The organism is Acidisphaera sp. L21 (assembly GCF_009765685.1).
Classification (GTDB): Bacteria; Pseudomonadota; Alphaproteobacteria; order Acetobacterales; family Acetobacteraceae; genus LMUY01.
In genome coordinates this window covers 65,687-121,039 of sequence record NZ_LMUY01000015.1, presented here as the reverse complement: position 1 = coordinate 121,039, position 55,353 = coordinate 65,687, and the positions used below count along the sequence as shown (strand labels likewise).

Below are 55,353 nucleotides of genomic sequence, written 5' to 3'. Positions count from 1 at the left end.
CCGGGGCCAGGCGCAGGTTCACAAATCCGGGACCGGCCGGCTCGGCGGAGGCGATTTCCGGCGCCTGGGCCAGGGCGGCGGCCAGGGCGGCGGCGATCTTGGCGGGGGGTAGGCGCGCGGGTTTGGCGGCGATGAGGGCCGCGTTCGTCGCCATGTCGCCATGCGCCGGGTCGCGCGTGGGCGTCACCTCCACACGCGCGGCCAGTTCGGGCGGCAGGTCCGGGACGGCGGCTTGCAAGGCAGCCAACACACGCTCACGAATCAGGGTGTAGATATTGTCGGTCATGGTCGGGCGCTTCTAGGGTGATCGGACGCTCAAGTCCAAGGAAGACACCACACATGGCCACCGGCGCCCTTTCCCGTTTCCGCATCCTCGATCTAACCCGCGTGCGCGCCGGGCCGACCTGCGTGCGCCAGTTCGCCGACTTCGGCGCACAGGTGATCAAGATCGAGTCGGCCGGAGGCGATGCCGGTATGGGCGGCGCGCGCCTGGGGCCGGATTTCCAGAACCTGCATCGCAACAAGCGCTGCATCACGCTGGACCTGAAATCGCCCGACGGGCTGGAGATCCTGCGCAAGCTGGTCGCCCAGGCAGACGTGATGGTGGAAAACTTTCGCCCCGACGTGAAGGACCGGCTGGGCATCGGCTACGAGGCGATGAAGGCGATCAACCCGCGCATCGTCTACGCCAGCATTTCGGGGTTCGGGGAGGACGGGCCGTATCGGATGCGGCCGGGGTTCGACCAGATCGCGCAGGGAATGGGGGGCATCATGTCCGTCACCGGGTTGCCGGGGCATGGGCCGGTGCGGGCGGGGATTCCCGTGGCGGACCTGACCGCGGGGTTGTTCGCGGCACAGGGCATCATGGCGGCGCTGCTGGAGCGCGAGGTGTCCGGCGAGGGGCAGTGGGTGCAGAGCAGCCTGCTCGGCTCGATGATCGCGATGATGGATTTCCAGGCGGCGCGCTGGCTGATGGACAAAGACGTGCCGAAGCAGGCGGGCAACGACCACCCGACCAGCATCCCGACCGGGGTGTTCCCGACCAAAGATGGCCACATCAACATTGCGGCGTCGGGTGACAAGATGTTTGCGCGGTTATGCAAGGAGCTAGGCTTCCCCGACCTGGTGAGCGAGCCGCATTTCAAGACGGGCGAGGCGCGGTCCGCCAATCGAGGGCTGTTGAACGAGCGGATCGCGACGGTGACGCGCACGGATACGTCGGCGAGTTGGGTGGAGCGGCTGGAAGCGGCGGAGGTGCCGTGCGGGCCGATCTACGCGATGGACGAAGTGTTCGCCGACCCGCAGGTGAAGCATCTGGGCATGGCGCAGGCGGTGGAGCACCCGGAACTGGGGCGGATCGAGATCGTCGGCCAGGCGATCAAGCTGAGCCGTACGCCGGCAAAGCTGGAGACTGCGACCGCCGGGTTGAGCGAACACACGGATGAGGTGTTGGCGGAGTTGGGGTATGATGCGGCGGCGATTGCCGGACTGCATGAGCGGGGCGCGGTTTAGGCGGGACGCTTCGGTGGGGCTGGGGGTGGGCGATGCTTGAAACTCGGACTAGCCGTGTGGTCTCTGGCTTGAATGATGCAGCGCCTCCCTTCCCGCCCCGATGAGACCGCCTGCGCGCCCGCGCCGTTTCGCAACGCGTTGGGTGAATTGGTGGAGATCGGGATGGACGTCGCCCGCCTGATTGGGCGGATAGCCAAGTCCGAGATCGCCCTGGCGGATGCGGCGGGGATGGTGGCGGAGGGTGTTTCACCCGTCGCCACCTCACTTGCCCAGGCGATCGAGGCAGACCGGGCGGCCGTTGCTGCGGGGGAGGCCCTACGGGACGTCGCCGGGCGGACCGAGATCGTGGCGGCGGCGTTCTCCCAGGTATCGCGTGCCGTTCGCCGAACGGTGTTGCTGGCCGAGCGACTGGATCGCGGTTGGGCTCGGCCGAGGTGCTCGGATGACCGCCATGCCATGGCCCGGCGCCAGATCGAGCGCGGTGTGCGCGATGCCATTGCGCGGAACGCCGATAGCGATGATGCCCCGCGCCTCATCCGCGCGCTGGCGGAACGACTGGATTCGATCGATACGCTCGATGATATAGAGGGCCGGGATATCGAGGGCCGGTGCACCGAGGATGTGATCCGTGACATCTGCCGCGGCCTCGGTGTGGATCCCGGCCGCATGGTGTCAGAGATGGGTGGCAAGGACGCGATCCCTCCCATGGCGAAGCCGCAGGGTGGTGCGGGGCGGAACGGTGCAGTGCGAGATGAAGATTCATTGCGAGATTCCGATTCCCGCGCCCGAGCGTCGCCGGCACGGGAACACCCGAGTTGAGCAACGCATGCGCTTTGGTGTCGCCGTTTCGGAATACCGCACCAGATCGGTGACATTGCCGATCGAAGGAGCCGTGTCTCGCCCGAGGGTCATACTGTTCACCGCCTGGCCAACGCGTTCACTGCCGCATTCGTGGGCCACATTGTGCATGCCAGCAGTCCGCAGGGGCGGTTTGCCGATGGCGCGGCCACGTTGGACGGGTTGCGGCTGGACCATGCGGAGGCCTGGGGCAAGCAGATGTTCCTGCGCTTCGCCGGGCCGGTGTGGCTGCGGGTGCATTTGGGGCTGTACGGCAATTGGCGGTTCGCCGGGTCGGGACTGGAGGGGATCGGCCGGCGCGGCCGGGCGGCGGCCGACGAGGATGGGCCGCCAGCGCCGCGTGGCGCGGTTCGGCTGCGGTTGAGCACGGCGACGCACACCGCGGACCTCAGCGGGCCGACCGCTTGCGAGCTGTTGTCCGATGCGGGCAAGGCGGCGGCGACCAGCGAATTGGGGCCCGACCCGCTGCGGCCGGATGCCAAGCCGGCGCGGGCGTGGGAGATGATCCACGCCTCCCGCACCGCGATCGGGCAATTGCTGATGCGGCAGGATTGCATCGCCGGCATCGGCAACATCTACCGCGCGGAGTTGCTGTTCCGGGCACGGATCGAGCCGCACAAGCCGGGGCGCGAGTTGACCCGGCCACAATGGGACGCGTTGTGGCGCGACACGCGGGCACTGCTGCGGGACGGCGTGCGCGATGGCGCCATCATCACGACCCGGCCGAAGGACCGGCCGCCGGGCACGCCGGTGGTCGGCAAGCGCATGCGCAAGGACGCCCGCAGCTACGTGGCGCATCGGGAGGGCGAGCCCTGCCGGATCTGTGGCAACCCCGTGCGAGCCGAGGCGATGGCCGGGCGGCAGCTGTATTGGTGCCCGGTTTGCCAGACGGCGTAGATCGAAACGGTTGATCCGGACAGCGTTGCAGCCCATGTCAGATCAGCATGACTCGCGGACACGAATGACCGATCCATACCAGACACTCGGCGTTGCCAAGGACGCGTCGGCGGATGATATCCGCCGCGCCTACCGCAAGCTGGCCAAGAAGCACCACCCCGACCTCAACCCCGGCAACAAGGTGGCCGAGGACACGTTCAAGGCCGTGTCGTCGGCGAACGACCTGCTGTCGGACCCGGAGAAGCGCGCCCGGTTCGACCGCGGCGAGATCGACGCCGCCGGGGACCCGCGTCCGGAGCGTGCGAGCTATCGCTCGTATGCCGATGCAGCCGGCGGGCGGCATTATGGCGGCGGGCAAGCCGGCATGGGAGACATCTTCTCCGACCTGTTTTCCCAGTCGTTCGAGCGTGAGAACCGGCCGATGCGTGGTCGGGATGCCGCGTATACGCTGAGCGTGGATTTCACCGACGCCATCACCGGGACGCAGCAGCGGCTGTCGCTGCCGGATGGGCGCACGCTGGACGTGCGGGTGCCCGCGGGGATGGAGAGCGGACAAACCTTGCGCCTGCGTGGCCAGGGGTCCGAAGGCGCCAATAGCGGCCCGGCGGGAGACGCACTGATCACCGTGACGGTTCTGCCGCACCGCTTCTTCCGGCGAGACGGAAACGACATCCATCTGGACCTGCCGGTGACGCTGAAGGAGGCTGTGCTGGGGGCCCGGGTGACGATCCCGACGGTCACCGGGTCGGTGGCGATGACGATCCCGGGGCGGTCCGACACGGGCAAGATCCTGCGGCTGCGTGGCCGTGGCGTGCCGGCGCTGGGCAGTCGCCCAGCCGGCGACCAATTGGTGACGCTGACGGTGGTGCTGCCCGATACCGACGATGCGCTGGAGTCGTTTCTGCGCGAGTGGGCACCAGCCACCGAAACGAACCCACGAGAAGGCATGACGGAGGCGTCGTGATCACGCTGGAAATGCTGCCCCGCCATGTGCGCGGGGTGCGGGTCGAGGATGTGACCCGCTGGGTGGCGCTGGCTTGGGTGCAGCCGGAGCAAGGCCCGGCGGGCTGGCTGTTCCGCGAGATCGACGTCGCCCGGGTGCGATTGCTGGTGGAATTGCATGACGACATGGATTTGGCGGAGGACGCGCTGCCCATCGTGCTGTCGCTGCTGGACCAGCTTTACGACGCACGCCGGCAGATGCTTGCGCTGCGCGGGGCGTTGGAGGCAGTGCCGGCGGAGGCGCGGGAGGCGGTGTTGCGCGCCCTGCCACCATGACGGACGGTCCAAAGCCGCATTTCACCTCCAGGGCCGAGGCCGAGTTGGCCGCGCGACGGGAGCGTGAGGCGGCTGCCCTGCGCGCCAACCTGCGCCGCCGCAAGGACCAGCAGCGCAACGTTGCAGAGCCGAAGCCCGCGCCAGACGAACCGCAGCTGGATTAGGGCAAAATTCGCGGTGAAAGATGCACGAACTTTGCTCTAGCTCGCTGTTTTGGCGAGCATTTTTATCCGCCCGATGGTTCCCATTGTGCGGAAGATGCTCTAGTTGCGGGGCACGTCCGCTTCCCGCAAGCCGCGCATCTCGCCGGATTGCACGCTGCCGATCGCGTTGGTCAGGATCTGCACCACGGCTTCGTCCGAGAGCGATCGGGTGAGCAGGCCCAGCGAGCCGCCCAGCAGCGCGGAAGCGATCGATAGCGAACTGATGTTCTGCCCGACCATGTATTCGATCGCCTTGTCGACGATCGCGCCGGCGTGGCTGAGGTCGGAGGGGGCGCCGTCATCGGGTGCCATGGTCATATCTGCTCTCCTTCGGTGCGACAGATGGACGCAAACCGGTTGGAATTAAACCCGCAGGGGATCGGCGGGGATGGGATGCGGTGCCGGACCGAAAGGTTCGCCGCGCGACTCGGCCTCGTTCTCCTCCGCCTGCAATTGCCACATTCCGGCGTAGACGCCACCTGCCGCGAGGAGGGCTGCGTGCGTTCCACGCTCGGCGACGCGGCCGTCGGACAACACGATGATCTCGTCGGCATCGACGACGGTCGAAAGACGATGGGCGATCACGATGCTGGTGCGGTTGGCGGCGGCGTTGCGCAGGGCGGTGCCGATATCCACCTCGGTTCGGGTGTCGAGCGCGCTGGTGGCCTCGTCGAGGATGAGGATGCGCGGGTCTTTCAGGATGGTGCGGGCGATGGCCACGCGCTGCTTCTCGCCGCCGGAGAGTTTGAGGCCGCGTTCGCCGACGATGGTGTCGTAGCCGTCCGGCAGGCGAAGGACGAAGTCGTGGACCTGCGCCTGGCGGGCGGCGTGTTCGACGTCCGCCTGGGTGGCGCCGACCCGGCCGTAGGCGATGTTGTAGCGGATGGTGTCGTTGAACAGCACGGTGTCCTGCGGAACCACGCCGATGGCGGCGCGCAGGCTTTCCTGGGTGATGTCGCGGATATCGCGGCCATCCACCAGCACCCGGCCGCCAGTGACGTCGTAGAAGCGGAACAGGAGGCGGCTGATGGTGCTTTTGCCCGCGCCGGTCGGGCCGACGATGGCGAGCTTGGTGCCGGGGGGCACGCTGAAGCTGACACCGTGCAGGATTTCCCGGTCGGGGCGATAGCCGAACCGCACGTTCTCGAACGAAACGGCGCCGACGGTTTGGCCAGGGGTGCGGGGTGGAAGGGTTTCGGCGCCGGGTGCGTCGGCGACTTCCTGGTCGACGGTCAGCAGGCGGAACATCTGCTCCATGTCGACGACCCCCTGCTTGATGGAGGAATAGACGAAGCCCAGGAAGTTCAGCGGCTGATAGAGCTGCATCAGGTACGTGTTCACCAGCACGAACTTGCCGACGGTCATGCTGCCGTCAACGACGCCGCGGGCAGCCATCAGCATGATGATCGCCAACCCGGCGGCGATGATGAAGGCCTGGCCGATGTTCAACATGTTCAGTGTCACCTGGGTGCGGACGGCAGCGGTTTCGTAGCGGGCCAGCGCGTTGTCGTAGCGGGCGGCCTCGTGCGCCTCGTTGCCGAAGTATTTGACGGTTTCGTAGTTCAGCAGGCTGTCCAGGGCCTTGGTGTTGGCCTCGCTATCCACCTCGTTCATCAGGCGGCGGTATTTCACCCGCCAGGTGGTGAAAACGACGGTGAAGCCGATGTAGCTGGCGACTGCGCCGAAGGTGACGGCGGCATAGCGCCAGTCGAACAGGTACCAGATGGTGCCGGTGACGAGCACGACCTCGAACAAGGTGGGCAGCAGGTTGAAGACGGCCAGGCGCAGGACTTGCTGGATGCCGGCAACCCCACGCTCGATCGCGCGGGAGACGCCGCCAGTTTGGCGGTCCAGATGGAAGCGCAAGGACAGGCCGTGCATGTGGCGGAAGGTGTCGAGCGCCACGTGCCGTGTGGTGCGTTGCTGGACGGCCGCGAACACGGCGTCCCGCAACTCCCCAAACGCGGCGGAGGCGACGCGCAGCAGGCCGTAGCCCAGGATCAACGCCAGCGGCACGGTGGCCGGGTTGTGAGCGGGGGACAGCGCGTCGACCGCGCGGCTGTATACCAGCGGAATGTAGACGGTCGCGACCTTCGCTAGCACCAGGCAAAGGGCCGCCAACAGCACCCGGGCATGGGCGTTGCGGTCCCCCCGTGGCCACAGATACGGCAGCAGCGAGCGAATTGTCGCCCAGGTGGATCGGTTGGGGGCGGGCAAGTTCAGAGCGCGACGGGACATGGCGCTCATGTGGCAGTCCAAGGCCCCGCTGCAAAGGCATGGCACGTGACCATCGCCGCCGGCTGGGATACAGGTGCCAAATGGCTCTACCCCCAAGCTTCCAGCGGCACATCGACCATTGTAACAATGCCAACCTGCCCGGGCGGCGCACAGAGTTCTACATTGCCGGCCAACCTGCGGGCTGGGTTACGCCGGAAGTGGCCGCACTCGTCGGCACCCAGGCGGACCCGGCAGCCCTACGTGACATCGCCGACACGCTGCTGCACGCCGGGCTATACCGCTGGCGGAACGAGGCGTTCGATGTCCGTGCGTTTCCGGACGGGCCGGTGCTGGGCACGATCGACCGCGGGGTGTTGCCAGTGCTGGGCATCCAGGCCGTCGGGGTGCACCTGAACGGATTGGTCAAGCGGGCGGATGGGCTGCATGTGTGGATAGGACGCCGGGCGCTGGACAAGAAGTTGGACCCTGGCAAGCTGGACCATATCGTTGGTGGCGGCGTACCAGCCGGGCTGAGCCCCGCGGAGACACTGGTGAAGGAGGCGGAGGAAGAAGCCGGCCTGCCTGCCGGGCTTGTGGCGGAGGCGACCCAGCACGCCACCATCAGCTACGCGATGGACCGGCCGGAGGGCCTGCGCCGCGACCGGCTGTATTGCTATGACCTGATGATCCCGGAATCGTTCACACCCTATCCGGTTGACGGGGAGGTCGCCGGGTTCGAGCTATGGCCAGTTCAGGATGTCTTCGATCGCGTGCGCGACACCGACGACTTCAAGTTCAACGTTAATATGGTGCTGATCGACCTGTTTCCAGCGGCTGGAGTTGCTGCCGCGATAGCCGATCGCCCTCCCCCGCGATTGGGAAGGGCTGTTGGAGTGGCTATTCCTCGCCGGGCGCTGCTGCGATCGGGATTGGGCGGGATTCGGGCTGTTCCCCGCGGAGCTCGCGTTCCAGATCCGGCTGGTCGTCGCCATCCGAATCCTCCTCGGGCTCATCCCGGCGGGGGCCGTTATGCTGGGCCTGCACCGGCGCGACCGGCTGCCCGTTCGGCGACGGATTCGGCTGGTTCTGCTGCTGCGCCTGGTTGATGGCGTTGATGATGCGGAAGTAGTGCTCGGCGTGCTGGAAGTAACCCTCCGCCATCACCCTGTCACCGCTGCTGGTCGCATCGCGGCCGAGCTGCAGATACTTCTCAAAAAGCTGCTGTGCCGTGCCACGAACCCGGATGTCGGGGCCGTTGCTATCGAACACATGATTGCGGTTGAGCGGAACATTGCCGCTTTGATGCCGAGGGGGACCACCGCCACCGCCGCCACCACCGGGCCCACGGTTATTCCGGCCACGCATACGCTTCATATTCATTCGGTCTGCAGCTCTTCCAGTTTCGATCTCGGGTCGGGCCTGGCGGCCAGCGTCTTAAAATGTCGGGTTATGGGCCAGTGCACCCAGTTCCACATCGGCCGCCCTAGGACAGAACCCTGGGCCGGTCAACGGCGCAACCACGTTGACGGACCCTACCGGCCGCGCCACACTTCGCCAAACGTTTTTTTCCCACCGCGGCGAATTGGCAGGGCACGCTCGACGCCCCCAAGATCCCGATGCGGCGGCCCAGGCACCAGCCCGGCACCGGTCGCCAGTTCGGCCACGGCAGGTGCCTGTCCCTGACCGAGTTCTAGTATGGCGACGCCGCCTGGCGCTAACAAGCCCGGCAACCCCGCCATGATCGCCCGGTAGGCAACCAGTCCATCGGCCCCGCCATCCAGGGCCGAGGCCGGTTCGTAGAGGGCGACCTCGGGCATGAGGCCGGGGATGACGGCGGTTTCGATGTAGGGCGGGTTGGACAGCACCAGGTCGAACTTGCCGTTCAGCGCAGTGCCCCAGTCGCCGCAGAAGAACGCGGCGCGTTCGGCCACGCCCACCGTTTCCGCGTTATACCACGCCAACGCCGTCGCATCTGCGGAGCGATCCATGCCAACGCCGGTCGCGTTGGGAAATTCCACCAGGGCGGCAATCAGCAAGCAGCCGGTGCCAGTGCCCATATCCAGCACCCGCGCGACCTTCCGCTTCGGGAAAGCGATCACCGCGGCCTCGATCAAAGTTTCCGAGTCGGCGCGGGGGATCAGCGTGTCGTTGGTGACCGCGACCTCGAAATTCCAGAACGGCTGGCGGCCGAGGATGAACGCAATCGGCTCCCGCGCGGCCCGGCGCTCCAACATGTGTTCATACAGCGGCACCGGGACATTCGCGGTGAGGCAGCGGAGCAGCCCGGCCATGTCCAGCCCGGCGGCATAAGCCAGTAACAGACGGGCCTCACGACGAGGATCCTCGATCCCCGCCGCCGTCAAGATCGCGGTGCCCTGGATAAGGCGCTGCGCCAGTGTCACTCGTCGGCGGCGAGGCGGGCGGCCTGGTCCTCTGCCGTCAGTGCGTCCACGATCTCGTCCATCTCACCCAGCATGATGCGGTCGATCTTGTGCAGCGTCAGGTTGATGCGGTGATCAGACACCCGGCCTTGCGGGAAGTTATAGGTCCGGATCCGCTCCGACCGGTCGCCGGTGCCGACCTGCGCCTTGCGGTCGGCACCGCGGGCCGCCGCGAGGCTGGAGCGCTGGGCCTCGTACAGCCGGGCGCGGAGAATTTTCATCGCCTTGGCGCGGTTCTTGTGCTGCGACCGCTCCTCCTGCATCGCCACCACGACGCCGGAGGGGATGTGGGTGATGCGGACCGCACTGTCGGTCTTGTTGATGTGCTGACCACCGGCGCCGGACGCACGGTAGGTGTCGATGCGCAAATCCGATTCGTTCACCTGAATATCCACCTCCTCCGCCTCCGGCAGCACCGCTACGGTGACGGTGGAGGTATGGATGCGGCCCTGGCTCTCGGTCGCGGGCACGCGCTGCACCCGGTGGACGCCGGATTCATATTTCAGCTTGGCGAACACGCCACGGCCGCTGATTTCGGCCACACCTTCCTTGAGGCCGCCCAACTCACTCTCGGTATAGTCCATCAGCTCGAACCGCCAGCCATGCAGGCCAGCGTAGCGCTGATACATGCCGAACAATTCCGCGGCGAACAGCCCCGCCTCATCGCCGCCCGCCGCCGGGCGGACTTCCAGGATGGCACTGCGCTCGTCGGCGGCGTCGCGGGGCAGCAGGGCCAGGCGGATTTCGCGCTGCAAGGCCGGCAGGCTGGTGCGCAGTTCGTGGAGTTCGGCCTCGGCCAGCGCCTTCATCTCGGGGTCGGCCAGCATGGCCTCGGCCTCCCCCGCCGCCTTCTCAGCCGCGCGTAGATCGCCGATGCGGGCCACGATCGGCTCCAGCTCGGACAACTCGCGAGATGATTTAGCGAACGCGTCGCCGGACAGACCGGCGGTCAGTTGCGCCCGCAACTCCTCCGCACGGTCAACGACGCGGTCGAGCTTGGTGTCGAGCGAGCTCACGACAGGCGGGCGGCGAGGCTGTCGATCGCCACCTCCTCCTGCGCGCCGGTATCCAGATGCTTCAGTTGAACCACGCCGCGGGCAGCTTCTTCCGCCCCCAGGATGACTGCGGCGCGGGCGCCGATCTTGTTGGCGCGCTCCATGCGGCGCTTCATGTTGCCGCGATAGGCCATTTCCGCCCGAATGCCCGCCCGGCGCAGTGTCTGCAACACGACCGTCGCGGGCGCCTCCGCCCCTTCTCCGGCCGGGATGACAGCGACCGCCGCCGGTGGCGACCCGGCATCGGCCAGCAGCATTGACAAACGCTCGATCCCCGCTGCCCAGCCGACGGCCGGGGTGGGCGGCCCGCCCATTTGCTCCACCAGGCCGTCGTAACGACCGCCAGCCATCACGGTGCCCTGGGAGCCGAGGCGGTCGGTCACGAATTCGAATGCGGTGTGGTTGTAGTAGTCCAGGCCGCGGACGATGCGCGGGTTCTCGCGGAACGGCACGCCGAACCGGGCCAGGTGTTCCAGCAGGGCGGCGTAGAAGCTGGCGGCCTCCGGCGTCAGATGCGGGGCGATGGTCGGCGCGTCGGTGACGATGGCGCGGTCGGCCGTGTCTTTGCTGTCCAGGATGCGCATCGGGTTGCGTTCCAACCGGTCGCGGCTCTCGGCGGACAGCGCATCCTTGTGGGTAGAGAAATATGCCACCAGGGCGCTGCGATAGGCGTCGCGGCTGGCGCGGTCGCCTAGCGTGTTAACCTCCAGCACCGTGTCGGCGGCGATCTCGAGGCGGGAGAGGATGTCCCACCCGCACGCGATCACCTCCGCATCCGCCAGGGGTTCGGACGGGCCGATCAGCTCCGCGCCAATCTGGTGGAACTGTCGGTAGCGACCCTTCTGCGGCCGCTCGTATCGGAACATCGGCCCGGCGTAGAACACCTTCTGCGGCAGGGACTGGGTCAGCCCGTTGGTGACCAGGGCGCGGCAGATGCCGGCCGTGCCTTCCGGCCGAAGGGTGATGCTGTCGCCGCCGCGGTCGTCGAAGCTATACATCTCCTTCGTCACAACATCGGACGTATCGCCGAGCGTGCGGGAGAAGACGCGAGTGTCCTCGAAGATGGGCGTGGCCCATTCGTCGAAGCCATAGAGGGTGGTGACGGTGCGGGATGTCTCCACCACGCGGGCATAACGGCGCTGCTCATCGCCAATCAAATCATGGGTGCCGCGGGGCGGCTGAAGCGCGCTCATGCTGGTCCGACTACTGCAAAAAAGGTCCGGCGCGTGTCATCGCCCTTCGGCGGGCGGCACGCAAGCGGATTGCATGGCCGGGCCGTCGTGAAGGGCGGTCAGATGCCGGTGAACAACCAGTCCAGCGCCGCGACGATGTCGTCTCTATAGGCGGCGATGGAACCGACAGGACGACGAAGATGCCGGGTCGGGAAAGCCGTCATCTGTTCCAGCGGCAAGAGATAATCTGCATTGTGTACGTGGACGACGAGAACCGTTTTGGTTCGCATAGCGGCGTGGGGCACGAATAGTGGACAAACAAAGCGCTGCAATCCCTCGGCAACGTCCGATTGGAGCACAGCCAAATAGGGCTGAGTCAGCCTGGTTCGCGGACCCGGATTTACAAAGACGTCATGCTGCATCGTGCTGGGACGCGTTACTCACATCCCCAAACATCTCGCGCCATTCGTCCCGGGCGTCACCGTGCTCTCTCACAAATGTCCCCAGTGCATTGCTGGCCTCCAGCATGTCCGCGCGGATCGCCTCCCGCTCCTCCGGCGTCATCGGGTCACGCGGCGACCTGATGTGCGACGTATCGATGCGGGGTGGGGAGAGCTCGCTCACTCCGCCGCCACCTTCACCGCCGGCGGGGCTGCGGCCTTGATCGCGGCAACCTTCGCCTCGACCAGGTCGACGATGTGGTCGACCATGCCCTCGGCGTTCATCCGGTGGTCCTGCTTGCCGGCTGCATACACCATGTGCTTGCCCTCACCACCGCCGGTGACGCCCAGATCGGTCATCAACGCCTCGCCCGGGCCATTCACCACGCAGCCGATGATCGACAGGGTCAGCGGCGTCTCGATATGCGCCAGCCGTTCCTCCAGCGTGCTCACCGTCTGGATCACGTTGAAGCCCTGTCGTGCGCAGGATGGGCAAGAGATGATCTTCACGCCGCGATGCCGCACGCCCAGAGACTTCAGGATGTCCCAGCCGACGAACACCTCTTCCTCCGGCTCGGCCGACAGGGACACGCGCAACGTGTCGCCAATGCCGGCCCAAAGCAGAGAGCCGAGGCCGATCGAGCTCTTCACCGTACCGGCCCGCTTCGACCCGGCTTCAGTGATGCCGATATGCAGCGGGTGGTCACACACCTCGGCCAGTTGTTGGTAGGCCGCGACCGCCAGAAAGACGTCAGACGCCTTCACGCTGATCTTGAACTCGTGGAAATCGTTGTCCTGCAGGATCTTGGCATGTTCCAGCGCGCTTTCGACCAACGCCTCCGGATTAGGCTCACCATATTTCTCCAGCAGGTGGCGCTCCAGGCTGCCGGCGTTCACGCCGATCCGCATGGAGCAACCATGGTCCTTGGCTGCCTTGATCACTTCGCGCACCCGCTCGGCACTGCCGATATTGCCTGGGTTGATCCGCAGGCAGGCCGCGCCGCTCTGCGCCGCCTCGATCGCGCGCTTATAGTGGAAGTGGATGTCGGCCACGATCGGCACGTCCACCTGCGCCACGATGTGCTTCAGGGCCAGCGCGCTCTCCTGGTCCGGGCAGGACACGCGGACGATGTCCACCCCCGCCTTCTCCGACCGGCGGATCTGCGCGACGGTGGCATCGACGTCCGTGGTTAGCGTGTTCGTCATCGTCTGCACCGTCACCGGGGAGTCACCGCCCACCGGCACACGCCCGACATGGATCATGCGCGACTTGCGACGATCGATCTGCTGATACGAGCGGTAATTCATTCGCACATGCTCCGTCTGCGTTCGCGGCTTCTACCGCGCCGGGCGTGTGCCCGTCGAGTTTGCCTTCGCCGCCCTGGCCAGGACCGGGTCCAACGGCACCGATTGCCGCATGGAACCAACGGGGCCGAAGGGTGGGATCGGCGTGCCGTTCACCAGCACCTCCAGACCGCCTGCGTTTGGTGTGGTGACCCGCAGGCCCTTCGTCAACGGCACTGGCCAGCTTTCCCCGGTTTTCAGCGGGTGATCCAGCAGCACGGTGCCCATTGGGTCCTGCACCTTCACATACTGGCCAATCTTCGCCCGCAGCACCACGCCGGAGCTCGGCAGCGGCGCCGCGACCGGCGCCGGCGCGGGCGGCGCCACATTCACGGGCACGCGAATTGGTTCCGGGGTCGCCGGGGCCGATGCTGCCGGCGCGGGCGCCCCCGATGGCGCGGTCAGCGGCGGCCCGGAAGCCAGCAGCGAGCTGACCTGCGGCGACTGATTTTGCTGCTGCGGCACCTTGTCGGCGAATTTCTCGGGAATGGCGGAGGCTGTCTGGGTGACCCGCGTCTCGTCATGGCCGGAATAGCGAAACCAGCCGACATAGGCGCCGGCCAGGATCACGACCCCCACCAGGATGACCGCCCCCGCCGGCACGCCACGCTGCGGCACCGGGGCTGGAAAACTCAGCCGGGTTTTCTGGGTGACCTCCTGCGCTTCCTCGCGAAAACGCCGGGTCACCTCGTCGGGGTCGAGACCCAGGGAGTTGGCGTAGGTACGCACGAAGCCCATCGCGTAGGCATTGCCTGGCAGTTCGGACAAATGCCCCTGTTCGATGGCCTCCAAATACGGTTGGCGGATACGCAGCCCGGCCGCGACCGCCGATAACTCCCACCCTAGCCGCTGGCGCGCTGCTCGTAGCTCTGCGCCGACGCGCGCTGCCCCGCTAGCGGGCGGAATACCGTCCGGATCGACATAGGACATCATGCGCTACGGTCCGCCGAATACGAATGTGGGAGCAAAAAAACGCCTCCATTGGGCCAATCGAGCCTGCCGCTGGCGCGATGTAAACCGTACCGCCCCTGCTTGCCAATCGGTGGCGATTACGCGGGTCGCTGGGCGTCAAACGTCCAGCGAGTGTTCGCGCGCCCAGGCGGCAATTGGCTCCCGCAGACTGGCCTCGCCGCTCGCATTCTCGCGCAGTCCGTTCAACACGGGACGGAATGCGCCCAAATCGGCCGAACGCAACAACCCCTTGGTGCCCAGCAGGCTGGAGGCGGGCATGGACAACGAGGTGATGCCCATCGCAGCCAAGGTCAGCGCCTCCAATGGACGCGAGGCGACTTCGCCGCATACCGATAGGGAGACCCCGGCGGCTTCCGTCTGGCGCTGCACGTAGGCGAGGATGTCCAGCACCGGCGGCGACAGGAAATCGTAGCGACCAGCCAGCGCCGGGCTGCCGCGATCGGCCGCGAACAAAAACTGCATCAGATCGTTGGAGCCGATGGACAGGAACTGGCAGTCTTTCAGCAGGCTCGGCAACTGCCATAGCAGCGCCGGCACCTCCAGCATGGTCCCCACTTGCAGGCGGGAGGGCGCCGGGCGTACCCGCGCTGCCTCCGCATACAGCAGCCCGCGTGCGGCGCGGAATTCCGTCACCGTCGCGACCATGGGGAACATGACCGAAAGCGGGCGCCCCGCCGCCGCCAGCAACAGCGCCCGGATCTGACGCCGCAGCAGCGCCGGCCGGTCCAACGCGACGCGCAGGGAGCGCCAGCCCATCGCCGGGTTCTCCTCCTCCGGCGGGGGCGCGTCGGGCAGCAATTTGTCGCCCCCAAGGTCCAGCGTGCGGAACAGCACCGGACGGTCACCCGCCGCATCCAGCACGCGGCTATAAAGCGCCGCCTGCTCCGCCGTGTCGGCCACGGCGCCGCGGGCGAGCATGGCGATCTCGGTCCGGAACAGCCCGATCCCGGCGGCGCCGACCGAATCCAATTGCTCCAGTTCCAGCGCCAAGCCGACGTTCAGCATCAGCGAGAACGGCGTGCCATCCGCAGTCACACTCGGCTCCCGCCGCAACCGCCCGTATCCGGCGCGACGGGCAGCGCGGGCGGTCAGCGCGCGCTCGTAATTCTCCCGCACTTCGGAGGCGGGGCGCAGGATCAACTGGCCTTCGTCCGCGTCCAGGATCGCGATGTCGCCGGACTGCACCACGTCCATCAATCCCCGAGCGCCGCCCAAAGCCGGCAGGCCCAGCGCGCGGGCGAGGATGGCGGCGTGGCCGGAGGAGCTCGCTTCCTCGATCGCGATGCCGGCGATGCCGCAGGCGTGCCATTGCAGCAATTGCGCCGGACCCAACCGCCGCACCACCAGAATGGTACCCGGCGCCACCGGACCCGGCGCTGCTGCACCATCCAGCGCGTGCATCAGCCTTGCAGCCAGATCCTCGATATCGGCCAGCCGTTCGCGCAGATAAGGATCGGTGATCCGGCGCATCCGGTCGCGCAGATCGCTGGCAACGCGAACCACGGCCGCCTCCGCCGTCAACCCGCTGCGGATCGCGTCGCCGACGCGCTTCACCCAGCCATCATCGGCCGCGACCAGCCGCGTCGCCTCCAGCACCTCGCGCGGTTCCTGCCCGGCGGGCATGCCTTGCTCGATCAGGTGGTCCAAGTCGCGGCGCATCGCCACCAGCGCGCGCTCCAGCCGCTCCTGCTCGACCACCGGGTCCTTGGCCAGGAAGTTTCGCGGCCCGGCGCTCAATCCGCCATTCAGCACCGGACCGATCGCCAAGCCCGGCGCCAGCGATACGGATTCGAACTGGCGCACCAGCGTGGCGCCCAGCGCGTCCTCGATCACCGGGGCGGCCCCGGCGGCGGCCAGCGCCTCGGCCAGCAGCATGGCAACGGTCTCGACAACATCCACCTCATCCGCACCGTAGCGGCGCGGCGAGCGGTTTTGGACGGCCAAGACGCCCATAATGTGGCCGCCCCGGCGCACTGGAACGGCCAGCAACGAGGCAAACTGCTCCTCCCCTGTTTCCGGCCGATACGCAAAGGCTGGGTGGTTTTGGGCGTCCGCCAGGTTCTGCACCTTGCCGGTCGCGGCGGAAATACCGACGATGCCCTCGCCCATGCGCAGATGCGTGCGCCCGACCGAGTCCGGCCGCAGGCCATAGGTTGCGATCAACTCCAGAACGTCGCCGGCGCGCAGCGCGTAGAGCGAGCACACCTCGGCCACCATCTCGGCGGCCACCAGGCGCACGATATCGGCCAGTGGCGCGGCACCGGAGGCCATCATCTCCCGCAAGCGCGTCAGCAACCGCCGCGTGCCCGACACGATCAGAAGGCCGGGTGGTAGGCGGCTTGCCCGCGCAGGGCCAGCGCGCCAGCAGCCTGCGACACCAGTTCGTCGATGATCTCGGCGATCGGCTGTTCCGCCGTCACCATTCCCACCGACTGCCCCATCATGACGGAGCCATGCTCCACATCGCCATCGATCACCGCCCGCCGCAGCGCCCCGGCCCAAAAATGCTCGATCGCGAGTTGGGCGGTCTCCCGGGTCAGTTCGCCCGCATCCATCCGCCGCACCGTTTCGGCCTGGTGGCGCAGGAATCGCTTCGTCCCGTCATTGGCGAGGCCGCGCACGGGAATGACTGGAAACCGTTCGTCCAACTGGACGGAGATGGTCGCGTCGCGCGCCCGGGCATGGATGAAGGCGTGCTTGAACTTCTCATGCGCGATCGACTCCTTGGACGCTGCGAACAGCGTGCCAAGCTGGGCGCCGGCCGCCCCCTGCTCCAAAAAGCCCAGGATCGCCTCACCACGGCCCAGGCCGCCGGCTACGAATACCGGCACGTCCCGCAAATGCGGCAGGATCTCCTGCGCCAGCACCGTCAGCGACACCGGGCCGATATGACCCCCGGCCTCGGACCCTTCGATGATCAGCGCATCGGCACCGCTGCGCACCAGGCGCCGGGCCAGGACCAGGGCTGGGGAGAAGCAGATCAACTGCGCCCCACCATCCTTCACCGCCCGAACTGCGGCGCCCAGCGGCACGCCGCCGGCAAGCACGATATGTTCGACCCGCGCCTCCAGGCATACCCGGATCAGATCGAGCAATTGCGGATGCATGGTGATCAGGTTGACGCCGAACGGCGCCCGGGTGCGGGCTTGCGTCGCCGCGATCTCCGCCGCGAGCGCGTCTGGGCCCATCGAGCCGCAGGCGATGACGCCGAACCCCCCAGCATTGGAAATGGCCGACACGAGATTACGCTCGCTCACCCAGCTCATCGCGCCGCCCAAGATGGCGAACCGGCTGCCTAGAAACCGGGTCCCCGCAGCCCACAACCGGTCTAGCTCCGCGCGAGCGCGGAGCTTGTGGGCGTCCGGGGGGGAGATGTCAGGCGGCATCGAGACCGTAGGCAGTGTGCAGCGCCCGCACCGCCAGTTCCGTATATTCGGCGCCGACCAGCACCGACACCTTGATCTCACTGGTGGAGATGACCTGGATGTTGATCCCCTTCTCCGCCAGGGTCCGGAACATGGTGTTGGCGACGCCGACATGCGAACGCATGCCCACCCCTACCACACTGATCTTCGCCACGTCCGGGTCCGTGAGGATCTCCGCATAGCCGACCGTGGCCGAGGCGTTGGCCAGCGTCGCCTGCGCTAGCTTCAGATCCGCACGGCCGACCGTGAAGGTCATGTCGGTGGTGCCATCGGCCGACATATTCTGCACGATCATGTCCACGTTCACATTCGCCTCGGTCAACGGGCCGAAGATCGCGGCTGCAATGCCGGGTCGATCCGGCACGCGACGCACGGTGATCTTCGCCTCGTCCCGCGAATAGGCGATGCCGGACACGATTTCTTGTTCCACGATTTCGTCCTCGTCCACCACCAGGGAGCCGCCAGTGCCTTCCTCCGGCGCGTCCTTGAATGAGGACAGCACCTGGACCCGCACATTCTCCTTCATCGCCAATTCCACGCTCCGGGTCTGCAATACCCGTGCGCCGACCGAGGCGAGTTCCAGCATCTCTTCGTACGCGATCTTATCGAGCTTACGAGCCCTAGCAACGATTCGCGGATCCGTCGTGTAGATCCCATCCACATCTGTGTAGATATCGCAGCGATCCGCCCTCAGCGCCGCCGCCAGCGCCACGGCGGAGGTATCGGACCCACCACGGCCTAGCGTTGTCACCCGATTATCCGGCCCGATGCCCTGGAACCCGGCTACCACCGGCACCTGCCCGGCGGCCATCCGCGCCAACAGCGTCTCGCCGGCGATACGGTCGATGCGGGCCTTGCCATGGGCGCCATCGGTGAACAACGGGATCTGCCAGCCGGCCCAGGACCGCGCGTCCACGCCGATTTCCTGCAGCGCGATCGCCGTAAGCCCGCTGGTCACCTGTTCGCCGGTCGCCACCACGGCGTCGTATTCGCGGGCATCGTGCAGCGGCGCCAGCGCCTGGCACCATGCGACCAATTGGTTGGTCACGCCAGACATCGCGGACACCACCACCGCAACCTCGTGCCCGGCATCCACCTGCCGCTTCACCCGTCGGGCAACATTGCGAATGCGGTCTAGGTCGGCCACCGAGGTGCCGCCGAACTTCATCACGATACGCGCCATGTCGCTGCCCCAAGGCCATAAGCTGTCGTCTACGCCACGCAAGGCCAGTTGCGGCCACGGCGAAGCGGGATCACATACCGGCCATGGCGCACATGGACAACCTCGGAGACGTGCAAAGCAGTATCCCGCAGGGGGGTGCCGCCTCCCCGGCGGAGGTCGCACGGTTCGACGCGTTGGCCGACCAGTGGTGGAACCCGGCCGGCCCGATGCGGCCATTGCACGCGATGAACCCGTTGCGCGTCGGTTGGATCGCCGACCGCCTGCCCAAGCCCGGCCCCCTGCTGGACGTTGGTTGCGGCGCCGGGCTGGCGGCGGAGGCACTCGCCCGGCGCGGCCACACAGTCCTCGGCATCGACGCCGCACCGCGCCCGTTGCAGGCCGCACGAGCGCACGCAGCGGTGGGTATGGCTGTCCAATACCGCCTCGCATCCACCAGCGACTTGGTTGCCGAGGGCGCGGTTTTCCCTGCCATCACCGCGCTGGAGGTGATCGAGCATGTGCCGGATCCGGCCGGCTTCTTCCACGACCTGGGGGCGCTGCTGACACCTGGCGGGCGGTTGTTCGTCTCCACCCTCAACCGCACCGCCCGCTCGTTGGTCACCGCAAAATGGGGGGCCGAATACGTGCTGCGCATGCTGCCGGTGGGCACGCATGACTGGCGGCGGTTCGTGACCCCGGCGGAACTGGCGCGCCATGCGAGGGCTGCCGGGTTGCGGATGACGGATAGTGCCGGGATGCGGTTCGACCCGTTCCGGCAGAGTTGGGTAATGAGCCGGGACCTGTCGGTGAACTACATCGCCGCCTTCGCCCGCTAGGCGAAATCAGCCGTCGGCGCGGGGTACCCAGGGGATTTGGGCGATCTCTATACCGTCATCGGCAAGCCGTTCGGCCTCTTCCGGCGTCGCCTCACCGTAGATGCCGCGGGCTTCACTTTCGCCATTGTGGATCCGCCGCGCTTCGTTGGCGAAGCCGTTGCCGACATAGTCGCAGCGCTTCTCCACCTCCGCCCGCATGCGTTGCAGCAGCGCGCGTAGCTCGTCGGGCAGGTTCGCACCGCCGGCGACGGGGGCGGCCTTGGGGACGACTGGGACGGACGCCGTGATCTCGATCTGGGCCGGCGCCGCCCGCTTCTTGCCGACAGCCGGGGACATCAGCGCACGGCGCACGTCCACGCCGCCGCAAACCGGGCAGGACAGCAGACCGGCCTTGGCCTGCTTGTCGAAGGACGCGCTATCGCGGAACCATCCGTCGAACGCATGGTCCCCGTCACACCGAAGCTGGTAGTGGATCATCAGGCGGCCAGCATCACATCCAGCTTGCCGACGCGTTCCAGCGCCATCAGGTCATCGCACCCACCGACATGCTGCCCGTCGATGAAAATCTGCGGCACGGACGTCCGTCCGCCGGACCGTTGCACGGAGGTCTTCCGCTCTGGCGAGCCGCCCGGCGCGTCGATTTCCTCGAACGATACACCCTTCTTCGTCAGCAAATTGACCGCACGGCTGCAGTATGGGCACCAGGGCTGGGTGTAGACCTCGACACGCGGCACGGCGACATGCTCCTGAGAAACGTCCAGACCATGCAATGGCGATGCCGGGCGGTCATGACAAGATATCGTCGAATATTGCACGCGCGCCGACGAGGAGATCAACCCGTGCTGCCCCGCCCGCCAGCAGCGCAACCGTGCAGGACGTCGCCGTCGCCCCGGTGGTGAGCACGTCGTCCACCAACACCACGCGCTGGCCCGCCAATCGCGCCTGGCGCGTTGGTCGCACAGCGAAGGCGCCGCTCACGGTCTGCGCCCGTTGCCGCTTCGTCTTGCCGGCGAGCGAGGCCGTGGCGCGGGTGCGGACCAACGCGTCGGCCACGACCGGGCGCCCGGCGATCCTGCCCAACTCATGGCACAACAAGGCCGATTGGTTGTAACGCCGGGTAAGCAATCGCCAGCGATGCAGCGGCACCGGCACGATCACATCCGCCTCCCGCAGCAAGGTCGCGCCAGCGCGCGCCATGTGGGTGGCCAGCGCGCGCGCCATTTCCACCCGATCGCCATGCTTCAACGGCAGGATGATGCGGCGTGCCTGGTTGTCATAGCGCAGGGCGGCCCGGCCCTGCCGCCAGGGCGGTGAGTCTTGGGTGCAGGGATCGCAGCGTTTGGCCACACCACCCTGCTGCGCAGAGGAGAATGGGGTGCCGCATTGCTGGCAGCACGGCTCGGTCACGAACTCGGTTGCGCGGAAACAGGCGCTGCACATCTGGCCCGGCGCCTGCACCGCCATGTCGCAAGTGAGGCATTGGGGCGGCAGCACGGCATCCAACCCCCACCGCAGCGCGTGGCGCAGGGCAGCGCGGCCTAGCCCGAACGCCGCGGCAAGATCTGGCATGGGCGCCGTGTTACGCGACCGATATCATCCGCGTCTACCATACCCGCCCTCCTGCTCCGTCCTCCTGTTCCGGCCTCCTGCTCCGTCCCCTTGGCACGGCGGCCTCGGGTCCGTACATCCCGTCCATGACCGACCAGGTGTTCGACCGCGGCGCCGTCCGCCGCCATCACGACCGCGCGGCCGCAACCGTGGACATGGTCGCCCCAGTGCTGGCCGAAGTGGCCGACCGGCTGCTGGACCGGCTGGACGATGTCACCCGCAGATTCGGCCGCGCGCTGGATCTGGGCGGCCGCGGCGTCGTGGCCCCTCGCCTGCGGCAGCGCGGGATCGACACCGTCAGTATGGAGTTCTCCCCCGCCATGGCCCGGCGCTATGGCGCAGTGGCGGCCGATGCGGAGTGGCTTCCCTTCGGTCCCGCCAGCTTCGATCTGGTGGTGGCAAACCTGTCGCTGCACATGGTGAACGACCTGCCCGGTGCGCTCATCCAGCTTCGCAGCGCCCTGCGGCCGGACGGATTGCTACTGGCCAGCATGCCAGCGCTGGGCACGCTGGCGGAACTGCGCGCCAGCCTGACGGAGGCGGAGGCCACCCTTACCGGGGGGGCCAGCCCGCGTGTCGCGCCATTCGCCGGGTTGGCGGATTGCGCGTCGCTTCTGCAGCGCGCCGGCTACGCCCTGCCCGTGGTGGATGGCGACACGCTGACCTTGCTTTACACAGACCCGCTGGTCCTGCTGCGGGAATTGCGCGCAGCAGGCGAGGCAAACGCCGTTTTGCTGCGGAACCGGCGTCCCCCACCGCGAGACCTCTTCGCGATGGCGCTGGCATCCTTGCCGACCATAGATGGTCGCGTGGCAGCAACCCTGCGGCTCGCGATGATGACTGGCTGGGCGCCGGGTCCTAGCCAGCAGAAGCCTGCGGCCCGTGGCAGCGGCACAACCAGCCTTGCGGACGCATTACGACAACCATAGCGGTTGTTCATACATCGGCGCATGGATGATAGGCTTTCAGCCCTGTAGATAACCAAATTATGAATGAGTAGGTTGCGTTTCGACGGAATGCAGCAGGCCATCTGCCCTCCACCGCCGCACGGCCCGCCTCCAAACAAGACGGACCTTGTAACGAGGATCACTACGATGAATTCCAAAATCATGATCGCCGCCACCGTCGCGGCGTTGAGCCTGACCACGGCCGCCTTCGCCGGCGAAGGCAATGGTGACCCGTTCCCCTTCCATGCCCAGTTTGCCGCCCCGGCGCGGACATCAGCCTATCCGGCGGACACCGGCTCGAACGCTTACCCGGCTCCGAACCAGGCGCTCTCCTTTCCGCAGACCGGCGAGGCGCTTTTACCGTCGTATGGCTCGGAGGGCGCGGTGCAGACCGCCAACTCGCTTCCAGCCAATTTCGAGGTCGGGACGGTTGCGTATGCGCAGGCTCAGTCGGTGAAGCGGTGGTTCGCGCAACAGGACACCAATCGGCGCTTTGCCCAGATGCACCAGGCACGTCCCAACGGCTAAGTCAGCCGCGATCGCGCTGAACAAAGGGCCGGGTCCGCGATGACCCCGCCCTCTTGTTCCGCCTCAGCCGCCGGTCAAGCTCATGGTGCGGCCGACCTTGGCAGCAGGGCGGCGGCGGTCGATGACGAAATCATGCCCCAGCGGCTTGCGGCTGATCGCTTCTCGGATTGCGGCCTCCAAGACGGCATCATCAGCACCGCTGCGTAGCACCTGACGAAGATCGGCGGCGTCGTCCTGGCCAAGGCACATGAACAGCGTGCCAGTGCAGGTCAGCCGCACGCGATTGCAGCTTTCGCAGAAATTATGCGTCATTGGGGTGATGAATCCCAGGCGCCGCCCGGTCTCCGCCACGTCGAAATATCGCGCCGGGCCGCCAGTTCGATAGGTTGTTTCGGTCAGCGTCCAGCGACGCCGCAGGCGAGCGCGTACGACCGATAATGGCAAGTACTGCTCCGTCCGGTCGCCCACGTCGCCCATGGGCATCGTCTCGATCAGCGTCAGGTCCAGCCCCTCGTGCCCGCACCAGGCGAGCATGTCGTCGAACTCATCCTCGTTGACGCCCTTCAGCGCCACGGCGTTGATCTTGACGTCCAGCCCGGCCTGCTTGGCAGCACGGATACCAGCCATCGTCTTCTCGATCCGGCCCCAGCGCGTGACGTGCTTGAATGTCTCGGGCGACAGCGTATCCAGGCTCACGTTGACCCGGCGCACGCCGGCCGCCGCCAATTCCTCCGCATACTTCACCAACTGAGTGCCGTTGGTGGTCAGCGTCAGTTCCTCCAGCCCTTGGCCAAGCCGGGCGCCAAGCGAGCGGAATAGCGTCATCACGTCGCGGCGGACCAGCGGCTCCCCGCCGGTGATGCGCAGCTTTTGCACCCCAAGACGGATAAAGGCGCCGCAGAGCCGGTCCAATTCCTCCAGCGACAACACCTCAGCCCGCGGCAGGAACGTCATTTCCTCCGCCATGCAATAGACGCAGCGGAGGTCACACCGGTCGGTGACGGAGACGCGCAGGTAGGAAATAGACCGGCCGAATGGGTCGATCATGAGTGGGAAATACCTCTAACCATCACGAGTGAAGAGTCGTCGGGCGCCGGGCCGGCTTCAAGCCCTACCACAGAACATCACTCCCGTGGTGCGCCTTCCACGACCTCGAGGCTGACAAATCGCGCGTTGATCACCACCTTCCCGGCATTCGGAAAATTAACGGTGATGCGGTCATCAATGGCCGATTGGACCTGCCCGGTTCCCCAATCCGGCTGCTGCGGATGCCGCACCCGCTGACCGGGCTCGATATGGGAGTGATTGTTCATAGCGACCGGACGTGTTTGGGAGGATGGAGTTGCAAATTCGTTGTAACACGAAGGACTGATTTATACGGCGTTAACGAATCTGCAGCACATGCTAGTTTTGCAGGCGAGGCGGAGTGGAACATGACGGTAACAGACACCTCATCCAGCGATCGGCAGTACCGCATGCAGTTGGCCGATGCTCTGTGCGCCCGCCTTTGCCACGACCTGGCCAGCCCGCTCGGCACGCTGATGAACGCGCTGGAGCTTGCGGCAGACGACCCGGATTCTCTGGAGGACGCGCTGCCCCTTGCCAATGAGACGGCGGTGGAAATGGGGTCCCGTCTGCGCCTGCTCCGCACGGCCTGGGCCGGCGATTGCGGACCGCAGAGCACGGCGCAACTCGTTGAATTGGCTGCCGGCCTGCCCTCCCGGGTGAAGGCCGATCTGTCAGATCTGCCCGCCACCACCTTCGACGGCCCGGTTGCCCGAGCCTTGATTAACCTGTTGCTGCTGGGGGCGGAGGCTTTGCCGCGCGGCGGCGTGGTTGCGCTGTCCGGCAGCGGGTCCGGCGAAATCCTGGTCACCGTGTCGGGCAAGGCTGCCGCGTGGCCCGCCGGCCTGCCACAGGCGCTGATCGACCCGATGTCGGTCTCGCTGGACAACCCGCGCGCGGTTCAGCCGCCGATTACCGTCCTGCTGGCGCAGGATGCCGGCCGCCGTCTGTCGATCCTGATGACCCCGAACCCAGATCCGAATGCCGTCCCGCCACTTCTTCTAGCGACAAATTAACGCAATCTTCGACTCTCGGCGCCAAGGTCAGGCCGGTACCGGAGCGCGTAACGGATGGACGAGCTACTCATAGACTTCCTGACCGAGACAGCCGAGAGCCTCGCTGCCCTCGACGATGCGCTGCTGCAGCTTGAGCGTGTCCCGGACGATCCGGAGATGTTGGCCGTCGTGTTCCGCATGGTGCACACGATCAAGGGAACGTGCGGCTTTCTGTCGCTGCCCCGGCTGGAACGCGTGGCCCATGTGGCGGAGGACCTGCTGGGCGATGTGCGTGACGGCAAGCTGCCGGCGAATGCTGCCCTGATTACCGTGGTGCTAGGCGCGCTAGATCGGATCAAGCTGATCGTCAGCGGTATCGTGGCCACCGGGCTGGAGCCTGATGGTGACGACACCGATCTGTTGGCCGAACTGCGCGACATGCGCACCCGCGGCCCGGCGCCGGAGCCAGAGCCGGCAATCACCCTGGATTTCGATACGCTCGAGATGCTGCCGCCGGGCACCATCGAATCGCTCGCGGCCCAGATCGCCGAGGCCGTGCCAATGGCCGAGGCCACGCCCGAGGCCGCACATGGCCAACCAGCACAGACGATCCGCCTGGACGTGAACGTGCTCGAAAACCTCATGATCCTGGTGAGCGAACTGGTGCTCACCCGCAATCAGCTCATGCAGATCGCCCGGACGGAGACGGATAGCCGCTTTACCGCCCCGCTGCAGCGCCTGTCGCACTTGACCTCGGACCTGCAGGAAGGTGTGGTCAAGACGCGTATGTCGCCGATCCTGGGCGCGTGGAACAAGCTACCGCGCATCGTGCGCGACCTCGCCTCCGAACTGGGCAAGCAGATCGACCTGGTCATGCTCGGCAAGGAGACCGAGCTGGATCGCCAGGTGTTGGAATTGATCCGCGACCCGCTGATCCACATGGTGCGCAACAGCGCCGATCACGGCCTGGAATCGCCCGCCGTGCGGCTAGCGTCGGGCAAACCTGCCCATGGCACCATCACGCTCAGCAGCTTCCACGAGGGCGGGCAGATCGTGATCGAGGTCGCCGATGACGGCGCCGGCCTGTCCACCGAACGCATCCGCGCCCGCGCATTGGCCCAGGGCCTGGCCAGTTCGGCCGAACTGGCCACCATGACGGAGCGGCAAGTTCAGCGCTTCATCTTCGCGCCGGGCTTCTCCACCGCCTCCGCCGTCACCTCGGTCTCGGGCCGCGGCGTCGGGATGGACGTGGTGAAGACCAATATCGAGCGGCTGGGCGGTACCGTCGACCTGCGCAGCGTGGCGGGTCGCGGCACGACGTTCACGGTGAAGATCCCCCTCACCCTGGCCATCATCTCCGCCCTGATCGTGGAGGCCGGCGGCCAGCGGTTCGCCCTGCCGCAAATCTGCGTTGCCGAACTGGTGCGGGCCGAAGGCAGCGGCTCGCTGGAGGAAGGCGCGTTGGTGGTGGAGCGCGTGGACGGCACCCCCGTGCTGCGCCTGCGCGACCAGTTGTTGCCCCTGGTAAACCTGCGCGACCTGCTGCAGATGGACGCCCAAGCCGCCATGAACAGCGCCGATCCGACGGCGCTGACCGTCGTCGTTGCAACCTTGGGCGGCACCACGCTGGGACTGGTCGTGGATCAGGTGTTCGATACGGAGGAGATCGTGGTCAAGCCCGTCTCCCCCATGCTGCGCCACATCAAGGTATTCAGCGGCAACACCATCCTGGGCGACGGCGCCGTCATCATGATCCTGGACCCGAACGGACTCTCCCGTGCGGTCGGCCACGCCGGGCTGACCGCGACGGTAAAGGACCGCCCGGTCGACACCCAAGCCGCCGCCACCGAGCGCACCGGAGACCGGTCTGCCATGCTGCTGGTGCGGCTGGCGCCGGATGCCAGCCCGGTGGCCATGCCGCTGGGCCTGGTGGCGCGGATCGAGAGCATCGCGCGCGAGGATATCGAATTCACGTCCGACCAGCCGGTCACGCAGTATCGGGGCCAATTGATGCCGCTGATGGCGCTGGACAGCTCGCTTGCCATGGCCGACCACGTGCCGGTGCTGGTCTTCGCCGATCGCGGCCGCTCCGTCGGGTTGATGGTGGAGGAGATCGTGGACGTGGTGGAGGACCAGTTGTTCATCGAACTGGTGTCGTCCCGCCCGGGCCTGCTGGGCACCGCCGTGATCGCCGGGCGTGTGACCGAGATCATCGACGCCGGGCACTGGCTGAAGCAGGGCTGGGAGGATTGGTTTAGCGACAATCCCGGCCCGCGTAACGCCAAGCAACTGCACCTGCTGGTGGTGGAGGATAGCGCGTTCTTCCGCCAATTGCTGATCCCCACTCTGTCGGCCGCCGGCTACCACGTCACGGCGGTGGATAGTGCGATGAAGGCGCTGGCCTTGCGCGATGCTGCCGTGCCGGCCGAGTTCGACGCCATCATCTCCGACGTGGAGATGCCCGGCATGGACGGCCTGCAATTCGCACGGCTTCTGAAGGAAGGCGGTCCCTGGATGGATATCCCCCTCATTGCGCTTAGCGGCCGGTTCAACCCGATCGACATCCGGCGCGGCGGAGCCGCTGGGTTCTGCGAGTATCTGGGTAAGTTCGACCGAGAGGCGCTGCTGGCCGCCCTGCGCCGGCACCTCGACCAACATGAGCGGCAGGCTGCGTGATGATGCTATCTGGTGTTATGGCGGGCCCGTCCGCGCCCCCTGCCGCGACCGAACTGCCCACCACCTACGTCACGCTGAACCTTGCCGGGCAGCTATGCGGCGTTCCCGTCAGCGCGGTGCGGGACGTGCTGCGACAGCAGCCGATCGCCCCGGTGCCGATGGCGCCCCCCGATGTTGCCGGAAACTTGAACCTGCGCGGGCGGATCGTGACCGCCATCAATCTGCGCCGCCGCCTGAACCTGCCGCCCGCCCCCCCGGGGCTACAGCCAATGGCGCTTGTGACTGAAAGCAATGGGGAATTGTATGCCCTGTTGGTCGACCAAGTCTGCGAGGTATTGTCGCCCGACCGCAAACGGTTCGAACCAAATCCACCGACCCTTCCAGTGACGTGGACCAAATACAGTGCCGGACTATACCGGCTGGAGAATTCGCTGATGATCGTGCTGGACCTTTCGCGACTTCTGGCGTTGTCAGTCGAAGCATCATGAGCAGCAGCCTGTTGGAGAAAGAGACCCTGTCCGTTGTAGCGCCGACTTGCCTGGTCGTGGATGACAGCCGCGTCGTCCGCAAGGTTGCGAGGCGTATCCTGGAGGCGCACGGCTACCAGGTGGTCGAGGCCGAGAACGGTCTGGACGCGCTCAACCACTGCCGGCGCGAACTGCCGCGTTGCGTGCTGCTGGACTGGAACATGCCGGTAATGAACGGGCTGACCTTCCTAAAGGCGTTGCGGGCCGAATATGGTCCGACTGGCCCCACCGTCGTGTTTTGCACCACCGAGAACGAGATCGCCCAGATGGCTGAAGCGATTGAGTGCGGCGCCCAGGAATACATCATGAAGCCATTCGACGAGGCGATCCTGACCGGCAAATTCGCGCAGATCGGCTTGCTCTGAGGGCTTGCAATGTCGGCTCTGACGATTCTTGCCGATCTTGTGCATCGGCGATCGGGTTTGGTGCTTGGCCCGGACAAACTCTATCTGATGGAGGCCCGGCTTGGCGGCCTCATGCGCCGCGAAGCCATCCCAGATCTCGCCAGCCTCGCCCATAGACTGCAGACCGAACGCAACGAGGCGTTGGAGCAGGATGTGGTAGAGGCCATGGCCACCCACGAAACCCTGTTCTTCCGTGATCAGAAGCCGTTCGAGCATCTGCGCAACACCGGTTTGCCAACCCTGCTGCGCAATCGCGGCCCCGGCGCACGGCTGCGCATGTGGTCGGCCGCGGCGTCGACCGGGCAGGAAGCCTATTCTATAGCCATGATGATCGCCGAGTCCGGCCTGATTGAACGGCATCGGGTAGAGATCGTTGGCACCGACCTGGCCCGGGGGCCGATCGCCCGCGCCCGCGCCGGGCTATACACGCAGTACGAGGTTCAACGCGGCCTGTCGGTCCACAACCTACTGGAGCATTTCACCCGGCAGGGGGAAGAGTGGCAGATCAACCGGCCGATACGCTCAATGTGCAGCTTTCGCGAATGGAACCTGCTGGACGATATAGCCCCACTGGGCAAGTTCGACGTCGTGTTCTGCCGCAACGTCCTGTTCTACTTCGACGTTCCGACCAAGGCGAAAGTATTGGCAGCCATCCGGCGCCAGATGGCACCGGATGGCCTGCTGTATCTAGGCTCCGCGGAAACGACGATGGGCCTGGACGATGCGCTGGAGCGGGACGGCCCCAGCCACGCGCTTCACGCGAACGCGCCGCGCGCCGCAACGGGCCACAAGCACTCGACCCTGCCGCCTCGCACACCGACGTACCAGTCGTAGCGGTCCACCGTCGGGTCACAATGGCCCGGCACCAGCAGCAGCTTCTCGCCGAGTTCCGGGGTGCTGCCGTCGGCGCACGTCATTTTTCCGTGCTCGTCGGAGGCGCCAACAAAAGTCAGGCCCGGGCGCTCCCACACCAGCGGGAAGCCGCTGTCGGTCGACAATGCCTTCAATCCGGCATCCAGCACGGCGATGCCGGGCTGGCTCGTGCTCATCACCGTGGCCTGCACGAATAGCGCCTGTCTGAAGCCCGGCGCGTCGGTGTTGCGGGCGTAGTCGGCGTCCATGAAGCAGTAGGAGCCGCACTGCACCTCGGTATACACGCCGCTGGCGACCTCATGTGCGAAGGTGCCGGTGCCGGCGCCGCCCACCACGGGGCAATCCAGCCCCTGCTGGCGCAATTGCTCCACCGTGCGGCGGGACAGATCGGCTGCGTGGCTAACCGCATCAGCCCGCGCCTCTGGCGTCCGCATGTGCTGGGCCGACCCCTGATAGGCCTGTAGCCCTCGGAATTCGAGGTGCCGGGAGCCGGCGATCTTCTTGGCTAGCGCCACCGCATCCGGGCCGGCGTCAATGCCGCAGCGGCCCATGCCGACGTCGATTTCCACCAGCACTGGAATGCGCACACCGGCCGCCTCGGCCGCGGCCTCGATCGCGGCAACCTGGCGCGGGTCGTCGGCGCAGATGGCGATACGGGTGATCCGCGCCAGGGCCGCCAGCCGGGCCAGCTTCTGCGCGCCGACAACCTGATTGGTGACGATGATGTCCGGCACGCCGGCCCACGCCAGCACCTCGGCCTCTGCCACCTTCTGCACGCATTGGCCGATCGCGCCGCGCGCCATCTGCAGATGCGCGATGACGGGCGATTTGTGTGTCTTGGCGTGGGCGCGCAGCCGGACGCCGGTGCCCTGCAACTGCGCCGCCAGATGGTCCAAATTCGCCTCGAACGCGTCCAGGTCGAGGATGAGTGCGGGCGTGTCCACCTCCGCAATCCGCATGCCGGGCTGGGCGGGCGGGGGCTGCATCATGGCGCCAGCCGCCCAACGAGGCTGGAGATTGGCATCTGGATGGAAATCATGGCCGACTCGGTCCCTGGGTTATGCCGGCCGAAGCCGCCGTTGGAGGTATGGCCGAACGATGCGACCAGACGCGTGCCGTTGTCGAACACGTAGCCGCCCTCGAACATCGAGCGGACTTCGAACACCGAGCCGAGGTTCTTGCCATTGCCGCGACTATAGGCGCCGCCGCCAATATTCGGGGTAAGCACCCAGTGCGGCCCCAGCGGGATTTCCAGCAGGATGCCGCCGCCGCCCCAAACCGACTGCCGGGTCGTGGTTTCCACCCCGGCCCACGGCTTGATCTTGAAGTAGTTTTCGAAGAACGGCAGCAGCGACAGGCCAGAGCGGTAGTCGAGCCGGAGGTCGCCGGCCGCGCGGGCCTGGGAGCCCAGAATATCCGTGCCGCCAAGGCCAAGGCTGATCATCGGCGGATCTGCCGCCAACGCAGGAAGCGCCAGCAGACAGCATACAAACAAACAGGCGAATATTAGATATCGCAAGAACGTACCTCGCCCAAAGAGACGGCAATCTTGCTGATAAGGCGCGACCGGGCAAGCAGTCAGCCGAGCCCCGCTTCTTCTGCATGCCACGTCATCACAATGCGGCAACCGTATGCATTCGGCTTGCCATCCCACCGTGGCAGGCGGATATTTGAGCGGCCCGGCTAGCAAAATGGAGGGCGGCGGTATCCGACCGGGACGGAACGCCGGTTTTACGATGCGACACGCAAGACGCTGGACCGATATCGAGGACGATGAGGCCGGTGCGAACCGTCAGACTGCGAGCCTTGCTGCACTCGCCGTCCTACTCCTGATCGTCGTCGCCTCACTCGGCATCATTCACACGCTTCGATACAAGGCGACCATCGAGGATTGCCTGCTCTCCGGCCGCACCAATTGTGCCGAGGCCGTGTCGCTGCCGTAAGCGGCGCCAAGGTTAGACCCGCAGCAGCCCTGCGGTCGGTCGGGCGTCGCTGCTGCCAGGAAACACACTGGCCAGGGCGGCGGCCGGTAAGCCCAGATGCCCGCCAAGCAACCCCTTCGCCACCGAGCGTAAATCCGCCGTGGGCTGCAGATCCCGGTCCTCAAACAAATTGCCCAGGCCCGGCCAGTTCGCCATCACGCGGCCACCCGCCACCTGGCCGCCGGCGACGAACGCCACGGTTCCGGTGCCGTGATCGGTGCCCGCGGTGCCATTGATGCGGGCGGTACGACCGAACTCCGTCATCACCAATACCGCAGTGCGGGACCATTGGTCCCCCAGCCCCAGCTTCAGCGCCGCCAAGCCCTGATCCAGCGCCGAGAGCGGACCGTGCAGCCGGCGCATCTGGTCGGCGTGGGTGTCCCATCCGCCCAGTTCCAGCGCCGCCACGCGGGGACCAGTCGGCGAGGCCAGAAGCTTGCCGGCCATCGCCGCAAGTGCGGGGAAGGCATAGGCATTGGGTTGGCGTGCCGTCCCCATCAGCGTTGCGCCCGAAAAGCCGCGATCCCGCATGCCCTCGGCGATAGCCGGACCGGTGATCGGGTCCGCATGATTCAGGGCGGCGATGCGGGCATAGAGATCGGCGTCGGGCTTGGCGAAACTGGGGGGAGCATAGGCGGCGATGGTGGCCGGGCCCTGCATTAGTAAAGGCGTGGTCAGCCCAACGGCCAACGCCGCCTCCGGTCCTGGCGGCTTGGGCATCGCCAGCACAGCGCGATTCAGCCAGCCGCTGGTCATGCGATGGTCGGCGCCGCTTTCCATGCAGTCCTGCGCCTCGAAATGGCTGCGGCTGCGGTAGTGCCCCGCCACCGCATGCACCGGCAACAACTCGCCCGCGCGATACATCGCCGCCATTTCCGGCATGGAGGGGTGCAGGCCGTAGAAGCCGCCGAGATCGGCCAGCCCGCCCTCCGCGCCAGGCGGCGGCGGCACCAGCGGCCCGCGCAGGGCGGCGAGCGCCGGGTCGCCATAGGGCACCACGGCGGCCAAACCGTCCAGCGCACCCCGCATGATGACCACGACGAACCGGGCATCGGTCGACGCTGCCGCTAGCGCCAGAGAGGCGCGACCCAGAGTGAATGCCGACGCTAACCCCAACAGGGCCGAGCGACGCGTGATGAAGGAGGGGTGCATCAACGCCTCTGGAATTCGGGTGACGTGAACAGCAGGGTGAGCCCATCGCGGCGGGAGCCAGCGCCGCGGATCGCGCCATTCGTATCGGCCGTCAGAAATGACCCTAGGCTGGCCTCGGCCAGCATGGCCGGGTCCAGCGCCGCGGCACGACCGGAGAAGCCATACGCCCAGTCGACCCGGCGCATCATCGCCTCAGGCCCTGCCCACTCGACAGCCTGGTCCGGCCAGCCGATCGGGAAGGGTGCGCCGAATAGGGGCTGGCCAAGTGCGCGCATGAGCCCGGCGCCATCTGGCCGCTTGGTCTCCGGCAAATCCACGGCCCGTAGCACGGCCAGCACGTAGTCCTGCGGCGTGCGCAGCTTGACCAGCGGTTCCCACGCCGCGGGCAACCCCACCAGCGCCGCGGCGGCTTGGCCCAGATCGCCCTTTGTATCGCGCAATACTGCCTCGATCGTGTGGACGGCGGCGGGTGGCGGCGTGTCGGCGACGAAATGCTGCACCAACTTGGTGGCGAGGTGGCGATAGGTCGCCGGATGCGCAGCCAGGAAGGCCAGCATGTCCGTCCCGCCCGCCTCGCCCTGCGGCACCTCGTGCCCCAGCACGGTCTTGGCGCCCGGTTCGTGGATACCGGAGCGGAACAGGAACCCGGGTGGCGCGCGGTCCCCATTGGCGACCGACCAACCCGTCAGCACCCGGGCGAAACTGGTCACATCCTCCTGCGTGTAGCCGGATGCGGGGCTGACGGTGTGCAGTTCCAGGCATTCCCGCGCCAAATTCTCGTTCAATCCGCGCTTCGCCGTCTTGCCGACCACGCTGTTGGGGCCGATCGAGGCCGCATTGTCCAGATACAGCAGCATCGCCGGGTGGCGTATCACCGCCAGCAGCATGTCGCTGAACTTGCCGGTGGCGTAGGGCCGGATCGCGGTGCGGATGAAATCGCCGCCCAACGCCCCAGTGCGCCCGTTGCGCAGGCTGACGGTGAAGTGGTTGGCCCAAAACCAGACCAGCCGCTCCCGAAACGGGGTCGCCGTCGTGATGGCGTTGGCGACCAGCCCATCCTGCTCAGCCTTGAACAGCGTGCGGACGGCGCCGGGCGTGCCGGGCTGCGGCTTATTCTCCTGGTCCAGGCGGATGGCGTAGAAACCCTGCGCCACATCCGATCCCGGGGGCCCTGGGTCCGCCCCCCGCAACTGGGCCCGCAGCCAAGCGGTGGGGTCGTCGGGCAACGGCTCCTGTCCTCGGCGGCCGAGTCCGAAGCGGATCATGGCTTGGGCGGCGTGGTTGTCCATGGATTGGACCTTATCGGGACGCTGGTAACGCTAGTGTAACCAAAGGTAGCACGAGACCGGGCCGATTTTCGCCGCCCTGTCATTGATCTTCGAGACGTGACACGGTCTTTTGCCCGATTGCCGTGAGACAAACCGGCCGGGGCGCTTGCAAAATTGGTTCGCCTGGCGCATCTGCACCCATCATTTAGCCGGCCAAGGCCGGAGCGTGGCAGGCTGCCTGGACAAGGGGTCCGGTGCCGCCCGACACTGCATGGAGGATACCCCGGTGGCTACTTCGCTCGACCTCATTCGCAATATCGGTATTACCGCGCACATCGACGCGGGCAAGACCACCACGACCGAGCGGATTCTGTATTACACAGGCGTCTCGCACCGCATTGGTGAGGTGCATGACGGCAACACCACCACCGACTACATGGAGCAGGAGCGTGAGCGCGGCATCACGATCACGTCCGCCGCGGTGACGTGCGAGTGGAAAGACCACCGCATCAACATCATCGACACCCCTGGCCACATCGATTTCAACATCGAAGTGAACCGCTCCCTGCGCGTGCTGGACGGCGCCGTGTTCATCATCGAGGGCGTCGCCGGCGTGCAGCCGCAGTCCGAGACCAACTGGCGCTTGGCCGACCGCTACAACGTGCCGCGCATCATCTTCATCAACAAGCTGGACCGGACTGGCGCGGACTTCTACCGCGCGTTCGACACGCTGAAGGAGAAGCTGGACATCATCGCGCTGCCGCTGCAGCTGCCAATCGGCGTCGAGGACCAGTTCATCGGCGTGGTCGACCTGGTCGAGATGAAGGCCATCATCTGGGAAGGCGGCGAATTGGGCGCCAAGTTCCATGACGAAGCAATCCCGGCCGACCTGCTGGAGAAGGCCAAGGAACACCGCCAGACCCTGCTGGACACGGCGCTGTCGGTCGATGACGCCGCCATGGAAGAATATTTCGAGAAGGGTGACGTGGACGTCGCCACGCTCAAGCGCTGCATCAAGGCGGGTGCCATCTCTGGCGCCTTCCGCCCTGTGCTGTGCGGCACGGCGTTCAAGAACAAGGGCGTGCAGCCGCTGCTGGACGCGGTTCTGGACTACCTGCCCTCCCCGATCGACGTGCCCGGCATCTCCGTGGCCGCCGAAGAGGGCGAGGAAGACGGTGAGCACAGCAACCGCCGCCGCATCAAGGCCGACCCGAACGCGCCGTTCGCCGGCCTGGCGTTCAAGATCATCAACGACAAGTATGGCACGTTGACCTTCGTCCGCGTCTATGCCGGCACGTTGAAGATCGGCGACACCGTGATGAACACCACCAAGGACGGCAAGGAGCGTGTCGGTCGCATGTTCCAGATGCACGCCGACAAGCGTGCGGAAATCAAGGAAGTGTCCGCCGGCGACATCGCCGCCTTCGTGGGCCTGAAGGACACCGGCACGGGTGACACCCTGGCCTCCGCCAGCGACCCCGTCGTGCTGGAGCGTATGGCGTTCCCGGTCCCCGTGATCGATATCTCTGTCGAGCCGAAGACCAAGGACAGCGTCGAGAAGATGACGATCGGCCTGCAGAAGCTTGCCGGGGAAGACCCCAGCCTGCGCCTGAAGACCGACCAGGAAACCGGCCAAACCATCCTGTCGGGCATGGGCGAACTGCACCTGGAAATCATCATCGACCGTCTGCGCCGCGAATATGGGGTGGAAGCCAACATCGGCGCCCCGCAGGTCGCGTATCGCGAGACGATCAGCAAATCCCACACCGAGACCTACACCCACAAGAAGCAGAGCGGCGGTTCGGGCCAGTATGCAGAAGTGAAGGTAATGTTCGAGCCGCTGGAGCGGAACCAGGGCATCGTGTTCGAGAACAAGACCGTCGGTGGCTCGGTGCCGAAGGAATACGTGCCGGCCGTCGAAAAGGGCATCCGCGTCCAGTCCGACACTGGCGTGCTGGCCGGCTTCCCCACCGTGGACTTCAAATACACGCTGGTCGACGGCAAGTACCACGACGTCGACTCGTCGGCGCTGGCGTTTGAAATCGCGGCCAAGGCGTGCTTCCGCGAGGGCATGAAGAAGGCCACGCCGATCATCCTGGAGCCGATCATGGACGTGGAAGTCACCACTCCGCAGGATCACGTGGGTGACGTCGTAGGCGACCTGAACCGTCGCCGCGGCCAGATCCAGAGCCAGGAGTCTGCGGGCTCCACCGTCACGGTCCGCGCTGGCGTGCCGCTGAAAGAAATGTTCGGCTATATCTCCGACCTGCGCTCCATGACGAAGGGCCGCGCGTCCTTCACCATGCAGTTCCACCATTACGACCCGGTGCCGCGCAACATCGCCGAAGAGATCATGTCGAAGTCCGCCTGACACCACCGACTTCCGCTACGACGGCAAACGCCCGGGGTCATTCCCGGGCGTTTTTGTTTTGGGGCTGTTAACGAGCGCTTAAATTTCCGCGGCGACGATGCGGCTGCAGCAGGAAGCAGCACGCCCATGGTGAACACACTGGCAAAAATGCCGGTCTATCCCGCCGCCGATGCCACGATCGACCGGCCGCTGCGCGAACGCGGGTGGGTGCTGGTGCCGGACATCGTGCCACAGGCCGATCTCCCCGGCCTTCGCGCGGCCATCCACGACAGCATTGCCGATTGCGGCCGGCGCCAGGTGGAATCGGGCGCGACCACCGCCCCCGATGGCACGGCGCATCACACGGTAGGCCAATACCCGGCCTTCGATGCGTTCCTGGAGCGTCGGTATCTTTGCGACGTCGCGACCCGCTATTTCGGCGATGCCGCCTTCATCCTGCATGCCTTCAACCCGGTTTGCGTCCAGCCTGCCGGGAAAAGCTACCTGCACCAGATCCATCGCGACGTGCGCACCCATGGCGGCGATTTCCGCTTCATGCTGAACGTGCTGGTGATGGTGGATCCATTCACGCTGGAAAACGGCGCGACCCACGTGCTGTCCGGCTCCCACCATAGCGCCACCCCGCCGGTGGACGCCGCGTTTTGGGCCGATGCCGAGCGGCTGACCGGGCCCGCGGGCAGTATCGTGCTGTTCGATTCCAATCTGTGGCACGCCGCCGGGCATAACGGCTCCGACGCGCCGCGTGCAGCACTGACGCTCAGCTACAGCCGTGGTTTCGTGAAGCAGCAGATGGACTACCCGCGTTTCCTCGGCCCGAAATATGGCCAGGCAGCCTCCCCGGCGATGCGGCAGTTGCTGGGCTACGACGCCATGGTGCCGACCTCTTATGGCGAGTTCTACCGGCCGCGCGAAACCCGGCTATACAAGGGCAATCAAGGATGAACGCCGTCACCCGAGATTTCGAGCGCGAGGCCGGCGAGTTTGGCGATCGCCGTTACAATTACGGCTTCGACGCCATCGTCCGTCGCTACATGATGCAGACCTTCCAGCCCCTGCTGCCCGCCGGCCGCGCACTGGAACTCGGCTGCTACGTCGGCGAGTCGACGGAATGGCTAGCCGGCTGCTACCCCGACCTGACGGTGATCGAGGCCGCTCCCAGCCTGGTAGACGCCGCGCAAGCCCGCATGGGCGACCGCGTTCGATTCCTCTGCGCCACCTTCGAGGCGGCGGTGTTGGAGGAAACATTCGACGCGATCTTCCTCATCAACACGCTGGAGCATCTGGATGACCCGGCCGCCGTGCTCGCCAAAATTCGCAATTGGCTGACCTCGACTGGGCGGCTATTCGTGCTGGTGCCGAACGCGCAGGCGCCGTCCCGGCAGATCGCGGTGAAGATGGGGCTGATCCCACACAACACCGCCGTCACCGCGGCGGAGCGGGCAAACGGCCACCGCAACACCTTCGCCTTCGACACGCTGGAGCGGGTGGTACGGGATGGCGGCCTGCGCGCCGTGCAGCGTGGCGGGCTGATCTTCAAGGCGCTCGCCAACTACCAGTTCGACGCCGCCTTGGCCGCCGGGATCATCACAGAAGACTATATGGAGGGCTGCTACCAACTCGGCATGCAGTACCCCGATCTCTGCGCCAGCATCTATATGGTGTGTGAGCGTGGGCCGGGCTGAACCGGACTGGGCGGCGATCGGCCTCACCGCGCTTGAGGCCGCCGACGCGCCACGCATCCACGCCTGGCAGAACGACCCGGCAATCCGAGACCTGACGATGGGATTTCGCGGCCCGATCGCCAGCGAAACCACTGTCGAGTGGATCCGTGACCTGCACGAGCAAGGGCTGCGCAACCGCGCCGTGTTCGGTATCCGGCACGATGGCGTGCTGAGGGGCGTGGTGCAATTGCACACGATCGATTGGGTGCAGCGCACGGCAATGCTGGGGCTGTATGTCGGCGACAGCGCCGACCGCGGCGCCGGGCTGGGCTTTGCCGCGACGTCGCTGATCCTGGATTACGGCTTCACCGGGTTGGATCTGCATCGGATCGGCCTCAGCGTGCTCGCCACCAATCTTGCAGCGGACCGGCTGTATCAACGGCTGGGTTTCGCCCGCGAGGGAACCTTACGCGCGGCCTATTTTCTGGCGGGGCAGCGTGTGGACGTGGCACTGTACGCCATGCTGCAGCCAGACTGGCCTGCAAAGCTGCCGCCTACGGCCAAGCGGTTGGTTTTGACTCCGTCATTTTAACGGGCAATCAACACTCTCTCTCCAGACTGAACCGCAGGTCTTCGCCAAAAACGGGAGAGGCAGCACATGCGGCAGAATTTCCACTTGAATCCGGCCGTTCCGGTTGCGCGCCCTCTGCTGCCGAAGGCCGAAGCGCTGATGCCGTATCTGCAACGCATCGATGCCAGCCGCACCTACACGAATTTCGGTCCCCTGGTCCACGAGTTGGAGGATCGGCTGACGCAGCATTATCGCGTCCCGCCCGGCTCCATTGCCACGGTTTCCAACGCCACGCAGGGTTTGACCCTGGCGTTGCAGGCGCAAGGGCCACGCAAGGGCTCGCTGTGCCTCATGCCGGCATGGTCGTTCGCCGCCTCCGCCCACTCCGTCGTAAACGCCGGGCTTCGCCCCCACTTCCTGGACGTCGAACCCCATGCCGGGCTGCTGACGCCGGAGCATGTGCTGCAAGTGCTGGCGCAGATGCCGCCGGGTCGCGTGGGCGCGGTGATGCCCGTCGCCGCATTCGGCCATCCGGTGGATGTCGCGGCATGGGACCGCTTTCATGAACAAACCCGCATCCCCGTCGTCATCGATGCCGCCGCCGGATTCGACTCGCTCCGCCCGGGGCGCGTTCCCTCCGTCATCAGCCTGCACGCGACCAAGATCATGCCGGCGGGCGAAGGCGGCCTGGTCATCGCGCGCGACAAGGCGCTGATCGTCGATATCGAGCGCCGGTCCAATTTCGGCTTCATGGGTGGTCGGGAGGCTCGGGTCGCCGCCACCAACGCCAAGATGAACGAGTATAACGCCGCCGTCGCTTTGGCGGCGCTGGACGACTGGCCCGGTTCGCGCGCCCGCTTCGTCGCCATCGCGGAAATCTATGCCCGGCTGCTGCGCCGCATCCCCGGCGTCACCTTGCTGCCGGGCTACGGCATTACCTGGATAAGCGCCACGGTCATCGTGGCGTTCGCGCCGCACCATCCGCCGACCGACGACATCGTCAACAGCCTGGCCGATGCCGGCGTTGCGACCCGGCGTTGGTGGTGCCGCGGCCTGCACGAGGAAGACGCCTTCAGCGATTGCGGCCGGGAGGAGTTGCCGGCTACCAATCGCTGGACCGAAAGCACATTAGGCCTGCCCTGTTTCGTGGACATGACGCGTGGCGATATCGCCCGCGTCTGCCACGCGTTGTCGGGTGCGCTCGCCACACAGAACGCCGGGGAGCTTGTCGTCGCGGCATGACGGAGGAGCGCCCTGCCTACGCCTCATTCGCCTACGCCCAAACGCTGGCCCATGTCGGGTGCGCGATCGACCTGCCGGAATGGCGCACCGCCATGGTACTGCGGGACATTCCGGGGGCGCCGGGCCAGGTCGATGCGATGGGCCCCTACCCGGTATGCGTGCTGGGCCAGGACGCGGACATCGCCGCCGGACTGGACGCGTTGGCGAAGGCCGGCGCGGTCAGCGTCGTGCTGGTGGCCGACCAAACGGTTGGCCTTCCGCCGGCAGATCTCGCGACGCATTTCTCGCTATGCCGGGCGTTCAAGACGCACCACGTCATCGATCGCAATGCCGGCCCCACTGGGCCTTCGAAGCATCATCGCGACCGCATTCGCCGGGGGTCACGGCATGCAACGGCCCGGCTGGTATACTTGGCGGACCCGGGGTGGCGGGCACAATGGCAACACCTGTATGCCGGGCTGGTCGCCAAGCGCGGGATCACCGGGCTACAGGCTTTTCCTAATTCATGCTTCGACGCGCTAGCCCAACTACCGGGCCAGCAACTCCTCGCCTTCGCGGCGGAGGCGTCGGACGGCACCGTGCTAGCGATGCAGCTTTGGGTGCGGCATGGCGACTGCGCCTACAGTCACCTCACCGCCACCAGCAAGGCGGGCTATCGCGTAGGCGCGACCTACGTCGTCTACGCCGCCGCGATCGAGCATTTGGCCGAGTGCCGCGTGCTGGACCTAGGCGGTGGTGCCGGCCATGCGGACGACCCGAACGACTCCCTGGCTGCCTTCAAACGCGGCTTCGCCAACGCCACCACATTCACCCACCTTTACGGGGCGGTGCTGGACCCGGCGCGCTACGCACAACTATCCGGCGGCCACACGAGCGAGTTCTTCCCGGCCTATCGCGGCGCGATGACTTTGCGTGAGGCGGCGTAGATCCGGCGCAACCAGGGGTCGCTAGCGCGAACACGTGCCCGCAATCGATGGAGCCGGGCGACGTAGAGCGTTGCGCCATTGGTCTGCGCCGACACCTTCTCCATCACGGCCAAAGCCGCAGCAAAATCGCCGCTCTTTTGCAGCGTCAGACTGTAATTGTTCAGCAGCCCGGGATGCTCCGGCTCGATCGCCAGGGCGCGCCGATGGAGGGCAAGCGCCTCCGGGAACCGCTTGGCGGCGCCCAGTTCCAGCCCCAGCCGCGAGAGACAGCCGATGTTGCGCGGGGTCAGGTCCAGCGCCCGCTGCATCATCGCGATCCGATGCGGCCGGCTGCGCGCCCGTTCGCCCAGCGTCAGGAAGTATTGCGGTGACTGCTCCCGTCGCTGCCACGCCAACGCGATGAACGATGCTGGGTCGAACTCCGCCCTGCATACCGCCAACACGGCAGCCTGCAGCAACCCGACCTCCAGTAAATAGCCGCTCACCGTGTGCCCGGCATGCGGCAACGGCACGGGGGTGAAGGCGAAATCCTGCTGAAACAGCGCCACGTGCCGGCGGTCCTGATCCTCCGGATCGTATACGACATAGGCCTCGGGTAAGGTGGGAAACGGCAAATCCCGCTCCCAGACCGGGCGAAACCGTTTGCTAGCGTCGCGCCACCGGCGCTCGAACGCGGCGACCGCCGGGTCGATGGAGTATTGCGGCGACATGGCCAGCGCGACGTTGGCCCCTGCCAGCCCGGCAAGGCGGATTGCGGCATAGGCGCCCATGCTGGACCCGTAGGTGACGACCCGGTCGTAGCCGCGTGTCGCCGCATGGACGACGGTCATCGCCGCCGCCATTTCCGGATACTGGTACCAGTCATTCTCACGGGACACGACGTGGATCGCGTCGATGTGGCGGGATTGCAGGAAATGCTCGCCGAAGCCAGCGCGATCTAGCGTGCGGGTATCGGTAAACGAGTCGAAGGTGACAACGCAACACGCGGACGAAAAACCGCCGATCTTGCGGACAGCAAGGTTATCGCTCCGGAACAGCACCGCTTCGTCCGTTGCCATGCCGGGCTGCGTTTGTAACATCGTGCATCTCTACCGCAACGCGCCCGCATCGCGGTAGCCCCGGCAAGCGAAGGGCCGGGACAGTCGCCTGCCCCGGCCGCACCAGCCCTCGCTTGGCCGGAATTATTCTGCCGCGGCGGCCACAGGCTTCATGTCGTCCGACGCGCTCACCGGGTCGGAGTTCGCTGGCAACGCGGCCTTCGCCAGGGCGGCGGATACGCCCGCCGCGTAGGCCGGGTCCACCTTGGCAAAATGCCCCAATTGCCGGTCGACGATGAACTGCGGCACGCCCTGCATGGCGGCGGCGATGTTGCCGAACATGCGCTGCTGCTGCTCCGCCCCCAGGATGCGGAACAACGCCCGCACCTGGCCGTAATCGTCGTTGCCGACGCGGTGGTCATAACGGGCGGCATCCCCGCTGATCCGCAACGGTGGTTCCTGCGCAGACTTCACCTCAAACGGGCCGTTGAACGAGTTCGGCTCGTAATACGCGTCCGTCCCCTTCGGCGCATCGAACCGCATCGAACCATCCGCGTGATACGTGTTCACCACCGATTTGGGGCGGTTCACCGGCAGCGCCTCGTAATGCGTCCCGATGCGGTAGCGATGGGCGTCGGCATAGGCGAAGATCCGGCCTTGCAGCATCTTGTCCGGGCTGAAGCCGATGCCCGGAACGATGTTGGACGGCGAGAACGACGCCTGCTCGATCTCGGCGAAATAATGGTCCGGATTGCGGTCCAGCTTGGCGATCCCGACCTCGATCAGCGGATACTCGCCATGCGGCCACACCTTGGTCACGTCGAACGGGTTGTAGGACGTCTTGTCCGCATCCAGTTCCGGCATGATCTGTACGCACACCCGCCAGGATGGTCCATTCCCGGCCTCGACCTTGTCGAACAGGTCGCGCTGGGCGCTCTCGCGGTCGACGGCGATGACGGCGTTGCCTTCGTCATTGGTCCAGTATTTATGGCCGTCCAGCGTCTTGAAGTGGAATTTCACCCAATACCGCTCCCCGGCATCGTTCCACAGGCTGTAGGTGTGGCTGCCGTAGCCGTTCATGTGGCCGTAGCCCTGCGGCAGGCCGCGGTCGCTGAACAGGATGGTCACTTGGTGCAGGCTTTCCGGCGAGTTGGACCAGAAATCCCACATCGCCGTGGCAGATCGCATGTTGCTACGCGGATGGCGCTTCTGCGTGCGGATGAAGTCCGGGAACTTCATCGGGTCGCGGATGAAGAACACGGGCGTATTGTTGCCCACCAGGTCCCAATTGCCCTCGTCGGTGTAAAACTTGACTGCGAACCCGCGCACGTCGCGCTCGGCATCCGCGGCCCCACGCTCCCCGGCGACGGTGGAAAAGCGGAGCAGGAATTCGGTTTTCTTGCCGACTTCGCCGAAGATCTTGGCCCTCGTGTATTTGGCCAGGTCGTTGGTTACGGTGAAGGTGCCGTATGCGCCGGAGCCCTTGGCGTGCACCACACGTTCTGGAATGCGCTCGCGGTTCTGGTGCGCCAGCTTCTCGATCAATTGGTAGTCCTGGATCAACACCGGGCCGCGGGCGCCCGCGCTCTCGCTATTCTGGTTATCGGGCCAGGGTGCGCCGGCGGTGGTGGTCAGCATTGGGCGGTCGGTCATGGATTGGATCCTCCAGATAAATCCGGACCTAACAATTGGCACCTTTGGCTAGAAAGGTGTAATCGATTGTCCCTACCCAATCATTCGGCATACCCTATCGCACAATGAATGCTGGCCTCTCCCTCCGCGACCTGGAATACGCAGTCGCCGTCGCCCAAACCAAACATTTCGGCCGTGCCGCGCAGCAATGCGCTGTCAGCCAACCGGCACTCAGCGAGCAGATCCGCAAGCTGGAGGGGCTGCTGAACACCCCGCTGTTCGAGCGAGGGCGCAAAGGTGTTCAGGTGACCCAACGGGGCGCCGAGCTACTGCACCAGGCGGAGCGCGTGCTGGCAGAGGCGCATGGCCTGCTGGAAATGGCCCGCGACATCGCCGAGCCGTTCACCGCGCCGCTGCGCCTGGCGGCGATCCAGACGCTGGGGCCGTATTACCTGCCATTCCTGTTGCGCCAGGTGCGCGCCGCCCACCCGCGCCTCGCCCTGCGCCTGGCGGAGGGGCAGACGGACACGCTGGTTGAACAACTGCGCGCCGGGGAGACGGATGCGATCCTGATCGCCCTTCCACTGCCCTTGGACGGGCTGGCAATGCAGCCGCTGTTCCGCGAATCATTCGTGCTGGTGTGTCCGATGGGGCACCGCCTCGCCTCCCTCCCACGGCTGCACCTGCCGGATTTGGCGTCCGAGGGGCTGATCCTGCTGGAAGAAGGCCACTGCCTGCGCGACCACGCCCTGTCGCTGTGCGCGGCCGCCACGCCGCAACTGCGCCAGGCCACGAGTATCGAGACGCTGTGGCACATGATAGCCGCCGGCGAAGGCTACTCCTTGCTGCCGGCGCTCAGCCTCGCGGGCCGGCAATCGATGGAAACCCTGGTCTCCACCCGCTCACTTCCGGAGGTGGAGGCAGGCCGGACGATCGCGCTCGCCTGGCGCAGCACCGACCCACGCGGTGCGGAATTGCGCCAGTTGGCGACGCTGTTGCGGGACGAGTTGCCGGAGGGTGTCGCCGTCGCCGAATAGTCCGGCGCCGGCTAGATCCCCAGCAGTGGCGCCAGGACGTGCAGGATCAGCAGGAGCAGGAACAGGACCAGCAGGATGCGGAAGAAGCCGCCGAACAGGCGCGCCACGATGACGATGAACAATACGGCGGCGACGAGGATGATGGTGCCGTGTAGCCGCTGCGGGACGCCCGTTTGCTCCATGAGGTGACGCAGGACGTTCTCGACCAGGCCGAAGAAACTCAGGAACGCGGCGAAGACGGTTCTGAATATGCCTGTGAGGATCTGAAGCGCTTGATCGGTCGGGCTCATGCATGCGACTCCGTTCGGAGACCAACTTACCCGGCGCGCACAAACCTTGCCACTTTTTGCCGCCCCGGTGGCGCCGTCACGCGACGGTGGTTTGACCCGGCGGTCGTGACGATGGAAGCGGGGCGGATGCTCACCTGGTTCGAACGAATTTTGCGCCCCACCGCCCCGCCGCCGCCGGGCGAGCCGCCCGACGGGCTGCTGGCATTCTACTGGCACTTCGTGCGGCAGTCCCGTGCCCTCGTTATCGCCTTGTTTGCCACGGGGATGCTGACCGCGCTCATCGACAGCCTGATCCCGGTGTTCCTCGGCCGGGTGGTGAGCCTGGTGAGCCATTTGCAGCCGGCTGAACTCTGGGCGCAGGCGCATTGGCAGTTGATGGGCATGGCCGCCGTGATGCTGGTCGGCCGCCCCGCCGGGATGCTGATGCTGAACCTGGTGACCAACCAGGCGATCGCGCCGGGCATGACCAACCTCGTCCGCTGGCAGAGCCATTGGCACGTCGTTCGGCAGAGTTGGACGTTCTTCCAGAACGACTTCGCCGGACGCATCGCCAACCGCGTGATGCAGGTTGGCCCGGCGCTGCGGGAGAGCATCGTCGCCACCACCAATGCCGTCTGGTACATCGTGGTCTATGGCGGCTCGGCCATGCTGCTGCTCAGCCAGGCAGACCCGGTGCTGGCGGCGCCCATTGCGCTGTGGTTCGCCTGCTACGCCGCCCTGCTGCGCTTCTTCGTGCCCCGCGCGCGCGACCGGTCCCGCCGGATGTCCGAGGCGCGATCCGGCCTGACGGGCCGGGTGGTGGACAGCTACACCAACATCCTGACCGTCAAGCTGTTCGCCCGCGCGCGGGACGAGGACGCGCATGTTCAATCCGCGGTGGACGAGCACACGGCCACCTTCCGCCATCAACTGCGGCTGATCACCCTGTTCACCTTCAGCCTACATGCGCTGAACGCCTGCATGGTGGTGGGCACCGGGGCGCTATCCGTCTTCCTATGGACCCAGGGCAGCATCAGCGTGGGCACCGTGGCGATGGCGTTGCCGCTGGCCTGGCAATTGTCCAACATCTCCGGCTGGGTGTCGCAGAACGTCACCTCGATCTTCGAGAATGTGGGCGTGGTGCAGGACGGCATGCGCTCTATCTCGGTGCCCCGGCAGCAGCCGGACGCACCGGATGCGCGGGACCTCGTGGTCAGCCAAGGCGCCATCCGGTTCGAGCACCTGCGGTTCGGCTACGGGACCGAGCGCGGCGTGCTGCACGGCGTGGACCTGACCATTCGGCCCGGCGAGCGAATTGGTCTGGTCGGCACCTCCGGCGCGGGGAAGTCGACGCTGGTGAACCTGCTGCTGGGTTTCTACACGCCGGAGGCCGGGCGCATCACCATCGACGGGCAGGATATCGCCCAGGTGACGCAGGAGAGCCTGCGCGGGCAGATCGGCATGGTGACGCAGGATACCTCGCTACTCCACCGCTCGATCAGCGACAACATCCGCTACGGCCGGCCCGAGGCGTCGCAGGACGACGTGGTCGCCGCCGCGGAACGCGCACATGCCGACGGCTTCATCCGGACGTTAGAGGATTGGAACGGTCGGCGCGGCTACGACGCCCATGTGGGCGAGCGTGGGGTTAAACTATCCGGCGGCCAGCGGCAGCGCGTGGCAATTGCCCGGGTGATCCTGAAGAACGCCCCCATCCTGGTGCTGGACGAAGCAACCAGTGCGCTGGATTCGGAGGTTGAAAATGCCATCCAGGAACAACTGGATGGGCTGATGGAGGGGCGCACCGTCATCGCCATCGCGCACCGCCTGTCGACCCTGGCGCGGATGGACAGGATTGTGGTGCTGGATCGTGGCCAGGTGGTGGAACAGGGCACCCACGCCGCCCTATTGGTGGCCGACGGCGCCTATGCCCGGCTGTGGCAGCGGCAATCGGGCGGGTTCCGCACCGCGCAGCACGCCGAGGCCGAGTAAAGTACCACGGTACAAAGGGCAGAACTAATTACAATCACCTCTCCAGTTCTTGACACCCCTGTAACCCCCGGTTAGCAAGCCCTCGCCTTCTGGCGGCTCGCAACAGCGGGCGGGGAGAGCAGAATGGATGACGATTTCGAGCGCCGGCTGAAGCAAGCGCAGGATCGACGGGCCCCGATCAAGGGGCCTGACCGGTCGCTGGGCGCATCGGCCTGGGGTATAGGAACACGCGTCGGGGTGGAATTGCTGTCCGCCTTGATCGTGGCCTTCGGGATCGGCTGGGCGCTGGACCGCTGGCTGCATACCTCACCGTTGTTTCTGGTGATCGGGGTGCTGCTGGGCGGGGCGGCAGGGGTGGCAAACGTATGGCGCTTGATGGCGCCAAAGAAGGGACGCGGTAGTGGCTGAGGCTTCGACACATACGATCGACGCCCTCGGGCAGTTCAGGCTGCACCATGGGTGGGGCCTGATTGGCAAGTCCGTCAACTTTACGCAGTCCAATGCCTGGATGATCGCTGCCGGGGCGGTTACGCTGTTCATCCTGGTCTACGGCATGCGCTCCCGCGCAGTCGTGCCGGGCCGGATGCAGTCGCTGGCCGAGGTCAGCTACGGCTTTATCGAGAAGATGTGCCTCGCCCAGATCGGGGAAGAGGGTCGCAAGTTCTTCCCGTTCATCTTCACGCTGTTCTTCTTTGTGCTGATGGGCAATATCCTGGGCCTGCTGCCCTTCGCTTTCACCTACACCAGCCACATCGCGGTGACCGCGGCGCTGGCGATCATGGTGATCGTGTTCGTGACCATCGTCGCGATCCGCGAGAACGGGCATCACTTCTTCACCGAATACTTCTTTCCGCCGGGCGCGCCGAAGCTGTTGGCGCCGCTGATTATCCCGGTCGAAATCATCTCCTACCTGTCGCGCCCCGTCAGCCTGTCGATCCGTCTGTTTGCCAACATGGTGGCCGGCCACGTGATGTTGGAGGTGTTCGCCACCTTCATCCTGATGCTGTCGGCGGCCGGCGTGCTGGGCACGATCGGCGCGATCGGACCGTTGGCGATCAACGTGATCCTGATCGGGTTCGAGTTGCTGGTTGCTTTTCTGCAGGCCTACGTCTTCGCCATCCTGACCTGCATCTACCTGCATGACGCGGTGCACCTGCACTAGCCGTCTGACAGACCCCTCCACTTCCCTCCCAACACACAGAAGGACTCGACACTATGGACGTAGCCGCCGCTAAGGCCCTTGGGGCTGGTATTGCCGTGATCGCGCTCGCTGGCGTGGGCATCGGCATCGGCAACATCTTCTCCGCGCTGGTCACCAGCGTGGCGCGTAACCCGTCTGCCCGCGACCAGGTCTTCGGCCTCGGCATTCTGGGCTTCGCGCTGACGGAAGCGGTGGCGCTGTTCGCCCTGCTGATCTCCTTCCTGATCCTGTTCACCTGATCAGATAGGTCTTTCGCGATGCGCCGCCTCCATCTGGCCGGCATCGCCCTCCTCCTCATGGCCGCAGGGCCGGAGAAGGAGGGTATGCCGCAGCTGAACTTCAAAAGCCCCCTCACGATCAGCCAGGTGGTGTGGGGCGCGATTATCTTCACGCTGCTATACTTTCTGCTGTCCCGTTGGGCGCTCCCGAAGGTAGCCAGCGTGGTGGAGGATCGGCGCACTCGCATCTCCGGCGATCTGGACACGGCTCGCGTGGCCAAGGCCGAGGCGGATGCGGCGGTCGCCGAGTTGACTGAGGCGACACGGCGTGCCCGCTCCGAAAGCCAGACTGCGATCGCCACCGCGACGCAGCAGGCCAAGGCCGAGGCCGCTACCCGCGCCGCGGCCATGAATGCCACGCTGGACGCCCAGCTGAGCGAGGCAGAGGGTCGTATCGCAACCGCCCGCAACGCTGCGATGGGCGCGCTGCGCCAGGTTGCCGGCGACACCGCCACGTCGATCGTCACCCGACTGACCGGGCATGCTCCGGACCCAGCCGCAGTCGATCACGCAGTCGGTGGCCTGCTACCCGCCACGGCGAATTAGGGACGAACGCGCATGCATGAGTTCTTTAATGAGCCGCGGTCCTGGGTCGCGATAGCGTTCGTCATCTTCTTCGTGCTGTTCGGCTCGAAGCTTTGGAAGGCGATGATGGGCATGCTGGACAAGCATGCTGCTGCCATTCGGGCCGAACTCGACGAGGCGAGCCGCCTGCGGACCGAGGCGGAGCGGATGCTGGCAGATGCCCGCACCCGGCGTGAATCTGCGCTGACAGAAGCGCGGGCCATGCTGCAATCCGCCCATGCCGAGGCCGCCCGCGTCGCCGACCAGGCCCGTATAGACGCCGAAGCCGCCGGCAAGCGTCGCGAGAAGATGGCGATGGATCGGATCGCCGCGGCCGAGAAGGCCGCCGTGACCGACGTTCGTCTGGCAGCCGCCGACATCGCGGCCCGCGCTGCGCAGGAAGTGATCGCGACCACGATGTCCGCCGAGGCCGACAACGCGATCATCGATCGCGCCATCGCTGGGCTGCCGGCTGCCCTGGTGCGCCGCGCCGCCTAGTTCACCGGCTCGTCGCCCGTACGAGATATCGCCTGCATAAACCCCTCTCCCCTCAAGGAGAGGGGTTTATTATTTGGGGCGATCGATCCCCGTACCTTCCCTATCGGAATGGCTCCGCATAGGGTCGGTCCAACTTCATGACATCACAACGACGGAGACTTCGGTCATGGCTATGGCCTCCCGCCTTGCCGCTTCCTGCCTTGCCGTGGCGATCGGCCTGTCCGCCCTGCCCGCCTCGGCGGTCACGTTCAAATGGGCCAATGACGGCGACGCCAACTCGATGGATCCCTACACTCGCAGCGAGACGTTCCTGCTGACGTTTACGCAGAATTTCTACGATCCACTGGTGCGTCGGGACAAGAACCTGAAGGTGGAAGCCGCGCTGGCCGAAAGCTGGGAGCAGCCGAACCCGACCACCTGGCGGTTCCATTTGCGCCACGGTGTGAAATTCCATGACGGCACGGACTTTACGGCCGACGACGTGGTGTTCAGCTACCAGCGCGTCATCGCGCCGGGCAGTCAGTTGAACGGCTACATGCAGGCCGTGACGAGCGTGAAGAAGATCGACGATTTCACCGTCGACTTCCTCACCAAGGTGCCAGACCCGATCTTTCTGGAGGAAATTACGGGCTGGGCCATTATGTCGAAGAAATGGTCGGAAACGAACCACGCCGAACAGGCGATGGACCTGACCAAGAAGGAAGAGAATTTCGCCACAAGGCACGAAAACGGCACCGGCCCGTATGTGCTGGACACGCGCGAGCCGGATCGCCGCACCACCATGCATGCCTTCCCCGGCTGGTGGGACAAGATGACCGGCAATGCCGACAAGATAGAGTTCAACGTCATCAGCAACGCCGCAACCCGCGTCGCCGCGCTGCTGTCCGGTGACATCGACATGATGTACACCGTCCCGCCGCAAGACGTGCAGCGCCTGCAGTCCAGCGCCGATCTGAAGGTGCTGGAGACGCCGGAACTGCGCACGATCTTCATGGGCTTCGACCAAAGCCGTCCGGAACTGCTGAAGTCGGATGTGAAGGGCAAGAATCCGTTCAAGGACATCCGGGTCCGCAAGGCGTTCAACATGGCGATCGACATCAAGGCGATCCAGTCGCGCGTGATGCGTGGCCAGTCCCATCCGACCGGCCTGATGTACGGCCCGGGCGTGAACGGTTGGACCGAGGCATCGGACGTTCGCTACCCGTATGACGTCGCGGATGCCAAGAAGCTGCTTGCCGATGCCGGCTACCCCGAAGGCTTCGGCGTGACGCTGGATTGCCCGAACGACCGCTACATCAACGACGAGGCGGTGTGCCAGGCCGTCACCGCGATGCTGGCGCGCATCGGCGTGCGGGTGACGCTGAACGCGCAGACGCGGTTGAAGTATTTCGCCGAGATCAGCAATCCGGACTACCGCACCAGCTTCTACATGCTGGGTTGGACGCCGAACACGTATGACGCGCTGAACACGCTGTACAATCAGGCCGGCACGCGGGACGGCACGCGCGGCATCTTCAACGATGGCGGCTATTCCAGCCCGAAATTCGACGCGTTGCTGGACACCATCGCCGTCGAAACCGATCACGCCAAGCGTGATGCGGAAATCCTGGAGGCGTCGCAGATCCTGAAGGACGACGCGGCCTTCATGCCGCTGCACCAGCAGGTCGTGGTGTGGGCATCCCGCAAGAATATCGACCTGGTCGAACAGGCCGATAATGGCTTTCAGCTTCGCTTCGTGACGGTGAAGTAACCCGGGCAAAGCCCAAAAGAAAAAAGCCGTCACCCGGGAGGATGACGGCTTTTTTGTGACTTGCGATCGGGTCTATTCGGCCGCCATCGCATAGGCTTCCAACGGCGCGCAGGTGCAGATCAGATTGCGGTCGCCATACACGTTGTCGACGCGCTTCACCGGCGGCCAGTATTTCGCAGCGCGCACATAGGGCAGCGGGAAGGCTGCCTGCGCGCGGGTGTAGGCGTGCTGCCACGTTTCCCCCATCACTTCCCCGGCGGTGTGCGGCGCGTTCTTCAGCATGTTGTCGGCCCGGTCCATCTCACCGGCTGCGATGGCGGTGATCTCGGCCCGGATCGCCAGCATGGCGTCGCAGAAGCGATCGAGTTCGGACAGAGGCTCACTCTCGGTCGGCTCGATCATCAGCGTGCCCGCGACTGGCCAGGACATGGTCGGGGCGTGGAAACCGTAATCCTGCAGGCGCTTGGCAATGTCTTCCACCATCACCCCGGCCTCCGCCTGGAAGCCGCGGCAATCGATGATACACTCATGCGCCACCCGGCCGCCCTGCCCGGTGTACAGCACAGGGAATGCCTCCCGCAGCCGGGCCGCGATGTAGTTCGCGTTGAGGATTGCGACCTCGGACGCACGCGTGAGGCCGGCCGCACCCATCATGCGGATATAAGCGTAGGAAATCGGCAGGATCAGCGCCGAACCGAACGGCGCCGCGCTGACGGGACCAAACCCGGTCGCCGGGCCGGCATCCGCACGCACAGGGTGGTTCGGCAGATGCGGCACCAGGTGGGCCGCCACGCCAATCGGGCCCACGCCCGGGCCACCGCCGCCATGCGGGATGCAGAACGTCTTGTGCAGGTTCAGGTGGCAAACGTCCGCGCCGATCGCTGCCGGGCTGGTGAGGCCCAACTGCGCGTTCATGTTGGCGCCGTCCATGTAGACCTGGCCGCCATGCTCGTGGATCGTGGCGCAGATCGCCCGGATCTCTCCCTCGAATACGCCGTGGGTGGACGGGTAGGTGATCATCAGCGCGGCGAGGTTGTCCGCGTGCTGGCCCGCCTTCGCCCTCAGGTCCGCGACGTCGACGTTGCCGTCCCGGTCACAGCCCACCACCACCACGCGCAGCCCGGCCATTGCCGCACTCGCCGGGTTGGTGCCGTGGGCGGAGGACGGGATGAGGCACACATCGCGCGTGCCCTGCCCGCGTGCCGCGTGATAGGCGCGGATCGCCAGCAGTCCGGCATACTCGCCCTGCGAGCCGGCGTTCGGCTGCAGCGACACCGCCGCAAACCCCGTCGCCGCCGCCAGCCAATCCGCCAGCCGGCCGATCAGCGTGTTGTAGCCCTGCGTCTGCTCCGCCGGCGCAAACGGGTGGATGTCCGCGAAACCCGGCATGGTGACGGGCACCATCTCCGCCGTGGCGTTCAGCTTCATCGTGCAGGAGCCGAGTGGGATCATGGAGCGGTTGAGCGCCACGTCCTTATCTTCCAAGCGCTTCAGGTAGCGCAGCATCTCGTGCTCGGACCGATGGGCACCGAATACCGCCTGCGGCAGCACGGTCGTCCCCCGCATCGAGGCCGCGGGGATCGAGGCCGGAGCCCCCTGCAACGGCGCACCCAGCACCGTCGCCAGCGTGCCGAGTTCGACCGCCGTGATGGTTTCGTCCAGCGCGATCGCGACGCCCGTCGCGTCCAGCCGCCGCATGTTGAACCCGGCGGCCAGGGCGCGCGCCATCAGCCCGTCCGCATCGGGGGTTTCCAGCGCGATGGTGTCGAAATAGCTGTCGTGGCGCAGGGTCATGCCCGCCCGCACCGCGGCATCGGCCAGGGCACGCGCCTTGAGGTTCACCTGGCGGGCGATGCGCGTCAGCCCCTCCGGCCCATGCCAGACGGCGTACATGCCCGCCATCACCGCCAGCAGAACCTGCGCGGTGCAGATGTTGCTGGTGGCCTTCTCACGGCGGATATGTTGCTCGCGGGTTTGCAGGGCCAGGCGCATCGCCGGCGCGCCCGCGGCATCCTGCGACACGCCGACCAGGCGGCCCGGCATCACCCGCTTGAACTTGTCCTGCGTGGCAAAGAACGCTGCGTGCGGTCCGCCAAAGCCCATTGGCACGCCGAAGCGCTGGGCGGACCCGACCACGACATCCGCCCCCATCTCACCCGGCGGCGTCAGCACAACCAGGCTCAGCAGATCGGCGCAGACGATGGCCAGTGCGCCGGCCTCGTGCGCCGCGGCGATTTCCGCATGCAGGTCACGCAACTCGCCAGAAGTGCCGGGATATTGCAGCACCACCGCGAACGGCGCGGCAGCCCCGATCGCCGCGGTGTCGCCAGGTGCGAAGGGTGCCAGCGTCCAGCCCAACGGGTGAGCGCGCGTAGCCAGAACGGCGGTGGTCTGGGGGTGCAGATCGGCGCAAACGGCAACCGTGGTGGATTTCGTGCGAGACGACGCGAACGCCATCGCCATCGCCTCAGCTGCCGCCGTGGACTCGTCCAGCAGGGAAGCGTTGGCGATCGGCATGCCCGTCAAGTCACAGATCATGGTCTGGAAGTTCAGCAGCGCTTCCAGACGACCCTGGGCGATTTCCGCCTGGTAGGGCGTGTAGGCGGTATACCAGCCGGGGTTTTCCAACACGTTGCGGGCAATGACCGGAGGCACGAAGGTGCCGTGATAGCCTTGCCCGATCAGCGAGCGCAGGCGCTGGTTCTGCCCGGCCAGGTCGCGCAATTCCTCGATCACGGCGATCTCGCCGATCGCGTCCGGCAGGCCCTGCATTGGTGGGATGCGGATGTCGCCGGGCACTGTTTGTGCTGCCAGTGCCTCTAGGCTCTCCGCGCCAACCAGGCGCAGCATGGCGGCGATGTCGGTCTCGGTAGGCGCGATGTGGCGTTGGACGAAGCTATCGTCTAGCGCGGCGAGTTCGGCCAGCACGTCCATTATGCCAGTTCCGCCAGCAGCGCATCGTAGCCGGCCTGGTCCAGCAGCGTGTTGAACGCAGCCGGGTCGGGCAGTTCCATCTTGAAGAACCAGCCGGCGCCGGCCGGGTCGCGGTTGACCAGCGCCGGATCCTCGACGATGGCGGCGTTGATCTCGGTAATGCGTCCGGTCAGCGGGGCATACACGTCGCTGGCGGCCTTCACCGATTCGACGACGGCGATGCCTTCCGCCTCCGTCACTTCCCGCCCCGGCTCGGGCAGTTCGACGAACACCAGGTCGCCCAGCGCGTCCTGCGCGTGGGTGGTGATGCCGACCGTGGCGGTGGTGCCGTCGAGGCTGACCCACTCGTGGTCCTTGGTGAAACGGATCATGGCGTGGGCTCCTTCAGCGTGCGTAGCGATGGGGGACGAAAGGCAGGGCAGTCACGCGGGCCGGCAACGCCTTGCCGCGCACCAGCAGATCCAACGCCTGGCCCTCATTGGCCAGGTCGCGGCGAACATAGCCCATGGCGATAGGAGTGCCCGCGGTGGGGCCGAACCCGCCGGAGGTGACGGTGCCGGCGGCCGTGCCGTCTGCGGCCGCGATCACCGTTTCGGCGCGCGCTGGGGCACGGCCCTCCGGGCGCAGGCCGACGCGCAACCGGGTCGGGCCATTGGCCAATTGGTCCATGATGGGGACCGCGCCGGGGAAATCCTTCGATTCGCGGCGGCGCTTGGCGATGGTCCAGTTGAGGTTCGCCTCGACCGGTGTGGTCAGCTCGTCGATGTCGTTGCCGTAGAGGCACAACCCGGCCTCCAACCGCAGGCTATCGCGCGCGCCCAGCCCGGCGGCCATCACTTCCGGTTCGGCCAGCAGCTTTTCGGCCAACGCCTCGGCATCGGCGCCGGGAACGGAGATTTCGAACCCGTCCTCCCCCGTGTAGCCAGACCGGCTGATCCAGACGGGAATGCCGGCGATTGTGAGTTCGGCGACCTGCATGAAGCCCAACATCGCCGCTTGCGGCGACAGGCGGGCCATGGCGGTAACGGCCGCGGGGCCTTGCAGTGCCAGCAGCGCCCGGTCCTCGTGTCGTTCGGCGGCGATTTGGGGGATGCGGGTGGCGAGGTGCTGGGCGTCGGCATCCTTGCGGGAGGCGTTGACGATCAGCAATAGCCGCTCGCCATGGCGTGCCACCATCAGGTCGTCCAGGATGCCGCCGGCTTCGTCCAGGAACACGGTGTAGCGTTGGCGGCCGGGCTTGATGCCCAGCATGTCACCCGGTACCAGCGTCTCCAAAGCCGCGGCGGCGTCTGCACCATGCAGGCTGATCTGGCCCATGTGGGAGACGTCGAACAGCGCCGCCCGCTCGCGGCACTGCGTATGCTCGGCCATTACCCCCGTCGGGTATTGCACCGGCAGTTCATACCCAGCGAATGGCACCATGCGCCCACCCAGGCGACGATGCAGCGCGTCCAGTGGCGTTTGGCGCAGGCGGTCGGCATCGGGGTCTTCGAAGTCGCTAGGGATGAGTTCTGACAAGCGTGAGGGCTCCGCACAGAAAAGGCCGCCCGCCG

General features: G+C 66.2%; 58 protein-coding genes and 1 pseudogene (1 of these 59 running past the window's edge). 30 read left to right on the top strand and 29 right to left on the bottom strand.

The features are described 5' to 3' along the window. Positions 1–286: the start of an arginine--tRNA ligase gene (gene argS / locus GSQ76_RS03775; RefSeq protein WP_158742567.1), read on the bottom strand. It extends 1,484 nt beyond the left edge of the window; only the first 286 of its 1,770 coding nucleotides appear in the window; it begins with the start codon at positions 284–286; the stop codon falls past the left edge of the window. A gap of 53 nt (positions 287–339) precedes the next feature. On the opposite strand from argS, the gene GSQ76_RS03770 reads away from it, so the two are divergent. The 6 genes from GSQ76_RS03770 (at position 340) to GSQ76_RS30850 (ending at position 4,709) form a co-directional block, all read left to right on the top strand. After that, the gene (locus GSQ76_RS03770; RefSeq protein ID WP_158742566.1) at positions 340–1,512 is read left to right on the top strand and encodes a CaiB/BaiF CoA-transferase family protein; all 1,173 of its coding nucleotides are present in this window, start codon (positions 340–342) and stop codon (positions 1,510–1,512) included. A 72-nt stretch (positions 1,513–1,584) separates the two neighbouring features. Further along, complete coding sequence (locus tag GSQ76_RS03765) at positions 1,585–2,331, top strand: hypothetical protein (RefSeq protein ID WP_158742565.1); 747 nt, start codon at positions 1,585–1,587, stop codon at positions 2,329–2,331. A 33-nt stretch (positions 2,332–2,364) separates the two neighbouring features. Next, complete coding sequence (locus GSQ76_RS03760) at positions 2,365–3,267, top strand: zinc finger domain-containing protein (protein ID WP_335904881.1); 903 nt, start codon at positions 2,365–2,367, stop codon at positions 3,265–3,267. Between the two features lie 64 nt (positions 3,268–3,331). After that, positions 3,332–4,231, top strand: a complete 900-nt coding sequence (locus GSQ76_RS03755; RefSeq protein WP_158742564.1) for a DnaJ C-terminal domain-containing protein — start codon at positions 3,332–3,334, stop codon at positions 4,229–4,231. Continuing rightward, on the top strand, positions 4,228–4,545 hold the full coding sequence (locus GSQ76_RS03750; protein WP_216850878.1) for a chaperone modulator CbpM: 318 nt from the start codon (positions 4,228–4,230) through the stop codon (positions 4,543–4,545). Before GSQ76_RS03755 ends, GSQ76_RS03750 begins: the two co-directional genes overlap by 4 nt. After that, entirely contained in the window at positions 4,542–4,709 is a 168-nt protein-coding gene (locus GSQ76_RS30850) for a hypothetical protein (RefSeq protein ID WP_174247284.1), read from the top strand. The genes GSQ76_RS03750 and GSQ76_RS30850 overlap by 4 nt, the downstream gene beginning before the upstream one ends. Before the next feature lie 99 nt (positions 4,710–4,808). Here GSQ76_RS30850 and GSQ76_RS03745 read toward each other — a convergent pair whose 3' ends face one another. Both GSQ76_RS03745 and GSQ76_RS03740 read right to left on the bottom strand, forming a co-directional pair. Further along, the gene (locus GSQ76_RS03745; RefSeq protein ID WP_158742563.1) at positions 4,809–5,066 is read right to left on the bottom strand and encodes a hypothetical protein; all 258 of its coding nucleotides are present in this window, start codon (positions 5,064–5,066) and stop codon (positions 4,809–4,811) included. 45 nt (positions 5,067–5,111) lie between these two features. Beyond that, a complete protein-coding gene (locus GSQ76_RS03740) occupies positions 5,112–6,995 on the bottom strand; it encodes an ABCB family ABC transporter ATP-binding protein/permease (protein WP_408836164.1) in 1,884 nt (627 codons plus the stop codon). Between the two features lie 71 nt (positions 6,996–7,066). Here GSQ76_RS03740 and GSQ76_RS32570 point away from each other — a divergent pair, with 71 nt between their 5' ends. After that, positions 7,067–8,071 carry an NUDIX domain-containing protein gene (locus GSQ76_RS32570; protein WP_158742562.1) on the top strand — a complete coding sequence of 335 codons (1,005 nt, stop codon included), beginning with the start codon at positions 7,067–7,069 and terminating at the stop codon, positions 8,069–8,071. 52 nt (positions 8,072–8,123) lie between these two features. On the opposite strand, the pseudogene GSQ76_RS32565 reads toward GSQ76_RS32570, so the two are convergent. The 11 genes and pseudogenes from GSQ76_RS32565 to GSQ76_RS03680 all read right to left on the bottom strand — a co-directional run. Further along, positions 8,124–8,330, bottom strand: a pseudogene (locus GSQ76_RS32565) (DUF4167 domain-containing protein); the annotation flags it as partial. 167 nt (positions 8,331–8,497) lie between these two features. Next, positions 8,498–9,367, bottom strand: a complete 870-nt coding sequence (gene prmC / locus GSQ76_RS03725) for a peptide chain release factor N(5)-glutamine methyltransferase (protein ID WP_158742560.1) — start codon at positions 9,365–9,367, stop codon at positions 8,498–8,500. Next, positions 9,364–10,422 (bottom strand): peptide chain release factor 1, encoded by a 1,059-nt coding sequence (gene prfA, locus GSQ76_RS03720; protein WP_158742559.1) that lies wholly within the window; start codon positions 10,420–10,422, stop codon positions 9,364–9,366. Before prfA ends, prmC begins: the two co-directional genes overlap by 4 nt. Beyond that, positions 10,419–11,654: a histidine--tRNA ligase gene (gene hisS / locus GSQ76_RS03715; protein ID WP_158742558.1), complete on the bottom strand. Its 1,236-nt coding sequence runs from the start codon at positions 11,652–11,654 to the stop codon at positions 10,419–10,421. The genes prfA and hisS overlap by 4 nt, the downstream gene beginning before the upstream one ends. A 98-nt stretch (positions 11,655–11,752) precedes the next feature. Continuing rightward, a complete protein-coding gene (locus GSQ76_RS03710) occupies positions 11,753–12,055 on the bottom strand; it encodes a CcdB family protein (protein WP_158742557.1) in 303 nt (100 codons plus the stop codon). Continuing rightward, complete coding sequence (locus tag GSQ76_RS03705; RefSeq protein WP_158742556.1) at positions 12,045–12,257, bottom strand: hypothetical protein; 213 nt, start codon at positions 12,255–12,257, stop codon at positions 12,045–12,047. The genes GSQ76_RS03710 and GSQ76_RS03705 overlap by 11 nt, the downstream gene beginning before the upstream one ends. Continuing rightward, complete coding sequence (gene ispG / locus GSQ76_RS03700; protein ID WP_158742555.1) at positions 12,254–13,381, bottom strand: flavodoxin-dependent (E)-4-hydroxy-3-methylbut-2-enyl-diphosphate synthase; 1,128 nt, start codon at positions 13,379–13,381, stop codon at positions 12,254–12,256. The genes GSQ76_RS03705 and ispG overlap by 4 nt, the downstream gene beginning before the upstream one ends. A gap of 30 nt (positions 13,382–13,411) precedes the next feature. Then, positions 13,412–14,350 carry a helix-turn-helix domain-containing protein gene (locus GSQ76_RS03695; protein ID WP_158742554.1) on the bottom strand — a complete coding sequence of 313 codons (939 nt, stop codon included), beginning with the start codon at positions 14,348–14,350 and terminating at the stop codon, positions 13,412–13,414. Positions 14,351–14,485: 135 nt separating this feature from the next. Further along, positions 14,486–16,702, bottom strand: a complete 2,217-nt coding sequence (locus tag GSQ76_RS03690) for a putative PEP-binding protein (RefSeq protein ID WP_254070225.1) — start codon at positions 16,700–16,702, stop codon at positions 14,486–14,488. Positions 16,703–16,704: 2 nt separating this feature from the next. Next, a complete protein-coding gene (locus GSQ76_RS03685; protein ID WP_158742553.1) occupies positions 16,705–17,775 on the bottom strand; it encodes a nitronate monooxygenase family protein in 1,071 nt (356 codons plus the stop codon). After that, positions 17,765–18,997, bottom strand: coding sequence for an aspartate kinase (locus GSQ76_RS03680; RefSeq protein WP_158742552.1), 1,233 nt, complete (start codon positions 18,995–18,997; stop codon positions 17,765–17,767). Before GSQ76_RS03680 ends, GSQ76_RS03685 begins: the two co-directional genes overlap by 11 nt. An 83-nt stretch (positions 18,998–19,080) precedes the next feature. Between GSQ76_RS03680 and ubiG the strand changes: the two genes are divergently transcribed. Continuing rightward, positions 19,081–19,812: a bifunctional 2-polyprenyl-6-hydroxyphenol methylase/3-demethylubiquinol 3-O-methyltransferase UbiG gene (gene ubiG, locus GSQ76_RS03675; RefSeq protein WP_408836163.1), complete on the top strand. Its 732-nt coding sequence runs from the start codon at positions 19,081–19,083 to the stop codon at positions 19,810–19,812. Positions 19,813–19,818: 6 nt separating this feature from the next. On the opposite strand, the gene GSQ76_RS03670 is transcribed toward ubiG, so the two are convergent. From GSQ76_RS03670 to GSQ76_RS03660, 3 genes are read right to left on the bottom strand one after another with little or no spacing between them, the layout of a single operon-like run. Continuing rightward, the gene (locus tag GSQ76_RS03670) at positions 19,819–20,289 is read right to left on the bottom strand and encodes a DUF1178 family protein (RefSeq protein WP_158742550.1); all 471 of its coding nucleotides are present in this window, start codon (positions 20,287–20,289) and stop codon (positions 19,819–19,821) included. Then, on the bottom strand, positions 20,289–20,546 hold the full coding sequence (gene grxC, locus GSQ76_RS03665) for a glutaredoxin 3 (RefSeq protein ID WP_158742549.1): 258 nt from the start codon (positions 20,544–20,546) through the stop codon (positions 20,289–20,291). Before grxC ends, GSQ76_RS03670 begins: the two co-directional genes overlap by 1 nt. A 52-nt stretch (positions 20,547–20,598) precedes the next feature. Next, positions 20,599–21,381 (bottom strand): ComF family protein, encoded by a 783-nt coding sequence (locus GSQ76_RS03660; protein WP_254070224.1) that lies wholly within the window; start codon positions 21,379–21,381, stop codon positions 20,599–20,601. Positions 21,382–21,506: 125 nt separating this feature from the next. Between GSQ76_RS03660 and GSQ76_RS03655 the strand changes: the two genes are divergently transcribed. Together GSQ76_RS03655 and GSQ76_RS03650 are read left to right on the top strand one after the other, a co-directional pair. Next, complete coding sequence (locus GSQ76_RS03655) at positions 21,507–22,349, top strand: methyltransferase domain-containing protein (RefSeq protein WP_174247283.1); 843 nt, start codon at positions 21,507–21,509, stop codon at positions 22,347–22,349. A gap of 180 nt (positions 22,350–22,529) precedes the next feature. Further along, on the top strand, positions 22,530–22,895 hold the full coding sequence (locus GSQ76_RS03650) for a hypothetical protein (protein ID WP_158742548.1): 366 nt from the start codon (positions 22,530–22,532) through the stop codon (positions 22,893–22,895). Positions 22,896–22,958: 63 nt separating this feature from the next. Here the strand turns inward: GSQ76_RS03650 and moaA are convergent, their stop codons facing one another. Then, positions 22,959–23,942, bottom strand: coding sequence for a GTP 3',8-cyclase MoaA (gene moaA / locus GSQ76_RS03645; protein ID WP_158742547.1), 984 nt, complete (start codon positions 23,940–23,942; stop codon positions 22,959–22,961). A gap of 77 nt (positions 23,943–24,019) precedes the next feature. Further along, entirely contained in the window at positions 24,020–24,208 is a 189-nt protein-coding gene (locus tag GSQ76_RS03640) for a DUF3553 domain-containing protein (protein ID WP_158742546.1), read from the bottom strand. A gap of 120 nt (positions 24,209–24,328) precedes the next feature. Here GSQ76_RS03640 and GSQ76_RS03635 point away from each other — a divergent pair, with 120 nt between their 5' ends. The 5 genes from GSQ76_RS03635 to GSQ76_RS03615 are packed head-to-tail and all read left to right on the top strand — an operon-like array spanning position 24,329 to position 29,396. Further along, positions 24,329–24,976, top strand: coding sequence for a histidine phosphotransferase family protein (locus tag GSQ76_RS03635; RefSeq protein WP_158742545.1), 648 nt, complete (start codon positions 24,329–24,331; stop codon positions 24,974–24,976). A gap of 54 nt (positions 24,977–25,030) precedes the next feature. Further along, positions 25,031–27,631 (top strand): chemotaxis protein CheW, encoded by a 2,601-nt coding sequence (locus GSQ76_RS03630; RefSeq protein WP_158742544.1) that lies wholly within the window; start codon positions 25,031–25,033, stop codon positions 27,629–27,631. A 17-nt stretch (positions 27,632–27,648) separates the two neighbouring features. After that, entirely contained in the window at positions 27,649–28,119 is a 471-nt protein-coding gene (locus GSQ76_RS03625; RefSeq protein ID WP_254070223.1) for a chemotaxis protein CheW, read from the top strand. Continuing rightward, positions 28,116–28,523 carry a PleD family two-component system response regulator gene (locus GSQ76_RS03620; protein WP_158742543.1) on the top strand — a complete coding sequence of 136 codons (408 nt, stop codon included), beginning with the start codon at positions 28,116–28,118 and terminating at the stop codon, positions 28,521–28,523. Before GSQ76_RS03625 ends, GSQ76_RS03620 begins: the two co-directional genes overlap by 4 nt. Before the next feature lie 9 nt (positions 28,524–28,532). Further along, on the top strand, positions 28,533–29,396 hold the full coding sequence (locus tag GSQ76_RS03615) for a protein-glutamate O-methyltransferase CheR (protein WP_158742542.1): 864 nt from the start codon (positions 28,533–28,535) through the stop codon (positions 29,394–29,396). Here GSQ76_RS03615 and GSQ76_RS03610 read toward each other — a convergent pair. After that, the gene (locus GSQ76_RS03610) at positions 29,318–30,424 is read right to left on the bottom strand and encodes a DSD1 family PLP-dependent enzyme (RefSeq protein ID WP_174247282.1); all 1,107 of its coding nucleotides are present in this window, start codon (positions 30,422–30,424) and stop codon (positions 29,318–29,320) included. The two genes, GSQ76_RS03615 and GSQ76_RS03610, sit on opposite strands and share 79 nt — an antisense overlap. Further along, positions 30,421–30,879 carry an acyloxyacyl hydrolase gene (locus tag GSQ76_RS03605; protein WP_158742541.1) on the bottom strand — a complete coding sequence of 153 codons (459 nt, stop codon included), beginning with the start codon at positions 30,877–30,879 and terminating at the stop codon, positions 30,421–30,423. Before GSQ76_RS03605 ends, GSQ76_RS03610 begins: the two co-directional genes overlap by 4 nt. Positions 30,880–31,171: 292 nt before the next feature. On the opposite strand from GSQ76_RS03605, the gene GSQ76_RS03600 reads away from it, so the two are divergent. Further along, the gene (locus GSQ76_RS03600) at positions 31,172–31,378 is read left to right on the top strand and encodes a hypothetical protein (protein WP_158742540.1); all 207 of its coding nucleotides are present in this window, start codon (positions 31,172–31,174) and stop codon (positions 31,376–31,378) included. Positions 31,379–31,390: 12 nt separating this feature from the next. Here the strand turns inward: GSQ76_RS03600 and GSQ76_RS03595 are convergent, their stop codons facing one another. Continuing rightward, complete coding sequence (locus GSQ76_RS03595; RefSeq protein ID WP_158742539.1) at positions 31,391–32,569, bottom strand: DUF1501 domain-containing protein; 1,179 nt, start codon at positions 32,567–32,569, stop codon at positions 31,391–31,393. Continuing rightward, on the bottom strand, positions 32,569–33,858 hold the full coding sequence (locus tag GSQ76_RS03590) for a DUF1800 family protein (protein ID WP_158742538.1): 1,290 nt from the start codon (positions 33,856–33,858) through the stop codon (positions 32,569–32,571). The genes GSQ76_RS03595 and GSQ76_RS03590 overlap by 1 nt, the downstream gene beginning before the upstream one ends. 265 nt (positions 33,859–34,123) lie before the next feature. Here GSQ76_RS03590 and fusA point away from each other — a divergent pair, with 265 nt between their 5' ends. The 6 genes from fusA to GSQ76_RS03560 all read left to right on the top strand — a co-directional run bounded on the left by fusA (position 34,124) and on the right by GSQ76_RS03560 (position 40,608). After that, positions 34,124–36,208, top strand: coding sequence for an elongation factor G (gene fusA, locus GSQ76_RS03585; RefSeq protein ID WP_408836162.1), 2,085 nt, complete (start codon positions 34,124–34,126; stop codon positions 36,206–36,208). Positions 36,209–36,334: 126 nt separating this feature from the next. Further along, entirely contained in the window at positions 36,335–37,150 is an 816-nt protein-coding gene (locus GSQ76_RS03580) for a phytanoyl-CoA dioxygenase family protein (RefSeq protein WP_158742536.1), read from the top strand. Beyond that, positions 37,147–37,890, top strand: coding sequence for a bifunctional 2-polyprenyl-6-hydroxyphenol methylase/3-demethylubiquinol 3-O-methyltransferase UbiG (locus tag GSQ76_RS03575; RefSeq protein WP_158742535.1), 744 nt, complete (start codon positions 37,147–37,149; stop codon positions 37,888–37,890). Before GSQ76_RS03580 ends, GSQ76_RS03575 begins: the two co-directional genes overlap by 4 nt. Next, positions 37,877–38,461 carry a GNAT family N-acetyltransferase gene (locus GSQ76_RS03570; protein ID WP_158742534.1) on the top strand — a complete coding sequence of 195 codons (585 nt, stop codon included), beginning with the start codon at positions 37,877–37,879 and terminating at the stop codon, positions 38,459–38,461. The genes GSQ76_RS03575 and GSQ76_RS03570 overlap by 14 nt, the downstream gene beginning before the upstream one ends. A 66-nt stretch (positions 38,462–38,527) precedes the next feature. Next, the gene (locus GSQ76_RS03565) at positions 38,528–39,682 is read left to right on the top strand and encodes a DegT/DnrJ/EryC1/StrS aminotransferase family protein (RefSeq protein WP_216850877.1); all 1,155 of its coding nucleotides are present in this window, start codon (positions 38,528–38,530) and stop codon (positions 39,680–39,682) included. Next, positions 39,679–40,608, top strand: a complete 930-nt coding sequence (locus tag GSQ76_RS03560) for a GNAT family N-acetyltransferase (RefSeq protein ID WP_158742533.1) — start codon at positions 39,679–39,681, stop codon at positions 40,606–40,608. Before GSQ76_RS03565 ends, GSQ76_RS03560 begins: the two co-directional genes overlap by 4 nt. On the opposite strand, the gene GSQ76_RS03555 is transcribed toward GSQ76_RS03560, so the two are convergent. Together GSQ76_RS03555 and GSQ76_RS03550 are read right to left on the bottom strand one after the other, a co-directional pair. Further along, on the bottom strand, positions 40,572–41,666 hold the full coding sequence (locus GSQ76_RS03555; protein ID WP_158742532.1) for a tetratricopeptide repeat protein: 1,095 nt from the start codon (positions 41,664–41,666) through the stop codon (positions 40,572–40,574). The two genes, GSQ76_RS03560 and GSQ76_RS03555, sit on opposite strands and share 37 nt — an antisense overlap. A 123-nt stretch (positions 41,667–41,789) precedes the next feature. Then, on the bottom strand, positions 41,790–43,298 hold the full coding sequence (locus GSQ76_RS03550; protein ID WP_158742531.1) for a catalase: 1,509 nt from the start codon (positions 43,296–43,298) through the stop codon (positions 41,790–41,792). A gap of 104 nt (positions 43,299–43,402) precedes the next feature. Here GSQ76_RS03550 and GSQ76_RS03545 point away from each other — a divergent pair, with 104 nt between their 5' ends. Beyond that, positions 43,403–44,314, top strand: coding sequence for a hydrogen peroxide-inducible genes activator (locus GSQ76_RS03545; RefSeq protein WP_158742530.1), 912 nt, complete (start codon positions 43,403–43,405; stop codon positions 44,312–44,314). An 11-nt stretch (positions 44,315–44,325) separates the two neighbouring features. On the opposite strand, the gene GSQ76_RS03540 is transcribed toward GSQ76_RS03545, so the two are convergent. Next, positions 44,326–44,604: a hypothetical protein gene (locus tag GSQ76_RS03540; RefSeq protein WP_158742529.1), complete on the bottom strand. Its 279-nt coding sequence runs from the start codon at positions 44,602–44,604 to the stop codon at positions 44,326–44,328. A gap of 126 nt (positions 44,605–44,730) precedes the next feature. Between GSQ76_RS03540 and GSQ76_RS03535 the strand changes: the two genes are divergently transcribed. From GSQ76_RS03535 to GSQ76_RS03505, 7 genes are all read left to right on the top strand, one after another. After that, a complete protein-coding gene (locus GSQ76_RS03535; protein ID WP_158742528.1) occupies positions 44,731–46,575 on the top strand; it encodes an ABC transporter ATP-binding protein in 1,845 nt (614 codons plus the stop codon). Between the two features lie 123 nt (positions 46,576–46,698). Further along, entirely contained in the window at positions 46,699–46,983 is a 285-nt protein-coding gene (locus tag GSQ76_RS03530; protein ID WP_158742527.1) for an AtpZ/AtpI family protein, read from the top strand. Next, on the top strand, positions 46,976–47,737 hold the full coding sequence (locus GSQ76_RS03525) for a F0F1 ATP synthase subunit A (RefSeq protein ID WP_158742526.1): 762 nt from the start codon (positions 46,976–46,978) through the stop codon (positions 47,735–47,737). Before GSQ76_RS03530 ends, GSQ76_RS03525 begins: the two co-directional genes overlap by 8 nt. 53 nt (positions 47,738–47,790) lie before the next feature. Then, positions 47,791–48,015, top strand: a complete 225-nt coding sequence (locus tag GSQ76_RS03520) for an ATP synthase subunit C family protein (RefSeq protein ID WP_158742525.1) — start codon at positions 47,791–47,793, stop codon at positions 48,013–48,015. Positions 48,016–48,033: 18 nt separating this feature from the next. After that, positions 48,034–48,600 (top strand): F0F1 ATP synthase subunit B', encoded by a 567-nt coding sequence (locus GSQ76_RS03515; protein ID WP_158742524.1) that lies wholly within the window; start codon positions 48,034–48,036, stop codon positions 48,598–48,600. A gap of 12 nt (positions 48,601–48,612) precedes the next feature. Further along, positions 48,613–49,116 (top strand): F0F1 ATP synthase subunit B, encoded by a 504-nt coding sequence (locus GSQ76_RS03510; protein ID WP_158742523.1) that lies wholly within the window; start codon positions 48,613–48,615, stop codon positions 49,114–49,116. Between the two features lie 166 nt (positions 49,117–49,282). After that, positions 49,283–50,866, top strand: a complete 1,584-nt coding sequence (locus GSQ76_RS03505) for an ABC transporter substrate-binding protein (RefSeq protein ID WP_254070222.1) — start codon at positions 49,283–49,285, stop codon at positions 50,864–50,866. Positions 50,867–50,938: 72 nt separating this feature from the next. Here GSQ76_RS03505 and gcvP read toward each other — a convergent pair whose 3' ends face one another. Genes gcvP through gcvT form a run of 3 tightly spaced genes read right to left on the bottom strand, consistent with a single transcriptional unit; the run spans position 50,939 to position 55,222 of the window. Beyond that, positions 50,939–53,800, bottom strand: coding sequence for an aminomethyl-transferring glycine dehydrogenase (gcvP, locus tag GSQ76_RS03500; RefSeq protein WP_158742522.1), 2,862 nt, complete (start codon positions 53,798–53,800; stop codon positions 50,939–50,941). Further along, complete coding sequence (gcvH, locus tag GSQ76_RS03495) at positions 53,800–54,171, bottom strand: glycine cleavage system protein GcvH (protein ID WP_158742521.1); 372 nt, start codon at positions 54,169–54,171, stop codon at positions 53,800–53,802. The genes gcvP and gcvH overlap by 1 nt, the downstream gene beginning before the upstream one ends. 13 nt (positions 54,172–54,184) lie before the next feature. After that, positions 54,185–55,222 (bottom strand): glycine cleavage system aminomethyltransferase GcvT, encoded by a 1,038-nt coding sequence (gene gcvT, locus GSQ76_RS03490; RefSeq protein WP_254070240.1) that lies wholly within the window; start codon positions 55,220–55,222, stop codon positions 54,185–54,187. Positions 55,223–55,353: the final 131 nt, after the last annotated feature.

Bases quoted from the DNA above. Each gene is read 5' to 3' on its own strand.
- GSQ76_RS03770 (WP_158742566.1), top strand. From the start codon at position 340: ATGGCCACCGGCGCCCTTTCCCGTTTCCGCATCCTCGATCTAACCCGC.
- GSQ76_RS03765 (WP_158742565.1), top strand. From the start codon at position 1,585: ATGATGCAGCGCCTCCCTTCCCGCCCCGATGAGACCGCCTGCGCGCCC.
- GSQ76_RS03755 (WP_158742564.1), top strand. From the start codon at position 3,332: ATGACCGATCCATACCAGACACTCGGCGTTGCCAAGGACGCGTCGGCG.
- GSQ76_RS30850 (WP_174247284.1), top strand. From the start codon at position 4,542: ATGACGGACGGTCCAAAGCCGCATTTCACCTCCAGGGCCGAGGCCGAG.
- GSQ76_RS03745 (WP_158742563.1), bottom strand. From the start codon at position 5,066: ATGACCATGGCACCCGATGACGGCGCCCCCTCCGACCTCAGCCACGCC.
- GSQ76_RS03740 (WP_408836164.1), bottom strand. From the start codon at position 6,995: ATGAGCGCCATGTCCCGTCGCGCTCTGAACTTGCCCGCCCCCAACCGA.
- GSQ76_RS32570 (WP_158742562.1), top strand. From the start codon at position 7,067: ATGGCTCTACCCCCAAGCTTCCAGCGGCACATCGACCATTGTAACAAT.
- hisS (WP_158742558.1), bottom strand. From the start codon at position 11,654: ATGAGCGCGCTTCAGCCGCCCCGCGGCACCCATGATTTGATTGGCGAT.
- GSQ76_RS03710 (WP_158742557.1), bottom strand. From the start codon at position 12,055: ATGCAGCATGACGTCTTTGTAAATCCGGGTCCGCGAACCAGGCTGACT.
- ispG (WP_158742555.1), bottom strand. From the start codon at position 13,381: ATGAATTACCGCTCGTATCAGCAGATCGATCGTCGCAAGTCGCGCATG.
- GSQ76_RS03695 (WP_158742554.1), bottom strand. From the start codon at position 14,350: ATGATGTCCTATGTCGATCCGGACGGTATTCCGCCCGCTAGCGGGGCA.
- GSQ76_RS03685 (WP_158742553.1), bottom strand. From the start codon at position 17,775: ATGCCGCCTGACATCTCCCCCCCGGACGCCCACAAGCTCCGCGCTCGC.
- GSQ76_RS03680 (WP_158742552.1), bottom strand. From the start codon at position 18,997: ATGGCGCGTATCGTGATGAAGTTCGGCGGCACCTCGGTGGCCGACCTA.
- ubiG (WP_408836163.1), top strand. From the start codon at position 19,081: ATGGCGCACATGGACAACCTCGGAGACGTGCAAAGCAGTATCCCGCAG.
- GSQ76_RS03670 (WP_158742550.1), bottom strand. From the start codon at position 20,289: ATGATCCACTACCAGCTTCGGTGTGACGGGGACCATGCGTTCGACGGA.
- GSQ76_RS03660 (WP_254070224.1), bottom strand. From the start codon at position 21,381: ATGCCAGATCTTGCCGCGGCGTTCGGGCTAGGCCGCGCTGCCCTGCGC.
- GSQ76_RS03655 (WP_174247283.1), top strand. From the start codon at position 21,507: ATGACCGACCAGGTGTTCGACCGCGGCGCCGTCCGCCGCCATCACGAC.
- GSQ76_RS03650 (WP_158742548.1), top strand. From the start codon at position 22,530: ATGATCGCCGCCACCGTCGCGGCGTTGAGCCTGACCACGGCCGCCTTC.
- moaA (WP_158742547.1), bottom strand. From the start codon at position 23,942: ATGATCGACCCATTCGGCCGGTCTATTTCCTACCTGCGCGTCTCCGTC.
- GSQ76_RS03640 (WP_158742546.1), bottom strand. From the start codon at position 24,208: ATGAACAATCACTCCCATATCGAGCCCGGTCAGCGGGTGCGGCATCCG.
- GSQ76_RS03635 (WP_158742545.1), top strand. From the start codon at position 24,329: ATGACGGTAACAGACACCTCATCCAGCGATCGGCAGTACCGCATGCAG.
- GSQ76_RS03630 (WP_158742544.1), top strand. From the start codon at position 25,031: ATGGACGAGCTACTCATAGACTTCCTGACCGAGACAGCCGAGAGCCTC.
- GSQ76_RS03625 (WP_254070223.1), top strand. From the start codon at position 27,649: ATGGCGGGCCCGTCCGCGCCCCCTGCCGCGACCGAACTGCCCACCACC.
- GSQ76_RS03620 (WP_158742543.1), top strand. From the start codon at position 28,116: ATGAGCAGCAGCCTGTTGGAGAAAGAGACCCTGTCCGTTGTAGCGCCG.
- GSQ76_RS03615 (WP_158742542.1), top strand. From the start codon at position 28,533: ATGTCGGCTCTGACGATTCTTGCCGATCTTGTGCATCGGCGATCGGGT.
- GSQ76_RS03610 (WP_174247282.1), bottom strand. From the start codon at position 30,424: ATGATGCAGCCCCCGCCCGCCCAGCCCGGCATGCGGATTGCGGAGGTG.
- GSQ76_RS03605 (WP_158742541.1), bottom strand. From the start codon at position 30,879: ATGATCAGCCTTGGCCTTGGCGGCACGGATATTCTGGGCTCCCAGGCC.
- GSQ76_RS03600 (WP_158742540.1), top strand. From the start codon at position 31,172: ATGCGACACGCAAGACGCTGGACCGATATCGAGGACGATGAGGCCGGT.
- GSQ76_RS03595 (WP_158742539.1), bottom strand. From the start codon at position 32,569: ATGCACCCCTCCTTCATCACGCGTCGCTCGGCCCTGTTGGGGTTAGCG.
- GSQ76_RS03590 (WP_158742538.1), bottom strand. From the start codon at position 33,858: ATGGACAACCACGCCGCCCAAGCCATGATCCGCTTCGGACTCGGCCGC.
- GSQ76_RS03580 (WP_158742536.1), top strand. From the start codon at position 36,335: ATGGTGAACACACTGGCAAAAATGCCGGTCTATCCCGCCGCCGATGCC.
- GSQ76_RS03575 (WP_158742535.1), top strand. From the start codon at position 37,147: ATGAACGCCGTCACCCGAGATTTCGAGCGCGAGGCCGGCGAGTTTGGC.
- GSQ76_RS03565 (WP_216850877.1), top strand. From the start codon at position 38,528: ATGCGGCAGAATTTCCACTTGAATCCGGCCGTTCCGGTTGCGCGCCCT.
- GSQ76_RS03560 (WP_158742533.1), top strand. From the start codon at position 39,679: ATGACGGAGGAGCGCCCTGCCTACGCCTCATTCGCCTACGCCCAAACG.
- GSQ76_RS03555 (WP_158742532.1), bottom strand. From the start codon at position 41,666: ATGGCAACGGACGAAGCGGTGCTGTTCCGGAGCGATAACCTTGCTGTC.
- GSQ76_RS03550 (WP_158742531.1), bottom strand. From the start codon at position 43,298: ATGACCGACCGCCCAATGCTGACCACCACCGCCGGCGCACCCTGGCCC.
- GSQ76_RS03545 (WP_158742530.1), top strand. From the start codon at position 43,403: ATGAATGCTGGCCTCTCCCTCCGCGACCTGGAATACGCAGTCGCCGTC.
- GSQ76_RS03540 (WP_158742529.1), bottom strand. From the start codon at position 44,604: ATGAGCCCGACCGATCAAGCGCTTCAGATCCTCACAGGCATATTCAGA.
- GSQ76_RS03535 (WP_158742528.1), top strand. From the start codon at position 44,731: ATGCTCACCTGGTTCGAACGAATTTTGCGCCCCACCGCCCCGCCGCCG.
- GSQ76_RS03530 (WP_158742527.1), top strand. From the start codon at position 46,699: ATGGATGACGATTTCGAGCGCCGGCTGAAGCAAGCGCAGGATCGACGG.
- GSQ76_RS03520 (WP_158742525.1), top strand. From the start codon at position 47,791: ATGGACGTAGCCGCCGCTAAGGCCCTTGGGGCTGGTATTGCCGTGATC.
- GSQ76_RS03515 (WP_158742524.1), top strand. From the start codon at position 48,034: ATGCGCCGCCTCCATCTGGCCGGCATCGCCCTCCTCCTCATGGCCGCA.
- GSQ76_RS03510 (WP_158742523.1), top strand. From the start codon at position 48,613: ATGCATGAGTTCTTTAATGAGCCGCGGTCCTGGGTCGCGATAGCGTTC.
- GSQ76_RS03505 (WP_254070222.1), top strand. From the start codon at position 49,283: ATGGCTATGGCCTCCCGCCTTGCCGCTTCCTGCCTTGCCGTGGCGATC.
- gcvP (WP_158742522.1), bottom strand. From the start codon at position 53,800: ATGGACGTGCTGGCCGAACTCGCCGCGCTAGACGATAGCTTCGTCCAA.
- gcvH (WP_158742521.1), bottom strand. From the start codon at position 54,171: ATGATCCGTTTCACCAAGGACCACGAGTGGGTCAGCCTCGACGGCACC.
- gcvT (WP_254070240.1), bottom strand. From the start codon at position 55,222: ATGGTGCCATTCGCTGGGTATGAACTGCCGGTGCAATACCCGACGGGG.